The 54,819-nt window shown below is 45.7% G+C and carries 51 protein-coding genes (1 of these 51 running past the window's edge); 25 read left to right on the top strand and 26 right to left on the bottom strand.

Translation table 11 applies throughout. From position 1 onward, the window contains the following. The first annotated feature begins 143 nt into the window (after positions 1-143). From EKG38_RS25095 to EKG38_RS17455, 5 genes are all read left to right on the top strand, one after another. Positions 144-1,328 carry an RHS repeat-associated core domain-containing protein gene (locus EKG38_RS25095; protein ID WP_221767768.1) on the top strand — a complete coding sequence of 395 codons (1,185 nt, stop codon included), beginning with the start codon at positions 144-146 and terminating at the stop codon, positions 1,326-1,328. 2 nt (positions 1,329-1,330) lie between these two features. Continuing rightward, positions 1,331-2,017, top strand: coding sequence for a hypothetical protein (locus EKG38_RS17470; RefSeq protein WP_126521501.1), 687 nt, complete (start codon positions 1,331-1,333; stop codon positions 2,015-2,017). Positions 2,018-2,136: 119 nt separating this feature from the next. After that, entirely contained in the window at positions 2,137-2,823 is a 687-nt protein-coding gene (locus EKG38_RS17465) for a hypothetical protein (protein ID WP_126521500.1), read from the top strand. 290 nt (positions 2,824-3,113) lie between these two features. After that, on the top strand, positions 3,114-3,344 hold the full coding sequence (locus EKG38_RS17460; protein WP_126521499.1) for a hypothetical protein: 231 nt from the start codon (positions 3,114-3,116) through the stop codon (positions 3,342-3,344). A gap of 302 nt (positions 3,345-3,646) precedes the next feature. Beyond that, entirely contained in the window at positions 3,647-4,222 is a 576-nt protein-coding gene (locus EKG38_RS17455; RefSeq protein WP_126521498.1) for a hypothetical protein, read from the top strand. 81 nt (positions 4,223-4,303) lie between these two features. On the opposite strand, the gene fis is transcribed toward EKG38_RS17455, so the two are convergent. The 3 genes from fis to prmA all read right to left on the bottom strand — a co-directional run bounded on the left by fis (position 4,304) and on the right by prmA (position 6,629). Beyond that, positions 4,304-4,609 carry a DNA-binding transcriptional regulator Fis gene (fis, locus tag EKG38_RS17450; RefSeq protein WP_005496187.1) on the bottom strand — a complete coding sequence of 102 codons (306 nt, stop codon included), beginning with the start codon at positions 4,607-4,609 and terminating at the stop codon, positions 4,304-4,306. An 18-nt stretch (positions 4,610-4,627) separates the two neighbouring features. Then, positions 4,628-5,596, bottom strand: a complete 969-nt coding sequence (gene dusB / locus EKG38_RS17445) for a tRNA dihydrouridine synthase DusB (RefSeq protein ID WP_012144452.1) — start codon at positions 5,594-5,596, stop codon at positions 4,628-4,630. Between the two features lie 151 nt (positions 5,597-5,747). Then, entirely contained in the window at positions 5,748-6,629 is an 882-nt protein-coding gene (gene prmA / locus EKG38_RS17440; protein WP_012144451.1) for a 50S ribosomal protein L11 methyltransferase, read from the bottom strand. Between the two features lie 525 nt (positions 6,630-7,154). On the opposite strand from prmA, the gene EKG38_RS17435 reads away from it, so the two are divergent. The 5 genes from EKG38_RS17435 (at position 7,155) to EKG38_RS17415 (ending at position 12,850) form a co-directional block, all read left to right on the top strand. Further along, entirely contained in the window at positions 7,155-7,880 is a 726-nt protein-coding gene (locus EKG38_RS17435; protein WP_126521497.1) for a fumarate reductase cytochrome b subunit, read from the top strand. Positions 7,881-8,038: 158 nt separating this feature from the next. Further along, positions 8,039-8,707: a fumarate reductase cytochrome b subunit gene (locus EKG38_RS17430; protein WP_126521496.1), complete on the top strand. Its 669-nt coding sequence runs from the start codon at positions 8,039-8,041 to the stop codon at positions 8,705-8,707. 112 nt (positions 8,708-8,819) lie between these two features. Beyond that, complete coding sequence (locus tag EKG38_RS17425; RefSeq protein ID WP_126521495.1) at positions 8,820-10,844, top strand: fumarate reductase flavoprotein subunit; 2,025 nt, start codon at positions 8,820-8,822, stop codon at positions 10,842-10,844. After that, positions 10,841-11,572: a fumarate reductase iron-sulfur subunit gene (locus tag EKG38_RS17420; RefSeq protein ID WP_012144447.1), complete on the top strand. Its 732-nt coding sequence runs from the start codon at positions 10,841-10,843 to the stop codon at positions 11,570-11,572. The genes EKG38_RS17425 and EKG38_RS17420 overlap by 4 nt, the downstream gene beginning before the upstream one ends. A gap of 375 nt (positions 11,573-11,947) precedes the next feature. Further along, a complete protein-coding gene (locus EKG38_RS17415) occupies positions 11,948-12,850 on the top strand; it encodes a LysR family transcriptional regulator (RefSeq protein ID WP_126521494.1) in 903 nt (300 codons plus the stop codon). Positions 12,851-13,259: 409 nt separating this feature from the next. Here the strand turns inward: EKG38_RS17415 and rho are convergent, their stop codons facing one another. Both rho and trxA read right to left on the bottom strand, forming a co-directional pair. Then, positions 13,260-14,525 (bottom strand): transcription termination factor Rho, encoded by a 1,266-nt coding sequence (rho, locus tag EKG38_RS17410; protein ID WP_126521493.1) that lies wholly within the window; start codon positions 14,523-14,525, stop codon positions 13,260-13,262. A gap of 612 nt (positions 14,526-15,137) precedes the next feature. After that, complete coding sequence (gene trxA, locus EKG38_RS17405) at positions 15,138-15,464, bottom strand: thioredoxin TrxA (protein WP_012144444.1); 327 nt, start codon at positions 15,462-15,464, stop codon at positions 15,138-15,140. 174 nt (positions 15,465-15,638) lie between these two features. On the opposite strand from trxA, the gene rhlB reads away from it, so the two are divergent. From rhlB to EKG38_RS17390, 3 genes are all read left to right on the top strand, one after another. Next, positions 15,639-16,946: an ATP-dependent RNA helicase RhlB gene (gene rhlB / locus EKG38_RS17400; protein WP_126521492.1), complete on the top strand. Its 1,308-nt coding sequence runs from the start codon at positions 15,639-15,641 to the stop codon at positions 16,944-16,946. Between the two features lie 11 nt (positions 16,947-16,957). After that, positions 16,958-17,875 carry a Ppx/GppA phosphatase family protein gene (locus tag EKG38_RS17395; protein WP_126521491.1) on the top strand — a complete coding sequence of 306 codons (918 nt, stop codon included), beginning with the start codon at positions 16,958-16,960 and terminating at the stop codon, positions 17,873-17,875. 509 nt (positions 17,876-18,384) lie between these two features. Further along, complete coding sequence (locus tag EKG38_RS17390; protein WP_126521490.1) at positions 18,385-21,114, top strand: TonB-dependent receptor; 2,730 nt, start codon at positions 18,385-18,387, stop codon at positions 21,112-21,114. Between the two features lie 74 nt (positions 21,115-21,188). Here the strand turns inward: EKG38_RS17390 and EKG38_RS17385 are convergent, their stop codons facing one another. The 13 genes from EKG38_RS17385 to rraA all read right to left on the bottom strand — a co-directional run bounded on the left by EKG38_RS17385 (position 21,189) and on the right by rraA (position 32,958). After that, on the bottom strand, positions 21,189-21,725 hold the full coding sequence (locus EKG38_RS17385) for a thioredoxin family protein (protein ID WP_126521489.1): 537 nt from the start codon (positions 21,723-21,725) through the stop codon (positions 21,189-21,191). A 317-nt stretch (positions 21,726-22,042) separates the two neighbouring features. After that, a complete protein-coding gene (gene hemB / locus EKG38_RS17380; protein ID WP_126521488.1) occupies positions 22,043-23,059 on the bottom strand; it encodes a porphobilinogen synthase in 1,017 nt (338 codons plus the stop codon). Between the two features lie 117 nt (positions 23,060-23,176). Continuing rightward, entirely contained in the window at positions 23,177-25,009 is a 1,833-nt protein-coding gene (locus EKG38_RS17375) for a sensor domain-containing diguanylate cyclase (protein ID WP_126521504.1), read from the bottom strand. Positions 25,010-25,044: 35 nt separating this feature from the next. Further along, on the bottom strand, positions 25,045-25,839 hold the full coding sequence (locus EKG38_RS17370; RefSeq protein WP_126521487.1) for a TatD family hydrolase: 795 nt from the start codon (positions 25,837-25,839) through the stop codon (positions 25,045-25,047). Continuing rightward, a complete protein-coding gene (locus EKG38_RS17365) occupies positions 25,839-26,378 on the bottom strand; it encodes a hypothetical protein (protein ID WP_126521486.1) in 540 nt (179 codons plus the stop codon). Before EKG38_RS17365 ends, EKG38_RS17370 begins: the two co-directional genes overlap by 1 nt. 59 nt (positions 26,379-26,437) lie before the next feature. Then, entirely contained in the window at positions 26,438-27,205 is a 768-nt protein-coding gene (gene tatC, locus EKG38_RS17360; protein ID WP_126521485.1) for a twin-arginine translocase subunit TatC, read from the bottom strand. A 3-nt stretch (positions 27,206-27,208) separates the two neighbouring features. Beyond that, positions 27,209-27,607, bottom strand: coding sequence for a Sec-independent protein translocase protein TatB (tatB, locus tag EKG38_RS17355; RefSeq protein ID WP_126521484.1), 399 nt, complete (start codon positions 27,605-27,607; stop codon positions 27,209-27,211). Between the two features lie 6 nt (positions 27,608-27,613). Beyond that, the gene (tatA, locus tag EKG38_RS17350; RefSeq protein ID WP_126521483.1) at positions 27,614-27,850 is read right to left on the bottom strand and encodes a Sec-independent protein translocase subunit TatA; all 237 of its coding nucleotides are present in this window, start codon (positions 27,848-27,850) and stop codon (positions 27,614-27,616) included. 59 nt (positions 27,851-27,909) lie between these two features. Beyond that, on the bottom strand, positions 27,910-29,559 hold the full coding sequence (ubiB, locus tag EKG38_RS17345; RefSeq protein ID WP_126521482.1) for a ubiquinone biosynthesis regulatory protein kinase UbiB: 1,650 nt from the start codon (positions 29,557-29,559) through the stop codon (positions 27,910-27,912). Continuing rightward, positions 29,556-30,179 carry a ubiquinone biosynthesis accessory factor UbiJ gene (locus EKG38_RS17340; protein WP_126521481.1) on the bottom strand — a complete coding sequence of 208 codons (624 nt, stop codon included), beginning with the start codon at positions 30,177-30,179 and terminating at the stop codon, positions 29,556-29,558. The genes ubiB and EKG38_RS17340 overlap by 4 nt, the downstream gene beginning before the upstream one ends. 11 nt (positions 30,180-30,190) lie before the next feature. Further along, positions 30,191-30,946 (bottom strand): bifunctional demethylmenaquinone methyltransferase/2-methoxy-6-polyprenyl-1,4-benzoquinol methylase UbiE, encoded by a 756-nt coding sequence (ubiE, locus tag EKG38_RS17335; protein WP_126521480.1) that lies wholly within the window; start codon positions 30,944-30,946, stop codon positions 30,191-30,193. 246 nt (positions 30,947-31,192) lie between these two features. Beyond that, entirely contained in the window at positions 31,193-32,236 is a 1,044-nt protein-coding gene (locus tag EKG38_RS17330) for a formimidoylglutamase (RefSeq protein WP_126521479.1), read from the bottom strand. Between the two features lie 236 nt (positions 32,237-32,472). After that, positions 32,473-32,958, bottom strand: a complete 486-nt coding sequence (gene rraA, locus EKG38_RS17325; protein WP_126521478.1) for a ribonuclease E activity regulator RraA — start codon at positions 32,956-32,958, stop codon at positions 32,473-32,475. Between the two features lie 336 nt (positions 32,959-33,294). Here rraA and EKG38_RS17320 point away from each other — a divergent pair, with 336 nt between their 5' ends. Together EKG38_RS17320 and EKG38_RS17315 are read left to right on the top strand one after the other, a co-directional pair. After that, on the top strand, positions 33,295-33,543 hold the full coding sequence (locus EKG38_RS17320) for a YgjV family protein (RefSeq protein WP_126521477.1): 249 nt from the start codon (positions 33,295-33,297) through the stop codon (positions 33,541-33,543). Positions 33,544-34,041: 498 nt separating this feature from the next. Further along, positions 34,042-37,224 carry an HD domain-containing phosphohydrolase gene (locus tag EKG38_RS17315; RefSeq protein WP_126521476.1) on the top strand — a complete coding sequence of 1,061 codons (3,183 nt, stop codon included), beginning with the start codon at positions 34,042-34,044 and terminating at the stop codon, positions 37,222-37,224. A 116-nt stretch (positions 37,225-37,340) separates the two neighbouring features. Here EKG38_RS17315 and accC read toward each other — a convergent pair whose 3' ends face one another. The 4 genes from accC to arfB all read right to left on the bottom strand — a co-directional run bounded on the left by accC (position 37,341) and on the right by arfB (position 40,591). Then, the gene (gene accC / locus EKG38_RS17310; protein WP_126521475.1) at positions 37,341-38,711 is read right to left on the bottom strand and encodes an acetyl-CoA carboxylase biotin carboxylase subunit; all 1,371 of its coding nucleotides are present in this window, start codon (positions 38,709-38,711) and stop codon (positions 37,341-37,343) included. Positions 38,712-38,868: 157 nt separating this feature from the next. After that, complete coding sequence (gene accB / locus EKG38_RS17305) at positions 38,869-39,390, bottom strand: acetyl-CoA carboxylase biotin carboxyl carrier protein (protein ID WP_126521474.1); 522 nt, start codon at positions 39,388-39,390, stop codon at positions 38,869-38,871. Positions 39,391-39,495: 105 nt separating this feature from the next. After that, entirely contained in the window at positions 39,496-39,951 is a 456-nt protein-coding gene (aroQ, locus tag EKG38_RS17300) for a type II 3-dehydroquinate dehydratase (RefSeq protein ID WP_126521473.1), read from the bottom strand. Positions 39,952-40,174: 223 nt separating this feature from the next. Then, the gene (gene arfB / locus EKG38_RS17295; RefSeq protein WP_126521472.1) at positions 40,175-40,591 is read right to left on the bottom strand and encodes an alternative ribosome rescue aminoacyl-tRNA hydrolase ArfB; all 417 of its coding nucleotides are present in this window, start codon (positions 40,589-40,591) and stop codon (positions 40,175-40,177) included. Positions 40,592-40,720: 129 nt separating this feature from the next. On the opposite strand from arfB, the gene EKG38_RS17290 reads away from it, so the two are divergent. The 7 genes from EKG38_RS17290 (at position 40,721) to EKG38_RS17260 (ending at position 49,505) form a co-directional block, all read left to right on the top strand. Then, positions 40,721-41,086 carry a SpoIIAA family protein gene (locus EKG38_RS17290; RefSeq protein ID WP_126521471.1) on the top strand — a complete coding sequence of 122 codons (366 nt, stop codon included), beginning with the start codon at positions 40,721-40,723 and terminating at the stop codon, positions 41,084-41,086. Positions 41,087-41,207: 121 nt separating this feature from the next. Next, a complete protein-coding gene (locus EKG38_RS17285; protein WP_126521470.1) occupies positions 41,208-41,411 on the top strand; it encodes a DUF3012 domain-containing protein in 204 nt (67 codons plus the stop codon). Between the two features lie 130 nt (positions 41,412-41,541). Next, complete coding sequence (locus tag EKG38_RS17280) at positions 41,542-42,015, top strand: hypothetical protein (protein ID WP_126521469.1); 474 nt, start codon at positions 41,542-41,544, stop codon at positions 42,013-42,015. Positions 42,016-42,229: 214 nt separating this feature from the next. Further along, entirely contained in the window at positions 42,230-43,561 is a 1,332-nt protein-coding gene (locus EKG38_RS17275; RefSeq protein WP_126521468.1) for a TolC family protein, read from the top strand. 12 nt (positions 43,562-43,573) lie between these two features. Then, positions 43,574-44,947, top strand: a complete 1,374-nt coding sequence (locus EKG38_RS17270; protein WP_439332666.1) for an efflux RND transporter periplasmic adaptor subunit — start codon at positions 43,574-43,576, stop codon at positions 44,945-44,947. A gap of 48 nt (positions 44,948-44,995) precedes the next feature. Further along, positions 44,996-48,253 (top strand): efflux RND transporter permease subunit, encoded by a 3,258-nt coding sequence (locus EKG38_RS17265; protein ID WP_126521466.1) that lies wholly within the window; start codon positions 44,996-44,998, stop codon positions 48,251-48,253. 364 nt (positions 48,254-48,617) lie between these two features. Continuing rightward, positions 48,618-49,505, top strand: coding sequence for a cation diffusion facilitator family transporter (locus EKG38_RS17260; protein ID WP_012144414.1), 888 nt, complete (start codon positions 48,618-48,620; stop codon positions 49,503-49,505). A gap of 193 nt (positions 49,506-49,698) precedes the next feature. Here EKG38_RS17260 and EKG38_RS17255 read toward each other — a convergent pair whose 3' ends face one another. The 4 genes from EKG38_RS17255 to EKG38_RS17240 all read right to left on the bottom strand — a co-directional run bounded on the left by EKG38_RS17255 (position 49,699) and on the right by EKG38_RS17240 (position 52,289). Then, the gene (locus EKG38_RS17255) at positions 49,699-50,163 is read right to left on the bottom strand and encodes a rhodanese-like domain-containing protein (RefSeq protein ID WP_126521465.1); all 465 of its coding nucleotides are present in this window, start codon (positions 50,161-50,163) and stop codon (positions 49,699-49,701) included. 484 nt (positions 50,164-50,647) lie between these two features. Beyond that, complete coding sequence (locus tag EKG38_RS17250) at positions 50,648-51,184, bottom strand: protein tyrosine phosphatase family protein (protein WP_126521464.1); 537 nt, start codon at positions 51,182-51,184, stop codon at positions 50,648-50,650. Between the two features lie 87 nt (positions 51,185-51,271). Next, on the bottom strand, positions 51,272-51,733 hold the full coding sequence (locus tag EKG38_RS17245) for a NanQ anomerase/TabA/YiaL family protein (RefSeq protein ID WP_126521463.1): 462 nt from the start codon (positions 51,731-51,733) through the stop codon (positions 51,272-51,274). 121 nt (positions 51,734-51,854) lie between these two features. After that, a complete protein-coding gene (locus tag EKG38_RS17240) occupies positions 51,855-52,289 on the bottom strand; it encodes a hypothetical protein (protein WP_126521462.1) in 435 nt (144 codons plus the stop codon). Positions 52,290-52,393: 104 nt separating this feature from the next. Here EKG38_RS17240 and EKG38_RS17235 point away from each other — a divergent pair, with 104 nt between their 5' ends. The 3 genes from EKG38_RS17235 to EKG38_RS17225 form a co-directional block, all read left to right on the top strand. Then, entirely contained in the window at positions 52,394-53,449 is a 1,056-nt protein-coding gene (locus EKG38_RS17235; RefSeq protein WP_126521461.1) for a patatin-like phospholipase domain-containing protein, read from the top strand. A gap of 182 nt (positions 53,450-53,631) precedes the next feature. Further along, positions 53,632-54,207 (top strand): LON peptidase substrate-binding domain-containing protein, encoded by a 576-nt coding sequence (locus EKG38_RS17230; protein ID WP_126521460.1) that lies wholly within the window; start codon positions 53,632-53,634, stop codon positions 54,205-54,207. 54 nt (positions 54,208-54,261) lie between these two features. Further along, on the top strand, positions 54,262-54,819 hold the 5' portion of the coding sequence (locus EKG38_RS17225) for a pseudouridine synthase (RefSeq protein WP_126521459.1). 381 nt of this gene lie beyond the right edge of the window; only the first 558 of its 939 coding nucleotides appear in the window; its start codon is at positions 54,262-54,264; its stop codon lies off the right edge, out of view.

Raw genomic sequence — 54,819 nt, 5'->3', positions numbered from 1 at the left:
AAGAATCAACTAAAAAATCAAAGGAGAAAAAGGCTAGAAAATAGACCATGATTATGGTCATATAACACCAATTGGGTGGATCACTTTTAGATGCAAATCGTGGATCAGTTTTACCTGCAAATTAACAGGTTGTCTCTCAATCCATTTATGACCCTTATGGTAAACAACATAGTATCTATGTCGATCCACTAATTGCCAGCTTAGCATCCTTAATACCAACAGAAAGAGGTTATACGAGCCACAAGATACTCAGTGGGTTAGATATTATACATATGGGCGGGCGTATTTATGACCCGACCTTAGGACGATTCTTGCAAGCCGACCCATTCATTCAGGCTCCAAAATCTAGCCAGAGCTTTAACCGTTATGCTTACGTCTTAAATAACCCGATGTCGTATACAGATCCCTCAGGTTATTTCTTTAAACAGTTCTTTGATAGCTTCGGGAAGTTTATGAAACGATTTTGGCGACCTTTAGTTGCGATTTTAGCTGCGTATATTACGTGGGGAAAATCTTTATCATTGCTTAGTACCACTGCAAATGGCGTGACAACCGCAGGAACGGCTGCCCATATAGGAGCGGGAGCTGCCGCTGGATTTGTAGGTGGAGCAGTAGCTACAGGTACTTTAAAGGGGGCCTTCACTGGCGCTATAGCTGGCGCGTTTGGTGGGTGGGCCAACACCTATGCATTGAATACGGTAAAAGGTATTGCTTCTAGTATAGGAATATCAGCTGTCGGAGGATGTGCAGCTGGCAAGGTATCAGGCGGCTCTTGCACAGAAGGTGCAAAATTAGCAGTGATAGCACAAGGGCTGAAAGTCATGATGGATTTTGCCTCTGGTTATAAATCATCTTGGAAAACGTCCAAGGGTGATGCTGTAATTAAGACTAAAGGTGACGGTGTTGAAAACGACTTAGTTGACAATACAGGCACCTCTGTAGAGGTAAACGCTGGTTCTGAGGCTGAAGTATTGGCAGGTCGCAGTGTATTGTCACTAAGTGAGTCAGATTTGAAAATATTACAACGTTCGTTAGCCAATAAAGATACCGATTTTTTCAGTTGGTCTAGTGAACTGAATAAAGTAGTTTTTGATAAATCAAACTTTAATTATTGGATCTCAGAATACTCGCCAGTAATGAGCGGGTTATCCCAGAACATCTACGGCGTAAGGGCATTTTCTGTATTCCATGATAGATGGATGGCTACTTGGGATATTAATAATCTGGGTATCTTAATAGGTACTATACCGCCAGCCGCTGCCGCCCAATATTACGCTCTTGGTGTAGGTAACTATCATTATTATCAGAGTAATCTTGAGGAGGACTAATCATGCGGCTAGCCATTGTTCTAATTTTAGTCTTAAATATGCAGGGGTGCGCGTACTATAGTTATAGCACTGGTAGCTCTTATGGATTAGTGCCTGTTGATACCGTCGAGTATCTTGGGCCAATAGAACGTGTGGGTTATGATTCAGAAATATTAAGCCCTGTAGTTACACTGGACAATGGTGTACAGATTAAATTTTTCACCTCGTGGATATATAACTACCCCATCAAACAATCTCATTCAGATGATTTTAAAAATCTGGAAGTGGAAGTATTTATTACATCTTTGCATGAAGATGTTGCCATAAATGTTAGCAATATAACGATGGAGCAGTATCGGTTTAATAGAATAACTAAAGTAAAGTTCATGAAGCTTGAACGCCGCTCTAGCAAAGTACCTGACCGTTACGGTGTAGATGTCTGCACACGTGGTCCAGATTGGGAGAGCTATAATTTCTATGAAGGCAAGGCGATCACCATCCCTAGACTAACGCATGACTTAAATTTGTTGCCTTTGCGTAAACTGCGGGAGGATAAAAACATCATTTGTGGGATTCTGTATGCTCCTGATACGAATTTGGCGGGAGAGCAAGGGTTCTATAATCTATACCTAACTTTTATTGTCGATGGAAAGCCCAAAACTTATACAATATATTTTTACCCGGTAGATTACCGTGTAACAATCAAGTGAATAACGTGATTAGATGCTTGCGTGGCTGTTAGTTTGCATCCAGCTGCAGCTGGCCAATATTATGCACTTGGTGTAGGTAACTATCACTATTATAAGAGTAACCTAGAGGAGTGATAAGCATGAAGCTGGCCATTACTTTACTCGTTGTCTTAGGTATGCAAGGGTGTGCTTACTATAGCTATAGTACTAAGACATCTTATGGATTGACGCCCGTTGATACCATCGAGTATCTCGGTGCTGTTGATAGTGTAGGTTACGATTCAGAGGTTTTTAGTCCTGTAGTTACACTTGAAAATGGAGTGCAAATAAAATTTAGAATTGCTGGGCTCTATAATTACCCTATTGAAAATACATACTCTAGATACTTTCTTAATTTAGATATAGAAATTTTTATTACATCTTTAGATGACAGTGTAGTGCTAGATTTGAGTGACATTATTATAAATCAGTACCGAGTAAACAAAAAAAGAAAAATGAAATTTATGAAGCTTGAACGAAGTCCAAGTGAGGATCCTGATGAATTTGGAATAGATGTGTGCACGCGTGCCCCAAACTGGGATAGCTATAATTTCTACAAAGAGAAAATCTTAACTATTCCTAAACGAACAGATAACTTTAAACAATTGCCCCTAGATAAATTACATGCGGATAAAAATATCATCTGTGGGATTCTGCATGCTCCTGATACAAATTTAGCTGACGAACAAGGCTTCTTTAACCTATACCTAACTTTTATTGTCGATGGAAGGCCCAAAACTTATACAATATATTTTTACCCGGTAGATTACCGTGCAACGATAAGGTGAACAACGTGATTAGAAGCCGGAGATCTCCAGTTTTAAGTGCTTCGAATAGTGGTAGGAGGTCACTAGCTTAAAATTGTTTAGATAAGAAAGAGCTGAAAATGATAAAAATATGAAGTTACTAAGAGAAGGTGATACATAATGAAACTTTTACATGTGTCAATAACAGCACCATCACTTTTATTGGTATTATGTGGATGTGTTGTCGGGCATGGTGACTACATAAATTATAAAAATAGTATTGTAGGTACTAAGCGAGCAGGTTGATCCCCCACTCAGGTTCTGATTCAAGTGTGTTTTATATCGATTATGCTCTGGAAAAGTTAAATGAGATCAGAGAGTCACTTATACTTGTTGAAGCTGTTGATACGGAGCTAAAAATAAAGTTAGAGGATATAATCGAGCATTTTGAGGATCAAATGGGGGAGCATGTGTCCACAGCTAGAGAGCTGAATTCTTCTTTGACTGAAATGGCGAGGCAAGCTATCAAAGCTATGCAAATCGCTCAGACTAGAATGGCGTAACACAGGGCCCGATTTACCGTATTAATATCAAATATCTTCAGTCCCAAACCTGCTTATTACCTTGCTTATAATTTTGATATTTATTCTTATTTTATGTTGTTGCATTATTCCACCAGCATAGCGATAAGTTATAAATTAAAACGGTCAAAAACGAAACGGAAAAGGTGTAACGTGATCCTTTTTCTGTATTAATTTAATCGATTGAATCAACTGCGCTTTTAAGCGAAACTCTTCTACAAAGCATGACCCTTTTTGGATGCCAAAATGGATCATATATTTCCAACGTAAATTGAGGAGACGACGTGATTACTTCTCCGGTTTTGATTGCAATAGTGACCGTTACACTCTTCATTATCCTCATCATAAAAAAACGTAAAGAATACCTTGAGCGAGAGCTTGATCGTGAGGTGGAGCTAGAGGTTGATGGCATACTTGCAGAGTTTGCAGCGTCACCCTGTACGAGCTTAATCGAAGTCGCTGGTTATGATTCATCCCGGTATATGCCGACAGATAGTGTTATACAGTTTGATTCAGATGTTGTGCTAAGGGAAGTTTGGGAAAGTGATTTAAATATTCTCGATGACACAGGGAAAATTCAGTATTGGATTGAGCAGGGCGATCCATCTAATAAGACTCCTAGCAGTCCACCAGCCACAATAGAAAGGTTTCATCATATTTCCTTCTCTCTTCTTACAGAAAAGCAAGGAAGGGCACGCTGTGGGGCTTGTAATCAAACCTACGAAGCTGCAGAGCTTGTATATACAAAGTTTAAATCGCTGTCTATCGGTTGGAACTACGATTGTATTGAGTGCCCTAACGGACATCTAATTAGTCGTGGCAATAGATTACATATATATGGCACCAGAGACTCTGAGTAGCAAGTTGAGTAGCAACCAAAGCAAAACGGGCTTCCCATTGCTAGGAAACCCGTTTCAATACATCATGTTAAGAATTGCTTCTTAGTTCATGCCGTACTTTTTCAATTTCTTACGCAGAGTACCACGGTTGATACCTAGCATGTTCGCTGCACGAGTCTGGTTGCCGCGGGTATGCTGCATGATGATATCTAGCAGAGGTGCTTCAACTTCGCTTAACACCATTTCATATACTTCTTCAGCTTCTTGCCCGTCCATCTGAGCGAAAAAGTTTGTTACTGCGCGCTTTACAGCGTCACGTAATAACTGAGGCTTGATAGTACCGTTAGCTGTTTCAATTTTGCCAACTGTAAGCTGATGAGTTTCTGTGTTAGTAGTCTGATCAAACATTCGTATTCTGCTCTTTAATTAATTCTGTGCAATTTCATCAAAATAGCGTTCCACCATGGAACCTTGTTCTTCAACAGTTTCCAGCCGATTAAATTCGGCCCGGAATGGACGCTGTTCATCTTGGTCCAAATACCATCCAACATGTTTTCTAGCGAAACGGATACCCTTATATTCACCATACAGAGCATATAAGTTTTTAAGATGTTCCAGCATCACAAGACGCTTTTCATCCATCTCAACAGGCGCTAGCTTATTACCCGTTTCCAGATAATGTTGAATTTCTCGGAAAATCCAAGGCCTTCCTTGAGCACCCCGACCTATCATGAGAGCATCGGCACCGGTCTGATCTAACACAAAACGTGCTTTTTCAGGAGTGACAATATCTCCGTTAGCAACAACAGGGATCGAGACATTCTTTTTAATAGCTTTAATCGTGTCGTACTCGGCATTACCCTTGTACATGCACTGCCTGGTCCTGCCGTGAACGGCTAATGAGGCAATACCACAATCTTCGGCTATCTGGGCGATTTGAACACCATTCCTATGCTCCGGAGCCCATCCAGTTCGAATTTTCAGTGTTACCGGTACATCCACTGCGGCAACCACGGCTTGTAAAATCGCTTTTACCTGCACAGGGTCTTGCAGTAACGCTGAACCAGCTAGCTTTCTATTCACTTTCTTCGCAGGGCAACCCATATTGATATCAATGATCTGTGCCCCTTGTTGTACGTTGACAACGGCGGCATTGGCCATTAACTCAGGATCGGCACCTGCTATTTGTACTGAGCGTATCCCATCTTCACCAGCATGACTCATGCGCTGGCGGCTCTTATCGGTATCCCAAACATCAGGATTCGACGAAAGCATCTCCGACACCGCCATGGCTGCACCATAACGAAGACATAGATTTCTAAAGGGTTGGTCTGTGACACCTGCCATTGGTGCCACGATCAACCGGTTTTTCAGTTGATAGGGTCCAATCTGCATTTTCAACATACCTTAGCGCTTCAAAGGGGCGCTATAGTACGCCTTTTTTGAGCTGGTGAAAAGGTCAATAAATGACCTGAGAGAAACTTTTTTTCTTGACTTTTGAAAGGTGAGAAATCTTAGGCGGCACAAGGTGTACCGCCCATTACCGCTATTTGCGTATTCCTGTCAAGCGGCTCCAATCCTCTTTGTGAGCAGGCTCATCCATATCGAACCATTGAGTGTAAAACTCCGCGACCTCTTCGGCTTGCTCTTTAAGTAGTCCGGACAAGGCCAATTGGCCACCGGTTTTTACTTTTTCGGCAATTAAAGGAGCAAGCTCTCTTAGCGGGCCCGCAAGAATGTTTGCCACTAAGATATCAGCCTGTAGATCTTTCGGTTGATCTTCGGGAAGGAAGAGGGCTAATTGATCTTCGACACCATTGCGTTCGGCATTGGCCTTAGATGCGTCGATGGCTTGGTAATCGATGTCGATGCCGGTAACTTTAGTCGCGCCGAGTTTCAGTGCTGCGACGGCTAAGATGCCTGAGCCACAACCAAAATCGATCACCTCTTTATCGGCAAAATCTAAGCTATCTAACCACTCCAGACAGAGGGCTGTCGTTGGGTGAGTACCGGTACCAAATGCTAACCCTGGATCTAAGATGATATTAACGGCATCTGGATCGGGGATTTCGCGCCAGCTAGGACAGATCCATAAGCGTTCACCGAACTTAATCGGGTGGAAGTTATCCATCCACTCACGTTCCCAGTCTTTATCTTCGACTTGCTCAATCTTGTAGGAAAAGTCTTCGCCTAAATAGGGTTGCAGTTTGAGCTGCTCAACTACAATGGCAAGATCTCTATCGGCTTCGAAGAGTGCAGTTAGCACGGTGTGATTCCAGAGCGGCGTTTCACCTAGAGTAGGCTCATAAATAGGCGTGTCTTTACCATCTTCCAGGGTAATAGACAGAGAGCCTTCCTCCATTAACAGATCGCTCAAGGCATCTGCATGTTGGTTATCGGTATCAATTTTTAACTGGATCCAAGGCATGGGATCGTCTCTTTAAGTTCTGCAATTGAGCTATTGTAATACCAATCACATTAAATATGTAATCAATTCAGAGTCACTCAGATTTTTCAACTCAAGAGGCATAGGCACAGAATTAGTTTTCCCTTTTAAGTCAGGGCTACACTTGGGTGGAACGGTCGAGATACTCAGTTCACCGCTTGATGGGTAAAGTCAGTGGTTAGCTTGCTTCAGATCGTTAATGAACTTGGTCCGGCTATCAAGCAATTAAATCGGAAGGTAATGAATGAAATTTACTAAATCATACCGATATGGTTGGTGTTCTACCAAATTCACCTATGATTGTTTCGTTTGAAAGTTCACTCTAACCTATTGAATTGAGGTGGTTAAATGGTATGACCTTTGTTTTGTGTGACCCCCTTTGTTTGTGATCTGCTTCAAATAGCCGAAGGTAAGGCTGTGAGTTTGGTCACGTTTTAATCAGGACGTTGTTCTTAGTTCTATTCTTCTTGATAAGGTGTAAATCCCGACAATAGGCACTATAAGAAAATGACTGTGAGAACTTTACTTCCCGAAACAAGCATCCCTGGCATTGTAGGACACCCCTGGTCTGCAAAGGCAGATAAAATTCAAAGTGTCACAGGCATATTACTTGGCTGTTTCTTATTGGCTCATCTGCATTTTGAGTCCAGTATTCTGCTAGGCAAAGAGGCCTTCTACCAAGTCGTTCAGATCCTCGAGGGTGGAATGTTCAGTGAAACCGGCCACGGCTTCCCGGTCGTCACTAAAGTTTTTTCTGTATTTATTCTTATTGTCGTCATGTTACATGCCGCTGTGGCGTTGAGACGTTTTCCGGCTCAATTAGGACAATGGCGAGCACTGCGTCGTCATATGAACGGCATTAACCATAAGGATAGCCACGCTTGGTTTTGGCAGCTCGTTACCGGGTTTATTCTGTTTTTCCTGGCACCGGTACATGTCTTTACCATGATAACGAATCCTGAAATCGGGCCGCACCTTTCTGCGGAGCGTGTTTACCATGCAAACGCTTGGTTACTCTACGCGCTGCTGCTTCCTGCCGTGGTTATTCATGCCATGATTGGTCTCTATCGTGTCGCCGTTAAATGGGGTCTGACTGCAAACAGAAGGGGTTTGAGAAAGATCATCAAGGTGTTGATCATCTATCTGATCGTCATTGGTTCATTGAGCCTGATCTCCTACCTGATAATCGGTAGTGATTTGGCGCTCCCTGTCCAACCCTTTGTGCCTGAATAGTCAGCAAAACCTCATGAAGATGAGTATTTTAGAACTTGGTTGATTATTTAATCCTGTTTTGATCTGCCTCACGGTTTTTGGGCGATATGTGAGCGACATTATGATTAGTCTATTCGATGACTTTTTTTAATGTTGCAACATTAATTCGGTGAGGATATATGGCGATAACAAAAACAATAAAAAACTGTAGTGGCTGGCTCGATATGAGCCAGAGTGTGTCAGGAGTTATTTTGGCCGTGTTCTTGTGGACACATTTAATACTGGTGTCATCAATACTGCTCGGCGCTGACGCGATGACCTGGGTCGCGGGCATGATGGAGCTGAACTTTTTGAGCGCCGATGGCCATGGTTACCCTTGGGTGGTGTCAATAATTGCCATCGCTATCGCAAGTTTAGTGCTGGTGCATGTGTTAATTGCGGTTCAAAAGCTGCCTCTGAGCTTGAGACAACAGATTGCACTAAGAAAACAGATGAGCTCAATCAGTCATGGGGATACCAAGCTCTGGGTCTGGCAGGCTATCACGGGGGTCGGTATTTTGCTGATGTTGCCCGTACACCTGTGGCTTATCGGCTCGGCTCCTGAAACTATCGGTCCTTCTGGTTCGGCTGCTCGGATCTGGAATGATGGTGTATGGATGTTGTATATGCCGCTTCTGCTCTGCGTTGAGTTGCATGCCGCCATTGGAGTATATCGAGTCGCCATAAAATGGGGCGCCGCCCGAGATCTCAATACCCGTGAACGAATGAAAAAGATAAAGACGATAGTGAGTGTGATATTTGTGGTTATCGGCATGGCGTCATTGCTGGCGTTCCTTCCACACGCTTAGCGAGAAGGTGTCAGGAATTTAAATAGCCTGAAACCTGTTCCCACTAAAATCAAAATTACGAGTTTGAAATGATAAAAATAATGAGCCCTCAAGCCCTATGTAAGGAGCAAGTGTGAAACTGATATATACCGATTCTTTAGTAGTCGGAGCTGGACTGGCCGGACTCAGAGTTGCTATCGCCTCTAAAGAGCGTGGCCTCGACACTGTAGTGTTATCACTTATTCCTGCAAAACGATCGCACTCTGCAGCCGCTCAAGGTGGTATGCAGGCGAGTCTTGGAAATACCGTTAAAGGTATGGGTGATGATGAAGATATCCATTTTCAGGATACGGTCAAAGGTTCTGACTGGGGCTGCGATCAGGATGTGGCAAGGATGTTTGCTCATTGTGCTCCTAAGGCTGTGCGTGAGCTAACGAACTGGGGAGTGCCATGGACGCGTGTGACTAAAGGCCCTCGTCAGGTGGTCGTTAACGCCGAAAAGGTCACTATTGAAGAGGCCGAAGAGGCTCATGGCCTGATCAATGCGCGGGACTTTGGTGGCACTAAAAAGTGGCGTACCTGTTATACCGCCGATGGTACCGGTCACTCACTTCTTTATGCCGTCGATAACAAAGCTATCTCTCTCGATATACCCGTTCACGAAAGAGTCGAGGCATTATCCCTTATTCATGACGGCAAACGGTGTCATGGTGTCGTTGCCCGCTGCATGATAACGGGCGAGCTCCGCGCTTATATAGCCAAGTCGACCACGATAGCTACCGGTGGCTATGGCCGTATTTATGAAGTGTCGACCAATGCCATTATCTGTGAGGGGATCGGTCAGGCGCTCGCGCTGGAAACCGGTGTGGCAAAGCTTGGCAATATGGAGGCGGTACAGTTTCATCCAACCGCCATCGTTCCGGTCGGTATTTTGACAACCGAAGGTTGTCGTGGTGACGGAGGCCTGTTAAGAGATAAAGATGGCCACCGTTTTATGCCGGACTATGAGCCTGAAAAGAAAGAACTCGCTTCCCGTGATGTCGTATCACGTCGTATGACCGAACATATTCGCAAAGGCAAGGGGGTCGATAGCCCTTATGGTCCTCACCTGTGGTTAGATATTACGCTTCTTGGTCGTAAACATGTCGAAACCAACTTGCGTGAAGTGAAAGAGATCTGTGAGAGCTTCTTAGGTATCGATCCTGCAAAGGATTGGATCCCGGTTCGCCCGACTCAACATTACTCTATGGGCGGCATTCGTACCGATAAAACAGGGCAAAACCCTCAGCTAAAAGGCTTATTCAGTGTGGGCGAAGCCGCTTGTTGGGACATGCATGGCTTCAACCGTCTGGGTGGCAACTCGCTGGCCGAGACTGTGGTTGGCGGCATGATTATCGGAAAATATGTAGCCGATTTCTGTCAGGAAAATACATTAGAGATCAACACTGGTTTGGCCGAATCCTTTGTGGATAAGGTACGTAATGAGATCGATGAGCTTGTCGAAGGTCCGGGAACTGAGAGTCCATTCGCTTTGAGAAAAGAGATGGAACGGATCATGATGAACTATGTCGGTATCTTCCGTAATGGCCCTGAGTTAGAGAAGGCTGTGACTGAGCTTCAAGCGTTATTGAAGCGTGCCAAAAACTTAGGCCTTAAGTGTAAGAAACGCCACGCGAACCCTGAGTTGGTCGAAGCTCTGCGCGTGAAGCGCATGCTTAAGGTCGCATTGACGGTTGCATGCGGCGCTGCAGCGCGAACAGAGAGTCGTGGCGCTCACGCTCGAGAAGATTTCCCGCAACGTAACGATAAAGACTGGTTGAACAGAACCTTGTCCAGCTGGCCAGATGAAAATGCACTCACACCTGAGCTAAGCTACGAAGACCTCGATGTGATGAAGATGGAGTTGCCACCCGGATATCGCGGCTATGGGATTAACAATGCGATTGCCCATCCCGATACCGATAAGCGCGAAAAAGAGATCACTAAAATTTTAAGTGAGCTGGGAGATGATGCCGATCGTTATCAGCGTCAGCAAGCATTGATGCCATTCGAAGTTCCTGAAGCTTTGATGGCGAGAAATGAACGCTTATGTGACAACTTAGATAGACCTGCCTCAGCCGTGCCTGGAGAAGAGTCTGAAGGAGAGCAAGCATTATGAGTCAGGGCCGCACATTAACCTTTAATATTTTTCGCTACGACCCTCAAGAGCCGGGTGACAAGCCTAAGATGGTGAAATACCAGCTCGAAGAAGCGCCTGGAATGACCGTGTTTATCGCACTCAATATGTTGCGTGAACATCAAGATACCTCCCTGCAGTTCGATTTTGTCTGCCGGGCAGGAATATGTGGTAGCTGTGCCATGGTGATCAATGGTTTCCCGACACTGGCATGCCGTACATTAACCAGTAAATATCCCAAGGGCGAAATTACTCTGATGCCACTGCCTGGCTTCGAATTAATCGGTGACTTGTCGGTTAATACGGGGAAATTTATGCGTGAACTCGCCGAACGTCTTAAGTTATGGCTACAACCTAACTTAGATGATGTCGACGTGCATCGTCTCGAAGCGCCAATGGCTCCGGAAGAAGCGGCTAAGCTGTATGAGTTAGAGCGTTGTGTAGAGTGTGGTGTCTGTGTCTCAGCCTGTGCGACTAAGCAGATGCGTGACAGTTTTGTCGGCGCAGTAGGTATGATGAAAATTGCACGCTTCGAGCTGGATAGCCGTGATGAGCGCACCGTGGAAGATTTCTACCACGTTATCGGTAATCAGGATGGTGTATTTGGTTGTATGACCCTGTTAGGTTGTCAGGATAACTGCCCCAAAGATCTACCGCACATGCAGCAGATAGCTTATCTTAGACGTAAGATGGCGGGTGCACTCGTTTAATTACAGTCTGAAGTGAAGCCATTGGTAGAAAGCCTGCTTTTAAAGCAGGCTTTCTTTTTTTATGCAGACCTCATAGCATGATGCTTATACCAGTTTCATTAAATATGTTGTCAATTCAGAGTCACTCAGGCTTTTCAATTCAAAGCGCATTGATGAAAGAATGGTTATTCCCTTGTAAGTCAATGCAATGCCGAAGTGGAATGTCTGAGAGCCTCCCGGAGGGCGGGTTTAAAAGCCCTGTATGCTACGTTGAATGTTTTTGATATAGAATAACTATTAGCTTCAATCATCCGCCTTGCCTTCAGCGCTTTTAACTCCCGCTGAATGAACAGATATTTAATGAAATTGGTATTGTATTAATTTAGGCCTAACACCATGCAGATAAACGATCTCAGGCTTTTTGTTCGGGTTGCCGATTGCGGCAGTATTACCGCTGCTGCAACCGAACTGGATATCTCGCCTGCTACGGCGAGTGCCGCTTTAAAACGGTTAGAGAGGCAGCTCGATACCAGTTTGTTTATTCGAAGTACCCGCAGTCTGAGGCTGACTGATACCGGTGAACGCTATCTGATACATTGTCGCAGAGCATTATCAGACTTAGCGCTGGGCCAGCAAGCGGTTAATGACGTGAGGGAGAAGATCTCTGGTGTCGTCAGTCTTGCTGTGCCATCAGATGTTGGTCGCCACGTTTTACTGCCTTGGCTAGATGAGTTTATGGATCAATATCCTGAACTCAAGCTTAGGCTACATATCGGCGATACATTATCTGATTTTTATCATGATAAAGTCGATGTGGCACTGCGTTTAGGTACGCCCAAAGATTCATCCTTAGTCGCCTTTGAGATAGCTAAAGTGAAAAGGCTACTCTGTGCCTCTCCAGCATATATCGCCAAGTATGGTGAGATCACCACAATCGATCAGCTATCAGATCACAACTGTTTGTTTTTTATGTTAGAAGAGCGGACTCATGATCAGTGGCTATTCAGCAAGAATGGCCGTGAATTTAAGGTCAGAGTCACGGGGAATCGTACCTGTAATGACGCTGAGGTTGCAAGGCGCTGGGCAGTGGCCGGTAAAGGTGTTGTTTACAAATCCTCTCTGGATTTAGAGGAGGATATTACCAGTGGAAGGCTGGTACCAATGATGACAGATTATCAAGGTGAATCGGCCGATCTCTATCTTGTATGCCCAGGAAGAGAGCATGTCACACCAGTTATCTTGTTATTAAGAGATATGTTGAGAGAAAGGTGTAGGCAGAGGCTGGAAGTCAGTAGCTAGAATCTAGAATCTAGAGCCTAGGAGCCCTTGGCAAACCTTCATAACTCTTTATTACAATAAGTCCAGACACAAGGTCAATTTTTATCCATGACCTATACGGTCTAAAGCGTTCCATTCGCTTCGAAGACATTTCCCATATCCATATGGGTCAGATATAGGAAATGTCGTAATGATGTCGGGAACATCAACGACCCATGGAAAATAGACATAAGTGTTCTGACCTCCAAGGATGGAGGAAATGCCAATCAATGTCTGGAACATTGATGGCCAGACACAACGTCTATTTTTATCCATCCATGGAAAATAGACATAAGTGTTCCAGACACAAAAAAGCCGCAACGAGTGCGGCTTTTTTTTATGCTTTTTAGAACTTAGAACTTAGAACTTAGAACCTAGAGTCAAGAAACGCTTAGCTCTTAGCACGCTTCATTGCCTTGAAGAACTCATCGTTAGTCTTGGTCATGGCCAATTTATCGATAAGGAACTCCATACCTGTGACTTCATCCATTGGATTGAGGATCTTACGTAGGATCCACATCTTCTGTAGCTCATCCGGTGTCGTCAGTTTCTCTTCACGACGAGTACCCGAGCGGTTAAAGTCGATGGCCGGGAAGACGCGTTTTTCAGCGGCTTTACGGGATAGGTGTAACTCTTGGTTACCCGTACCTTTAAATTCTTCGTAGATGACTTCATCCATCTTAGAACCCGTATCAACCAATGCAGTTGCGATAATCGTTAAGCTTCCGCCGTGCTCGATGTTACGAGCCGCACCGAAGAAACGCTTAGGACGATGTAGTGCGTTGGCATCAACACCACCGGTAAGAACTTTACCCGATGATGGAATCACTGTGTTGTAAGCACGAGCGAGGCGCGTGATTGAATCGAGTAAGATGACGACATCTTTCTTATGCTCAACAAGACGCTTTGCCTTTTCGATTACCATCTCTGCCACTTGTACGTGACGGCTGGCTGGCTCATCGAAGGTAGAAGCAATGACTTCACCTTTAACCATGCGCTGCATTTCGGTGACTTCTTCCGGACGCTCATCAATTAGCAGAACCATCAATACCACATCGGGATTATTGTAGGTGATGCTTTGAGCCATGTTCTGAAGAAGTAGTGTCTTACCAGCCTTAGGTGGCGCAACAATCAAACCACGCTGGCCTTTACCGATAGGTGAGCACAGGTCGAGAATTCTTGAGGTGATATCTTCTGTCGAACCATTACCGCGTTCCATACGCATGCGCTCTTCGGCGTGCAGTGGAGTCAGGTTTTCGAAAAGGATTTTGGTACGGGAGTTTTCTGGCTTGTCAAAGTTAACTTCGGACACTTTCAGTAGTGCAAAATAACGTTCACCTTCTTTAGGTGGGCGAATCTTACCGAAAATGCTATCACCCGTTCGCATACTGAATCTACGGATCTGACTTGGAGAGACATAAATGTCGTCTGGACCTGCAAGGTAAGACGCGTCAGCACTACGCAGGAAGCCAAATCCATCCTGCAAGATTTCTAATACTCCGCCACCGAAAATATCTTCACCGCTTTTGGCGTGGGCTTTAAGGATTGAAAATATAATGTCCTGCTTACGAGCACGGGCAGTATTTTCAACTTTCATTTCTTGGGCTAGTAGTACTAAGTCTGAAATCGACGTGTCTTTTAATTCTGATAAATTCATCTTGGAGGGTCTTTTTATGCGAGAAATGCTATCTGTGATCAACGGGTAATAAAATTTAGGATATTGATCGAATAGCGAGATGTGGTTTGAAATACCGTGGTTATTAAAGTAGCACTATAGTGGCGGTGCGTCTAGAAATTTAGGTCAACCTGACACAATTTAATGAATAAGCTGTGTCAGGTATCACTATATATACCCAAGCTACTTCAAAATGCTCGTTTCAGAGCTCCCGCAGGATAGCAAAACAAGGCAGTGATTGAAGAGAATGGTTCGTCCCTTTTCAATATCACTAACGCAGTGCTGGTATTCTACGGGAACTCCCGAAGGGCAAGGCGAGAAGCAACATGTTTCTGCGTTATGAAATATAAAACTAGAATTCCTAGTCCCGCTATTTCATGAAGACCACCACGGATGGTGGGAATGTCGTTAATGCAGGAGCAATTAACGACATTGAACTCTGTCACTTCTCGACTTGCTGAATCCTGCATATCGAGGTCGTTTGGGTATAGGCTCAATTGTTCGATTTTAGCTATAAATTTCTACTGCATAGTTCAAATTAGAGCGACCTATATACCGAAGATATAGGTCGATTACCCAAGTTAAACCGGATAATTAAAGCTGAGCGTCGATGAACTCTTTCAACTGAGTTTTAGAAAGCGCGCCAACTTTTGTTCCGGCCAATTCGCCGTTTTTGAAAATAAGCAAAGTTGGGATACCACGAACGCCGTATTTAGCTGGCGATACATTGTTTTGATCCACATTCAGCTTAGCGATAGTGACCTTACCTGCATACTCTTCGGCAACGTCATCAAGGATAGGGGCTATCATTTTACAAGGGCCACACCACTCTGCCCAAAAATCTACAATCACTGGTAGCTCAGAGTTAATTACGTCATTTTCGAAGCTGTCGTCACTTAGGTATACAATTTTGTCGCTCATGATGTTCTCCAGTTAGGTTGCCATTGCTGGTTTGTTAATGGCTTAACCTGTATATTGGGTTTGAAAAAAACTTTTCAAGGTAGAATTAATCGACTTTAAAGCTACTTTTTATTATTAGTCGCTATTTCAAACGATTGAGTTTCTTATTGCAACCCCAACTGGTATGCTGCCGCTATGAGCGAAACACATTTATCTAATCAGAAGTTTGCCGACTTTTCTCTTCAAACAGAGATAAAAACAGCACTTAACGAGAGCGGCTTTGAATACTGCACGCCTATTCAAGCGTTATCTCTACCTATTCTTCTTCAGAAAAAAGATATTGCGGGTCAAGCGCAAACGGGCACGGGAAAAACGTTAGCTTTTCTTGTTGCCACGTTCAATCACCTGCTTACCAGCCCTATTCCGGAAGGCCGCCAGCTTAATCAGCCCAGAGCGATTATCATGGCCCCCACTCGTGAACTTGCAATTCAGATCGCCAAAGATGCGGATCTGCTTGCTAAACACACAGGACTGAAAGTCGGAATAGTCTACGGTGGCGAAAGTTATGAAGTTCAGCGTAAAGTGCTGGATAAAGGTGTCGATATTCTTATCGGAACCACTGGCCGTATCATAGATTATGTTCGTCAGGGAATCATTAACGTCAGTGCGATTCAAGCTGTCGTTTTAGATGAAGCCGACCGTATGTTTGACCTTGGCTTTATTAAAGATATTCGTTTTCTTTTCAGACGCATGCCGGATGCCAAGTCGCGTCTGAATATGCTGTTTTCTGCTACTCTGTCAATGAAAGTGCAGGAGCTGGCTTATGATCATATGAATGAGCCAGAGAAAGTTGAAATCGCACCAAACGAAAAAACCTCTAAGAACATCAAAGAGGAGATCTTCTATCCATCTATGGATGAGAAGATGCGTCTGTTGCTTACCCTTCTCGAGGAAGATTGGCCGGATAAGGCGATTATATTCTCAAATACCAAACACAGCTGTGAAAAATTATGGTCTTGGTTAGAAGGTGATGGACACAGAGTTGGATTATTGACCGGCGATGTTCCACAAAAGAAACGTATTCGTATTCTTGAGCTGTTCACCGAAGGAAAACTCGATGTTCTGGTTGCTACCGATGTAGCCGCCCGTGGTTTGCATATTTCAGATGTTTCTCACGTATATAACTACGATCTTCCCGATGATTGCGAAGATTATGTACACCGCATTGGTCGTACGGGTCGCGCGGGTAAGAAAGGTGTATCGGTTAGCTTTGCTTGTGAAGAGTATGCGTTGAACTTGCCTGCAATCGAAGAGTATATCAATCACACTATTCCTGTGACTAACTATGATAGCGAAGCGTTACTGGATGATATTCCAGCTCCTGTCAGAGTACACCGGAAGCATAACAGTCGACCTCAGGGACGTTCTGGCTCGGGTGGAAAGCCACATAGTGGCAACCGTAACGCCCCACGTCGTCACGACAAAACTCGCAGACACTCGTAAGTATGCGATAGATGCCAAAAACTCCTCCATACGCAGCGATTACGTTAGGTTCGAATAGTTTCAACATGTTGGTTGCCAAGACACTTGGTGGCCAACCTGAAATTATTGCTAAATATAAACGCAAAGTCAGACTGGCCGAAGGAATTCAAGGCGATGGTATCTTAAGTGAAGAGGTGCTGAACCGAGGATTGGATTGCTTGGCTATGTTTGCAAAAATGCTGAAAGAGGAGGGGGTTGCCCCTGATAATGTTGCCGTTATTGCAACCGCAACACTCAGGCATATCGGCAACTCGGATGATTTTTGCCAACGCGCCTTACCCATTCTTGGTCACCCTATTGAGATCATCTCAGGTATGCAGGAAGCCGAGTTTATCTATCAAGGTATGGTTGCGACAACGTGTGCGGAAGGTCGTCGTCTGGTGATCGATATCGGCGGCGCCAGCACCGAATTTATCATCGGTGACGATGATAAGGTTTTGCTTAAAACCAGTCTCTCTATGGGATGCGTGACTTTCAATGAACGCTTCTTTAACTCTTTTCCATTCCAACAGTTAGATTTCGACGATGCCGAGTCGCAAGTTAAAGCCGTTTTGGGGCAATATTTAACTGAACTGAAGGCTTTAGGTTGGCATTGTGTTGTCGGAGCTTCCGGCAGTGTGCAATCTGTGGTTGAGTTACTGAATCATCGCAATGAATCAGCAAGTATAACTCCTGCTGTGCTCAACACTCTGAAGCAAGAGATCTTAGAGCAAGAAGATATCTCGATGCGGGATATTAGCGGATTACACCCAGAAAGAGCACCGACTTTTGCCGCCGGCATATCCATACTGCTAGCCCTGTTCGAGCTTCTTGGAATTGAAAAGCTTAACCTTTCTGGCGGCGCGCTTAGAGAAGGGGTATTACAGAGGTTGGCAAACCGAATTAAGTAGTCTGTCGTTGACTTTAAAACTCAATCTTTTTAGTGAAACTAAAACAGGAAGGGTTACAGTTTAGCTGACCCAGAATTTTGAACTCCTTCCCAAAGCATATTTACTGTCACTATCCAAAAAAAATCTCCTTCAATTCTGTTAAATTTATCATCCAGACATATTTAGATACTTTTTGTTCATATTGCATTTTTAGTCATTATCTACCAGGCAAACATGAATTAGTGGAAGTTGTCCTAACTCCAAATGATCACCTTAAATCACCTCTTAATCTTTATTATCTCTGTTTTTTATCTCCTGAAAATACTATTCCCAAAATTTTTGATGCTTAATAAATACTCTTGTATTTAGCATAAATCCAACCATAACTCTTAGGGTGTATATTGCATACAAAATACAGTATGTGATACAAATGTTGTCGCCATGTTTTTTATTGTTAGTTTTTTTGGTTTTTACCATCAAAGTTAACCGAGCATAGGACCTATAAAAATATATTCTTGGGAGATGGAAGTATGAAATTTAATAAAGTTGCTAAGCTCGTTAGCTTGGCCTGCGGTGGCGTAGTGGCACTCTCTGCGCCTACCTTTGCAGCAGACAAAGAAGAAGACACTGTTGAGCGTATTGAAGTAACGGGTTCACGCATTAAGCGCGTTGATATGGAAGGCGCTAGTCCGGTAACGACGATTACAGCAGAAGATCTAGCAAAGTCAGGTTTTGCAACTGTTGGTGATGCACTTCGAAGTTCTAACCTTAACGCTTTTGGTTCTTGGGGCGGTGGTTCTAACAATGGTTGGGGTTCTCAAGCAACTGTTCAATTAAAAGGTGCTTCAGCTTTTCATACTCTGACATTGCTTGACGGTAAGCGTATGGCAAAGTCTCCGGTAATGGATGGTGGCGCAGCTAACATCAATACTATTCCTATGGCAGCGGTTGAGCGTATAGAAATTCTTACCGATGGTGCGTCTGCAATTTATGGTACAGATGCAATTGCTGGTGTAGTTAACATCATTCTTAAGAAAGATTTTGAAGGTGTTCAAATTGATGCGCGTATGGATCGCCCGACTCAAGAGGGAGGAGACTCTTCAAATCTGTCTTTTACTGGAGGGCTAGACTCAGATAAAGGTCACCTAGTATTTACATTTGAGCACTATGAGTCACAGAAGATCATGCAAAGTGATCGCTGGTACACTCAGCCATTTGTTCAGGAAGGTGGCGATCCAAATGATTACCAAGATTGGGTGAATATTAGTCCAACAGGTCGTGTTTTAACTCAAGGCGGGGCGGGTGGATGGGTTTACTCAACACCTTTCTCTAACAGTGATAAAACATGTGCCGATGTATATGGTGGTTCATTTTTAGGCTCGCTAGATGATAGTGACTACCCTGGTGATACCCTTTGTGCTTACGACTATACTCAAGCTGCTGCGACTTCAGTCGGACAGACTCGTAACAATACACTTCTACATTATACTTATGAGCTTAGCGATGATATTGAGCTGACTGCTCGTGCGTATTGGGCTGCTAACGAAACACAAGATGTGTCGGCGCCAGTACCTGCTTCTATCAGTATTCCAAATGGTTTACCTGCATACACAACAGCTGAAGGGTTAGATCTTGTTGAGCTGGTAGCCGACCCTAATGCAGGCATGAATTACCGCTTCGATACGGCCGGTGATCGTGTTGCCGAGCACCATGATAATATCTTCGACTACATGTTGGCCTTAGATGGCACGACTGATTTTATGGATTGGGATATTGCTGTTAACTACAACAAATATGACAATTACACTTGGGGTACTGGTTACCAGTTAAAAGGTGCAACGACTGATCTAGTCGGTGAGTGGGATGATTCGTCTAGCTCATTTGTAGGTTGGGATCCTCGAGATCCAAACTCTGAAATGCCAGCAGGTGCGACAGCTAACTATGATAAGCGTATGTCAGCATCTTATTTAGATATCAGTGGTGGTGCAGCATTTGAACTATTTGAACTTCCTGGTGGTGATGCAAGCATGTACCTAGGTGGCTCATATCGTGAAGAAAGTCTAGATTCTAAGGTTTCAGCTTTGGCTGAGGCAGGTCAGATTGTCGGTGGAAACGGTGGCTCAGGTGGTGAAGGTGAGCGTGATGTGATGGCTGCATATTTTGAGTTTGCCATGCCACTTATGGATAACTTAGAACTAAACCTTGCAGGCCGTTATGATGATTACTCCGATTTTGGTGGTACGTTTAACCCTCAGGTTTCTGTTCGCTATAACATTATAGAGCCGTTACTAGTCCGTGCTTCTTGGGGGACGGGCTTCCGCGCTCCAACTCTATCAGATCTTTATCAGGGGACTTCAGAGGGATTTGGTTACATCAAGAACTACATGAACTGTTTTGAACAAGGTGAGGATATAGATGCCTGCGATCGTTGGGATTACGGTGCTACACGTACAGGTGGTAATGAAGATCTTAAGCCAGAAGAGTCAGAGTCTTATAACTTAGGTATAGTTTGGGATATTACTGATGATATCAACATCTCTGTTGATTACTGGTCATTAGAAACGACGAACCTGATTGATGAACTAGGTGCGAGTGAGATTGTTAAGACTCAAGCTAAGCTTTGGGAGGCTGCCGATGCTGTTGGTGCTGAGCGCCCAGACATTTCTACAGTATATCCAGGTACATCGATTAATCGTCTAGGTAATGGCCGTATTGATTATGTTGTGAGCCAGAAGCTTAATGTAGGTTTAAGTGAGCGTGAAGGTATCGATGTCAAGATGGGCGCAGGTTTCGAAACTGAATATGGTGACTTTAACTTTGGCTTAGGTTGGTCTTACTTCCTTAAATATAAGTCTTCATATTCTGAAGCTGGTGTTCAGGTTATCACTGATGATGAAGCGGGACGTGAAGATACTCCGGCTCATAGAGTCAACCTTACTGCTGATTACCTAATTGGTGATCACGCGGTGAGCTACTACGGTAACTTTATCGGATCTCAAGAGAGCTGGGATGTTATAGAAGGCAGCTGGGATCCAGATGCAGGGGAGACAGAGGAAGATGGTGCCTTGTATGAAATTGATTCAGTTATGTACCATAACCTAACCTATACCTACACTATGCCATGGGACAACAGTTTCTCGTTAGGCGTAACCAACTTGACCGATGAAGACCCAAAGTTTGATTATAATGGAACCTATGAAGGTAACTTATATGATATCCGTGGTCGTACATACTGGGCTGGTTTCCGTCAGTCTTTCTAGTACCCTTAGCGAGTATTTTCGAATACAAAAAAGGCACTCTTTGAGTGCCTTTTTGATTCTAATTCTAAACGTGATTAGTTTAATATCTTAGCCAGATCAATCTCAAGTGAGGTTTCCGGTTTCTCAATAATCCGACCTATCTCTTCACCTTTTTGCATCACGATAAAGGTTGGGATACGGGTAAACTCATATTGAGCGGCTAACCCTTTAGGGTCGGCTTTCTCACGATCAACACCAATATAGGTGACCTTGATATTTGGGTTGTTGAGCTCTTCCATTATGCGGATAAAGCGTGGCGTTTCACGATGGCAATCAGGACACCAGGTGCCGATGATAACGATAACTTCCGTAGGCTCTTTCAGATTTTTCAATGGTGCAATCGATGCTGTATCGACTTTATACTCTTTATAGCCTTCGCTGAAGTCACTGAGTTCGGTCACTAAGGTTTGAGCTTCAACGGCTCCTGTTAATATCACTTCTTGTTTCTCCTCGCTGCACGTGGCAATAAAGCCATCTTGCTTGTCTTCGAATGCACAACCACTTTCAGCTAATGTTTGGCAGCTAAAAAATAGGGCTGTTGTGGCAAGTAATGCCTTGACGTTGGTGTTCATGATAATACCTCGGACTCTGGGAGTTCAACTCATTTCAAATGAAACGAGTGAACCTCCATTCAATCATTTCGCTGCTAGATTTAAAAGAATCGACGCTTGATCATGCTAGCTGGATCACTGTCTATATTTGTAATCGGAATCTAAGTTCACGTTATTGGATGCCAAAGAGAGATAAGTTGGTGGGTTGTGAGTGGTTCCTAACAGTAGAGCAACATCAGTTGCCCTACATCTCAAGAGGTGTTTGATATTTTTCTGAGGAACAGATACAGGAAAGCCGCATAAATGCGGCTTTCGAATCATGATTAGATGAAGTTAGCTTACTTCACTTCATCCTCTTTTAGCCACTGAGCCGCTCGCTTAGCGAAGTAAGTCAGGACGCCATTTGCACCGGCACGTTTGAAGCAGAGTAGCGACTCCATAACGATGGCTTTTTCGGCCAACCAGCCATTCTCGATGGCAGCCATGTGCATGGCATATTCACCACTGACCTGATAGGCGAATGTTGGTACGGCTAGCTCTCGTTTTACTCGGGTTACGATATCAAGGTAAGGCATGCCTGGTTTTACCATGACCATATCGGCACCTTCTTGAATATCGAGGGCAACTTCATGTAACGCCTCATCGCTATTTGCCGGATCCATCTGGTAGCTGTGTTTGTTACCACCCTTTAGATTACCTGCAGAACCGACGGCATCACGAAATGGTCCGTAATAGTTTGATGAATACTTAGCCGAGTATGCCATGATCTGAGTGTTCACGTGACCGGCTTCTTCGAGTGCCTGGCGAATCGCACCGATACGACCATCCATCATATCGGACGGAGCAACAATGTCGGCACCCGCTTCGGCATGAGACAGTGCCTGCTTAACTAAAATCTCGGTTGTGATGTCATTAAGAATATAGCCATCTTCGTCGATGATGCCATCTTGACCGTGAGTCGTGAATGGGTCTAAGGCGACATCTGTCATGACACCTAGCTCAGGGAAGGCTTCCTTGAGTGCACGAACCGCACGTTGTGCGAGAGCATCGGCGTTATAAGCCTCTTCGGCCATGAGGGTTTTCTTTTCAGCCGGAGTCACAGGGAAAAGTGCAATCAGTGGGATCCCCAGTTTAACGATCTCTTCGGCTTCTTTAAGCAGAAGATCGATAGAGTAGCGTTCAACCCCCGGCATTGAAGCGATCTCTTCGGTACGATTGTTACCCTCTAATACAAACATAGGGTAGATTAAATCATTCACCGAAAGCTGGTTTTCAGCCATTAAGCGACGGCTAAAGTCATGTTTACGCATGCGGCGCATTCTACGCTGAGGGAAAGCACTAGTAATAATATTCACATTCGACTCCTAACTTATATCCATAGATTTTGAAAATGCAGAGTAGATATTTGAACTTCATTCGTGACCATAGCTCATCTGCAAAGCCAAATTTTTAAGGTGTGGTTTTAGTTTTTATTAAGGCTCTGGCGTATAAACCATCACGCAGTTACGCCCATTATTCTTTGCGCGATAAAGTGCTTTATCCGCTTGTTCTAATAAGTTGTTTGGTTGATTTTCGGTATTAATGATCTCCGCACTCACACCTATGCTTATGGTGAGTGGGATGGTTTTATTTTCCCAGAGGATAGGGAGTTCGGCAACCGTTTTTCGTATCAACTCTGCGACCAATACAGCCCCTTCTTCGGCTGTATTTGGCAATATGATAGCAAACTCCTCGCCACCAAAACGTGATACCAGATCCGCTGGACGTTTTAAGTTCTCTTTTAATGTCTGTGCGATAAGTCGTAGGGTCTGATCGCCGGCTAAGTGGCCGTAGTTATCATTAATGGATTTAAACCTATCGATATCTAACATCAAGATGGCCATCGGGGTTTGCTGTCTACGACTGAGCCGCCCCTCGGCGAGTAATCGTTTATCGAAAGCCGCACGGTTTCGAACTCCGGTTAAACTGTCTATCGTAGCCTGCTCGGTGAGCTTTTGGTTGGCTTCGTTCAATTCTCTCAGTGCGATTTCGAGCTCTAAGGTGCGCTCCTGAACCATCCGTTCGAGTTTTTCATTGCTATCGGCTTCTATGAGTAGTGACTCTTCGCGAGTCTGTCTGATCCTTTGTGCCTGTAGTAGAGCTTCTTGTTGGATCCTGAGTTTTGCTTTGCGTTCGTCGTTATAACGAATGGCTAAGACGGCAGCCATAAATAAAATTTCAAACATTAATCCCAGCATTACAGGCGTGAGGTGCTTGATAGGCAGTTCAATAAATCCTAGATACATTAATCCCGTGACGAAGGAACCGGCTAACATACCGCCCCAGGCAAGGGTGTATAATTTAGCGAGTTTATGGCCTTTGAATGCCTGGATCACCGCTATTCCCATCAATAATACGGTAAAGAACAGAACCGAAATGATGTTGATATACAGGGCAAGGGCATAGTTTAAAAAAGGTGTCGTTAAGGTCAGCAAGAGCGCATAGGTCGCACCATAACGACAGATCCGCAACATACGGACATTATGGTATTTAAGCTGGAGGACTTTTTCGGTAAAGAGCAGCGCAAAAAACATCGTCAGTGGAATGAGTAGAAGAACCATTAACTGTTGAAAAGCCGGCCATGTCGGCCAAATAAACCGGAATGCGAAGCCATGTAGAGTGGCGACCAGTAAGGTCACAGAGAGTACATATCCGGAGTAATAGCTGTAGCTAAATGAACGGGAAGTTATCGCGATAAAAAGACTAAATAGACCGATAGCCGTCAACGCACCAAGCTGAAAACCATGCGTTAACGAGGTGGCTTCAATATTCTTGGCAAAGGAGTTTTGTGACCATAAACTCAAGGGTAATGACGCGCTTCCTTCGGTCTCTATCTTAAGGTAGAAAGTATGTAGCTCCTCGGGCTCTAACTCGAAAGGGTAGAGGAAAATATTATTGATCAGCGGCCTTTGAGAAAAAGGGAGACTGTCGCCCATCACCACCTTATCGATGATCTTGTTCTGAATCACATGATAGAGCTCTATTCTGTCAATATGAGGATTTGCGAGTGAGAGTATTCGATTGAGCTCTTCCTCCTCGTAATTGTAGACACTAAATTTGACCCAAAAAGGGTCGATGCCAATGCGGTTATTGTATTCGGGGGTTAAACGGTGCCATTGAGTCGAGCTTAATCGTCTTACCTGCTCAATATCCTCTCCTTCATTGACCGGAGAGTAGTAGAGCCAGGAGGAAAGTTCGAGCACGCTCTCCTCTTCACCACCGATGGCGAGAATGGTTTCTGCCCGGACTCCGGTAGAGAACAGCATGATGAGAGTCAGTAGCAGTAAACCGAGAGACCTAATCAAATCTTTAACCCAAAAAAATCGACACTATTTTGATAGGTCTGTGCAGAGAACTGTTCGGGGTCTTGTCCCCTAAGCTTCGCAATGTATCGGGAGATATAGGGTAGATACTGAGGTTCATTCTTACTGGATTTTGGCTTAGGGCGCATACTTCTTGGCAGCAAGTAAGGACTGTCGGTTTCGATTAAGATACGATTATCCGGAATATCGATAACCAGCTCAGCCAACTCCAGGCCTCTGCGCTCGTCACAGACCCAGCCAGTGATCCCAAGGTGCATATCTAACTCTAGATAGGACTCCATGCTCTTCCTGTCCCCGGTGAAGCAGTGCAGCAGCGCGCCGGTAAGCTCACTGCGATACTCTTTCATTATGGCTAAGAAGTCGGCGTGGGCATCGCGTTCATGCATGAGTACAGGCATTTTGAGTTCGACGGCAAGGGCCAGCTGTTCTGCGAAGGCCTGCCTCTGCATCGGGCGCGGTGAGAAGTCCCGGTTGTAGTCCAAGCCGCATTCACCTATGGCAACGACCTGACTTTCGCTCGCTAGTTGCTTTAGTGTCTCGCCGCTTTGGGAGTGCCATTCACTGGCGTGGTGAGGATGAACACCTGCAGTACAATAGAGTTGGTTTGAGTGTTGCTGACAGCATTGGATAGCTTTTTCGCTTTCCGTCAGACAGCTGCCGATAACAATTAGCGGCGAAACACCTTGGTCTGCCGCTCGTTGAATTACATCATCAATATTTTTTTCGAGGGCGCTGCCAATCAAGTTGACAGCGATGTCTATGTGTTCCGGCATTACTTGATTCGCTTGACTCTAATCGTAGCGTTACGAGTATCGGTACCTAATACGAAAGAACCCAGCGCGGCTTTTTCAACATAAACGGTTTGACCGGCCTTCAGTTTATAATGGCGGCTGTCGCTCTGCTTCCAAACCTGGCCATTACTGAAGCTTATCTTCAGAGCGCCATAGGGATCTTTCTTTACGGAGGTTACTTCCATATAGAGCTTTTCGAGGCTCTTATCTTCTGCCTTGAAATTGCCACCAAACTCATCTTCGGCACTCTTGGGAAGCGTAGCAGGCAAAGTGGTTGGTGTGTTGGGAGCCGATTGAGAAACTGCGACTGCCGGGACAGTTGCAGTCGCAACGACAGGCGCAGCGGGTGCTGCGCTTGTACTGCTTTGAGATGTTTTAACCGTTTCGGCTAACGCATCGAAACAGACTAAACGGTCCAGCTTGTCTGACTTCATAGCGCACGCTAATAGCTCCTGTTCGACGCCCGCATTAACATTTGTCGATACCAGAATGACTGCCGCTGTGATCCAACTTAAGCGCATAAATATGTTCCTTTATGATATTTGAGCGCGCCATGGGCAACTAATTAGCGTGTATCTATTTAGCTTTCCTGGCCAGGTTTATCCTGTTTCTCTTGCTCTTCTTCGTCTTCGTCATCCTTTTTACTGTAGAAACGAGCCGCAATCAATCCCCCTTCGAATAATATCAGCATAGGAATTGCTAACATTGTCTGAGAAATTATATCTGGCGGCGTCAGCATCATACCGACAACAAAGGCACCGACAACGATATAGGGACGTTTTGCTTTAAGTTCTTCAGGAGTCGTAACACCAGCCCAGCATAGGAGTATGACGGCAATTGGGATCTCAAAAGCTAAGCCAAAAGCAAAGAAAAGTTTAAGTACGAAGTTCAGATAGCTACTGATATCTGTTGCAACCTGAACACCTTCCGGAGCAACACTGGTAAAGAAGCCAAATACTACCGGGAAAACGATGTAGTAAGTGAACGCGATTCCCAGATAGAAGAGAAGTGTACTACTGGCCAGAAGCGGCATCATCAGGCGCTTCTCATGCTTATACAGTCCCGGGGCAATAAATGACCAGACCTGATATAACACATAAGGAATAGCGATGAAAAATGCCAGTACCAGTGTAAGTTTAAATGGAGCAAAAAACGGAGCAGCGACATCGGTTGCAATCATGCTGCTTGTTTCTGGCAAAACTTCCATTAACGGTGTTGCCATGTAGTGATAGATATCGTTGGCCCAATAGACCATAGCGATAAACACTAGAAGTACACTGCCAATGGCTTTTAGCAACTTGTTACGTAATTCGAGCAAGTGGCTAATTAGCGGCTGCTGTTGCGACATGGACTACCCGTTCGGTTTTTCAGAATTCGCGCTGGTCTCAGCTGTTTTTGTCTCTGTTGGTGCAGTATCCACAGGCGCAGATGAGCTGGCCGGAGAGATATCTTCTACCTTGTAGGGACGATTAACAGATTGAGCTGCACTTTTTAATTGATCGATGGATTCCTGTAACTCAGGAGAAAGATTTTTGAGGCCCTGACTTTCAGCTTTTTTAAGATCAGCATGCAGTTCTTCAATCTTGAGTTCTTGCTCAAGTTCATCTTTCACAGAGTTTGCCATACGTTTCATGGCTCGGATCCAACCTGTAATTGAGCGGACTGCAACCGGGAGTCTTTCAGGGCCAAGTACAACTAGCCCCAAAATACCGATCAACAGCAGCTCCAAAAAGCCAATACCGTCGAACATAAGGGATTACACCTGTTCTTTATCTTTATCCTTGGACTCAGTTTTATTCTCTTCAGTCTGAGCTGTTTTCTCAGATGCAGAGTCTTCAATGGCTTTCTTATCTTCTTCAGAAGACATCGCGCTCTTAAAGCCTTTAACTGCGCCACCTAGGTCACCACCTAATGAACGAAGTTTTTTTGTTCCAAACAATAAAACTACGATTAAAGCAACGATAAGAAGTTGCCAAATACTAATGCCACCCATGGATAATCCTCAATTTTAAATACTGGTTCTATTATGAACCTTTGGTTATTTAGTGCTAGCTAAAATTTGCGATTCTTAGGTCTCGATCTCCATCCGAGTAACCATAAAACGGTGCCCGCGGAGATACAGCCATAAGAGGCCCATAGTGTAGCGTTTTGATTAAACAAAAGAGTGCCACAGATCACTAAAATTGCCGCTGTAAGTAAAAGGTAGTTACTTTTATGGGCTTTCTGTTGCTGTTTAAGATATCGATCCAGCATCTGGTTCTGTGATTTAACAAAATTTCTGCCCATTTTTAGGTTGTCGTAAACCAACTCTGGCAGTTCGGGCAGTTTATCTGACCAGTAAGGCAGCTCTTGTTTAATTTTTTTAGCCATCCCTTTGGGACCGACCTGTTCTGACATCCACTCTTCCAGGAAAGGTTTTGCGGTTTTCCATAGATCGAGCTGCGGATATAACTGACGACCTAGTCCTTCGATATAGAGCAAGGTTTTTTCTAACAAGACGAGCTGAGGCTGCACCACCATATCGAAACGACGAGCGGTACGAAACAGCTCCAGCAGCACATGGCCGAAAGATATCTCATCCAGGGGTTTATTGAACATAGGCTCACAAACCACTTTTACAGCCTGTTCGAAGGCACCAATATCGGTATCTGGAGATACCCAGCCCGACTCGATATAGAGCTGAGCGATGCGGCGGTAATCACGATTGAAAAAGGCGAGGAAGTTCTCGGCCAGGTAGCGCTTATCCTCTTCGGAAAGGGTCCCCATGATGCCACAGTCTAAACCTATGTAATATGGGTCTTCAGGATGTTCACGGCTTACGAATATGTTGCCCGGATGCATGTCGGCATGGAAGAAGTTGTCTCTGAATACCTGAGTGAAAAATAGTTCAACGCCTCGTTCAGCCAGGAGTTGTAGGTTGGTACCTTGTGCTTTGAGCGCCGCCATATCCGAAACAGGAATACCATCGATCCGTTCCATCACGATTAATCGGGTGAAACAGAGATCCTCATACATGTAGGGGATGTAGAGAGTACCTGAATCCAAGAAGTTGTTGCGGAGCTTAATCGCATTCAAGGCTTCTAACTTTAGATTTAATTCGCCCTCAATGGTGGTGCGGTAATCTTCAACGACTTCCGCTGGACGCAGACGATTCCCTTGACCTAAGAGTGTTTCGAGAACGTTTGCCGCCTGGGACATAAGTTGAATATCGGCGTGGACTTGTTGCTCAACATTGGGACGCAGGATTTTGAGGACGACCGCTTTACCGTTTGATTTTAATGTGGCGGTATGTACCTGAGAGATAGAGGCCGATGCTAAAGGTGTGTTATCGAAGTCTTCAAAATAGGTTTCGATAGGGGCATTGAGCTCAGCTTCGATCATATCTCTGGCTATGGCTGAATCGAAAGGAGGAACCCTATCCTGTAGCATGTTCAGCTCTTCGGCCCACTCATCGTTAAGCAGGTCTCGACGCGTCGAAAGCATTTGGCCAAATTTGATATAAACCGGGCCCAGCTCCTGCATTGCAAGCTTCAGGCGTTCACCACCGACTTTATCTTTATGCTTATTGGTTATCCAAAAAAAACTACAACGAAGCAGTCTGAAGTACCAAGGCTTAATTTTAGAAGGTATTAATTCATCTAGCCCATAGTGAAGGGTGGTTTTTATTACCTGGTAAGCTCGCCTGATACTGGTTGCCGTCATGTTTTAGCTTTAGCCCTGTCTTGTAAGTGGTTAATCCGTGTCTCCATGGCATCGATATCTACCACAAGATCTTCGATTCTATCACTTAAATGGATAAATTCGATTTTATGGGGAGCTAGCTTATACTCTTCGGTGGTTAATTGACCGATATGAGAGCGGCTCTTAGTGAATACTTTAGCAATATCACTTTTAGCTTGCTTAGCGCCTTGAGTTAACAGGTGCGTCGGGGCATCGCCCAGGTATTTTGATATGGGTTCGGCGAGATCAAATTCAACATGTTGAATGAAATGGCTGAATGTTTGAAGTAGGTTGAGATCACCTTCGATACTGAGCTTATCTTCTTTGATTAGCTCAGTGAGGTTAGCGCCTTCGGTCAGCTGATATAGTGTTGTGATATCGGCATTGACGCGAGTGGTGACTTCCCCTTCATAGCGACCTAAAACTTGAATTTCGCGGGCGAAAACTAAATAAAGAGGCCAGCTGAGCTGGCTCAATTGAATGCACAGTACTTTTCCGTGAATGGAGCGCAATTTGGCGTATTCATCAGGAGATTGGTCTACAAGCTGCTTAAGAGCAGTTTCTAATCCAGCGCTGAGTAGTAGTGCAAATTCACGTTTCATACGTTTTCCAATTAGAATTTATAGCCTTTGTGTAGCGCAACAATCCCATCTGTCATATTGGTATATTCAACCTGCTCAAAACCTGCATCGACCATCATACCTTTCAGGGTGTCTTGGTCTGGGTGCATGCGGATTGACTCGGCCAGATACTCATAGCTGTCGGCATCTTGAGTGATTAGAGAGCCCATCTTTGGCAAAATTTTAAAGCTGTATAGGTCATAAATTTTACGCATGACATCGTGTTGAGGCTTTGAAAACTCAAGAATGAGTAGTTTTCCACCCGGCTTAAGCACGCGTAGCATAGAGCGAATTGCCGAATCTTTATCTGTGACATTTCGTAAGCCGAAGGCGATAGTAATGATATCGAAATGGTTGTCAGGAAACGGTAGTGCTTCTGCGTTGGCCTGAACATAGTTCACATTGCCGACGATACCTTTGTCTCTTAACTTTTCACGACCCACTTTAAGCATAGAGTCGTTAATGTCAGCAAGAGTGACCTGACCCTTATCACCAACAAGATGAGAGAATTTTGCCGTTAGATCACCTGTACCACCAGCTAAATCAAGTACTTTCATTCCTGGACGAGCACCGGCACTTTCAATAGTAAAGCGTTTCCACATGCGGTGGATACCAAAGGACATGACATCATTCATGATGTCATATTTGGCTGCTACAGAATGAAAGACGCCAGCTACCATATCGGCTTTCTGATCTGCTTCAACTGTTTTGTAACCGAAATGGGTACTATTCTGTGTGCCCTCTGACATCTATCTGTTCCTATACTTTTAAATTATTATTTGCGAGTGTAAGTCATTCATTCAAGTTGCAGAATCTTTCTACAGCCACTCTGTGAGCTATGTTAGTTATCTGGACTTGGATTTGTTGAAAATGCGTGATAACGCAGGGTTTCGCAAATTTGACTGCGCATTACATCATAATATAAGCCGTTGGTGAATAGCCCAAAATAAATATACATTAAATCCTAGGCTCTGGTAGCTAGGGTCCAGTGTCTACTAACCTATTTGCTGAGACTGTAATCGTCCCTGAATATAGGCGTAGATCAGCTCGCTGATGCTTTGTCCCGTTTCACGGTAACCTGCGGCTATGCCTGCAACATGACAGTCTGGTGCGGCTTCGGCTAAATGAAAATAGCTGCATGGCGTATTTCGGGCTACGGAACTGACGTAATACAGGGCATCCATCAAGGGGATACCCGCCGCAGTCGAGGCGCTGCTAGGCATGTTAATTATCGCATCGAGATCCAGCTCTAATGCGACGGGCATCTGGCTATCGTTCAGCTTAGTTATAATCTCTTTTAAGGCGGATTCGAGCGTGATCTCTCGTCGAACCCAGATAGACTGGAGTGTATGCCAGTGCCCACCGAATGTGGTCAGTTGATCCAGCGTCTCTTCACTATTTTTTAGCTCATGCAGGCCTAAGACATGGTAATACCCAAGCGCCCCGCTGGCCGCGGCATAACTGAAGCCGTTGCCACTGTGACGTCCCTCTCTGGGGCGAAAATCAGAGTGCGGATCTAAGTTAACTGCCGCGACTTTTTTCTTATGGGTTAACTTGGCCGACATCAATAAGCCATAGGCGTTGTTGTGTCCTCCGCCGATAATGATAGGTTCTAATCCCGCCGCCATCACCTGGCTGACTAATGAGATAACGCGTTCATCGAGTCGGTCTACATTTCTTCTCAATGCCTCAGCGTCGGCTCCTTCGGGAAGCTGCAGATCGCGGGTCTCTATCTCCCCCAATATTAAACACTCTTTGCCACTTAAGAATCGGTTCGACTGCAGATTGAGAAATTGTGTCATGGCCGAATCAAATGCATCGGTTGCGCCGCCACGACCTAAGTTGGCACGCGGGCCAATATCTTCACCTATGCCGATAATCGCAAAACGAACCTGGTTACTCTTAGCGCTGACTAATGTGTCTGTAAGAGTTGTTTTCGCAGAGCAAGAATGCACTGTCTGAGCCAGCTTAGTTTCGCCGTCCCGGAGTGAAACGAGTTTCTGGCACTGCTGAGCGGTAAAGGGGATGAGATGCTGCATGTCTGTTGAGTTCTTATTTTGATGCTTATGGATACATTGTGGCTTAATAGGGGAGAGGATGGCAATGAAAGGATGAGAGATAGCGGTTTGTCGATGATGGCTGGTCGATATTGAATGAAAACTTTTAACTGAATCCTAGCGTAGAACGACAATGCTGAAAACAAAAAAGGATGGTGAAACCGGGTTTCATCATCCTCTCTTTATCGACTTCTATTTAAAGCCGTTTCTCTTCATGATTAGTCCATGTCTAACGGTTCTGGAGAGAGGATTATACCTGTGTTATCGGCATAGACATGATCGAGAGGCAAGAAGGTAACGCCACCAAAGTTGACTGGGATCTCCAGCTCACCGACAGAGTTTTCATCGGCGCCAACCGGAATCGAGGCCAGAGCCTGAATGCCGATGTCGAGATCTTCCAGTGCATCTACATCTCTGACCGAACCATAGATGATAATGCCTTCCCACTTATTATCCACAGCTAACTGGGCGATAGAGGCATCGAGCAGGGCACGTCTCAGAGAGCCGCCACCGTCAACGAGCAAAACCTTGCCTTCACCGTCTTGCTGCAGCGCTTCTGCAATAAGACCGTTATCTTCGAAGCATTTAATCGTGCTAATTGAGCCACCAAAAGAGTTACAACCACCATAATTGCTGAACATAGGTTCGACAACATCAACCACATCGATGTAAGTGTCACAAAGTTCTGAGGTGTTGTATTCCATAGTCATACTCCTGTAGATCGGTATTGTGCTGAGTAGATGCACAAATGTAGTGAGTTAACGACAGTATATAAGGGATTGGTAAAAAGAAAAGTGTTATCAATCACGGTATTGCCGATAAAAGCACCTGTTAACATCTTTGTTGTAAGTTTTCGTCACCTGAATAGATATTGAACAGAAAGTATGACCCAGGTCATTAAATAACGTATTTTAATTACATCCGATGGCAGGATTTGTTAGCATGTGCACAGATATTAATTAACTTTACTTTAACTTGCTTTAGGGGCACGGACCCCCCAATTAGCTTATGGATGGCAGAGGGCCTTTGGAAGGTACCTGATGGAAGCTACAAACACGATTGAAATTATTGGTTATTCTGCCTCAGTGATGGTGGCAATTTCACTAATGATGAAAGATATTACCTGGCTTAGATGTTTAAACTTTACCGGTTGCACCTTGTTTGTGATCTACGGTGTTTATATCTCTGCATGGCCAGTTGCCGGAATGAATGCATTTGTTGCCTGCATTAATATCTATCACTTAATTAAAATCTACCGTACAAGATCTCAGCCTGCTGTCACAGCCTAAGTGCATTGTTTTTAAAACATAGATTTTAATGCATAGCGCTGCTGTAACAAGTCATTAGGTTGGCTGTGATCTACGGGTCACGGCATTAATTTAGGCTCTGAATTAGTTTAATAACTGATTAGGAGCCTTTTTTATGCCTATTGTTACCATTAATCATGGCGACGAAAAAATCCGTAAACCGCTCAGAAAGCCTCTGAGGTATCCATTCTCTTTAATCTAACTCCCGTAAATTCATTGTGATATAGGATCACTCGTCCTATATGGCAGTCTGGTATTAATCGTAGATGTCTGATTTTAATTGGTTATGAAGTGGGCCGGGCCGAGGCGATGCAGTATATCGAATTGTGTTTTACACTAATAGAATACCTGAATAGCGTATCCAGAATTAATCATAATGAATGAACCCAGAGCGATAGGCTCTTAACTCTGTAAGCTTGATGCGTATCTGTGAGAAGTTGGGTTTGAGGTAATGAGTCTTATAAGGATATAGGGGAGAAAATGAAATCGACTGTGGGTAATAAAACCAATCAGATCTCTATTCGATTTACGGTGATCAGCATCTTTATCTTGGCGACTATGCTGACGGCTGCGATAGCTATCGGTTTGCAGTATTACTTCAGTAAATCCATGGCCAGCGAGTCCGCCTCAAAAATTTATAGCCTCACCGCGCGCCATACCAGCGACTTTCTGACTCAAGTCGATGAGAAAGCGGTCAATACCGCAAAACTCCTCTCCAGCCTCAGTAACCTTATCGATGCCGAAAATTTAGATGATGATGCCAAACCTGTGTTTGCCGATGTCATGGAGAGTAATGCGCTTTTCTATGCCATATATATCGGCTTTCCCAATGGTGATTACCATGGATTGATCAATTTGGAAGTCAGTCCGGGTGCCAGAGAGCAGTTTCAAGCTTCCCATATCGATCGGTGGGTATATGTATTGGTAACGGGTCAAGGGGGTGCGCGTCAGCGGCAATACTTCTATTTAGATGAGCAGTTAAACCTAAGAGCCCAACGTTCAGAGCCCAGTGATTACTATGCCAATGAGCGCCCCTGGTATGTGAGTGCCAAGGTGCATGAAGTGTATAAGTCTGAACCTTACCTGTTTCATCATCTGCAGGCACCGGGCGAAACTTACTCGATTAAGATACCTGAATCTGAAGTCGTGTTAGCCGTCGATATCGCCCTCTCTTCGGTATCTGATTACCTGCAGACCCAAGACCTGAATGAGCGCGGTGATGCCTTTAGCGAGATCTACCTCTATAAGCGTAGCGGGGAGTTGATCGCCTCAAATCAAAAGGAGCCGGAGCAGTATCCCATCCCGAAATCTCAACCACTTCAACTTACTCCTGAGCAGCAAAAAATCGTCGCCGAGCATTCGATGATTAAGGTGTCCAACGAGAACGATTGGGCCCCTATCGACTTTGCCAAGTCCGGGATGCCGAAAGGGTACAGCATAGATCTGCTTAATATAATATCGGACATGACCGGAGTCGAGTTCGACTATATCAATGGCTTTACCTGGACTGAATTGGTTGAGGGTTATAAGCGAGGGGAGCTGGGTATGCTTAATTCGCTCTATAGAACAGCCGAGAATGAAAAGATGGGGCATTTCACCGACCCGTTTTTACAGATGCCATTAGTTGTTGTGACACAGTCTGGCATCAAAGAAATTACTCACATTGATGAATTGGTTGGTAAGACAGTAGCAATACCACAAGGCTGGTTTGTTATCGCCGCTATTAAGACTCATTTCCCCGGCATTAAAGTGATAGAGGTCGCCTCCACGAAAGCTGTCTTACAAGCCGTTGCAGATGGTGAAGTGTTTGCCGGATTAGATACTGAGGTGATTTTACGTTATACGGCTAAACAGTTCTTCATTGAAAGTCTTGCTTATCATGAATCGTTAGATTTTAGTTTGGCAACAAATTCTGGTGACCTATATTTCCTACTCAACGATGCCGATAAGGAGTTGGTGGGGATTTTTAATCTTGCACTTGCGAATATCACCACAGAGCAGAAAGCCGCCTTGAGACTGAAATGGTTTGGCAATGGAAATAAAGTGAAGCAGGTACGAAGTGAGGGGGCCGTACCATACCCGGAGCTTATCGAAATAGCTAATAATCAAAGTGAATATAACCAGCTTTTATCCAGAACGATTAAGGGGGTTCCCCATTTTATCTATGTGACACAGATTGGTGCTAAGGGGAAAGAGAAGGATTTTTTCGCCGTGATTGTGCCCGAAGATACTGTATTAATGCCCAGTCTGAAAAAGGTGACAACCTCCATCTTTATCACCAGTATCTGTTTACTGCTGGTATTGCCGATTTCATGGTTGTTCTCCGCGCCTATCATCAACCCTATTAAGCTGCTTTCTGCTGAAAATGAAAAAATAAAACATCGGCGTTATAAGGATCTTCAGACGATCGATACCAATATCAAAGAGATCAAAGAGCTGGCAGATTCAATGCTCGATATGTCGATGTCGATTCAGCAGTATGAAGAGAGCCAAAAAGAGTTGATGGAGGCATTTATCCGTCTTATCGCTCAGGCGATCGATGATAAGTCGCCCTACACTGCAGGTCATTGTAACCGGGTACCTGAGTTGGGATTAATGTTGGCCGACGTGGCGGCAAAGTCAACTTCGGCTCCCTTCAAAGATTTCTATTTCAAATCTGAGGATGAGCATCGTGAGTTCAGGATTGCCGCCTGGCTGCACGACTGCGGCAAGATAACCACCCCGGAATATATTGTCGATAAAGGCACTAAGCTGGAAGCGATCTATAACCGGATCCATGAGGTGAGGATGCGCTTCGAAGTGCTCTGGCGCGATGCCGAGATTAGCTATTTCAAACAGTTACTACAGGCTCCTGAAAAAGAGGAAGCGTTGCGCCGTGAACTGGCCGCAAAGCAGAGTCAATTTACAGAAGACTTTGAGTTTATTGCCAGTACGAATGTCGGTGGTGAGTTTATGGATGAGAAGCATATAGAGCGTCTGCACCTGTTGGCTAATACGACCTGGCTGCGACATTTCGATAATCGATTAGGGCTGTCACCAGTTGAGGAGTTAAGTAATAAAGAGCTGCCAGATAGAGGCGACTCACTGCCAGTGGAAGAGCCATTACTCAGTGATAGAACTGAGCATATTATAAAGCGAGTATCTAAAGTTGAGTTCGATCCTAAGTTTGGTATCAAGATGGAGATCCCTGAAGATCAATACAACCTTGGTGAGCTCTATAACTTGTCTATCTCAAGAGGGACATTAACCGCTGAGGATCGGTTTAAAATTAATGAACATGTCACCAGTACGATAAAGATGTTAGAGAACCTGCCTTTTCCTCCTGAACTGGCGAGAGTGCCGCGATATGCATCGACCCACCATGAAACCTTGAAGGGTACCGGTTATCCGAGAAAGCTTAGCGCCGAGGAGTTATCTATCCCCGAGCGTATCTTGGTGGTTGCAGATATATTCGAAGCGCTGACCGCAGCAGACAGGCCCTATAAGAAGGCTAAGCCTATCAGTGTTGCCGTGGATATCTTGCATAAGATGGCGCTCGATAATCACTTAGATATGGATCTGTTTAAACTCTTCCTCTCGAGTGGAATATACCTGGAATATGCCAACAAATTCCTTGATTCTAAACAGATAGACGAGGTCGATGTGGCTAAGTATTTAAGTTAAGGCTAAAGTTCCTAGTTCCTAGTTCCTAGTTCCTAGTTCCTAGTTCCTATTTCCTAGTTCCTAGTTCCTAGTTCCTAGTTCCTATTTCCTAGTTCCTAGTTCCTAGTTCCTAGTTCCTAGTTCCTAGGTTCTAGGATCTCTTTCTCAAGATAATGTATCGATTGTCCGCCTTGCCTGAACCCTTCATCGGCCAGTATCTTCTTTAACAGAGGTATATTGGTTTTTATCCCTTCAATTTTCAGCTCATTGATCGCCACCTGCATGCGGGCAATGGCGGTCGCTCTGTCCTCCCCCCAGGTGATCAGTTTTCCAATCATGGAATCATAATAGGGAGGGATGCTGTAGCCTTGATAGAGGTGAGAGTCCCAGCGAACGCCAATTCCCCCGGGGACGTGAAACTGAGTAATGAGGCCAGGCGAAGGGACAAAGTTTTCAGGATCTTCGGCATTGATCCGGCACTCGATGGCGTGACCGTTGAGGGGGATATCTTGCTGCTTAAGTTTGAGAGGTAAACCTGAGGCAATTTCCAGCTGCGCCTTGATAATATCGACATCGGTGATCATCTCAGTGATGGGATGCTCTACCTGAATGCGTGTGTTCATCTCAATAAAGTAGAACCGGTTTGCTTCATAGAGAAACTCGAAGGTACCAACGCCGCGATAACCTATCTCTATGCAGGCCTTAGCACAGAGCTCACCTATGGTATGGCGTGTTTGTTCATCGATACCTAGGGCGGGGGCCTCCTCGATGACCTTTTGATGTTTTCGCTGCATCGAGCAGTCGCGCTCACCTAAGTGGATAGCGTTTCCCTGGCCATCAGACAGCACCTGAATTTCAATATGGCGAGGCGTTTCAAGATACTTCTCCATATAGAGCGAGTCATTGGCAAATGCGGCCAAGGCCTCGGCCCGGGTTAGTTCGATAGCCTGAATGAGCTCAGCTTCCCCCTTTATGACCCTCATGCCTCGTCCACCACCACCGGCGGTGGCTTTTATTATTACGGGGTAACCTATCTGCTCTGCAAGCTGTTTATTATGCTGATGATTGTCGGTTAAGCTTCCGTCGGAGCCAGGAACGGTGGGCACTCCGGCTTGCTTCATTGCCGCAATGGCTGAGATCTTGTCACCCATAAGACGAATAACTTCAGGGGTAGGACCGATGAAAACAAAGCCACTGCTTTCAACTTGCTCGGCAAAGTCGGCGTTTTCGGAGAGAAATCCGTATCCTGGGTGTATCGCATCTGTTCTAGAAAGTGACGCCGCCGAAATAATGGCTGAAATATTGAGGTAACTATTTAATGCCGACGCTTTCCCGATACAGAGTGTTTGGCTGGCATATTCGAGATGTAATTGCTGGCGATCGGCCGTTGAATGAATGGCCACCGTTTCTATGCCTAGTTCGGCGCAAGCACGCTGTATTCTGAGTGCTATCTCACCTCGGTTGGCGATAAGCACGCGTGTTATTGGACGCTCATTTGGTAGTTTCATCAATGACGATCCCTCAATGAGATTTTCTCACAGCTATGTCTCGATGGCTTTCTCTCAACGACTTCTTCTCAAAGAAAGCTCTGGTCTTGCTATGGGTCTTAAGTGCTGGTTCACTTTTCGCAACTCGCAACTCGCAACTCGCAACTCGCAACTCGATCTATTCATCTTCAATAATAATCAAGGCTTGATCGAATTCGACGGCTTCACCGCTCTCTACCAGAATGGCTTTAATGACGCCGGATCGAGGCGCCTCAATTTGATTCATCATCTTCATCGCTTCAATGATACAGACTGGCGCGCCCTGCTCTACGACTTGTCCCACCTGACAAAGTGGCTCGGCTTTGGGGGACGGTGACAGGTAGAAGGTGCCGACCATAGGAGATATCACAGTGTTGGCCTCATCAAACTCATCTGCAATATTGCTTGTGCTTGATAGTGAAGCGCTCTGTGATGAAATTAGTTGAGAGGCTGTTGAGGTTGAACTTGCTGCCAGGTTAGTACTTACTTCACCGGTCGCCTCTTGTACACCTGCGGGTACATAGATAGGTTGATTGGGAAAGGGGGAGGCCGGGCTCTGACGGCAGATCCTTACCGACTCTTCGCCCTCCTTGATCTCGAGTTCGGCAATCCCCGACTCCTGCACTAACTCAATCAGCTTCTTTATTTTTCGAATATCCATTTTTTTCCAAAGATAGTTATTTCAATAATAGTTGTTCAATTTTTATCGTTAACAGATTACTGCGCTAGAACCTAGAACCTAGAACCTAGAACCCAGAACCCAGAATCAACGCTCTGCCGATTTAGCCTTGAGTCGGCTAACCGCCGATTGCAGTGCAAACTGATAACCCTGTGCGCCCAGACCGCAGATCACGCCGACAGCCTTGTCTGAGAAATAGGAGTGGTGACGAAACGGCTCTCGGGCATGCACATTAGAGAGGTGTACTTCGATAAAGGGAATTGATACACCCAGAATAGCGTCTCTTAGCGCGACACTCGTGTGAGTAAATGCGGCGGGGTTAATGATGATAAAGTCGGCTTCCGTTGCGTGAATGGCATCAATTAGCTCATGTTCTGCATTTGACTGTATATGCTCGAGGACAACGCCTGCATTGGTTGACTCATCTTGTAGCTCTTTGACTATCTGATCTAAGGTGTGGTGCCCATAATGTCCGGGCTCTCTGCGTCCTAGTAGATTAAGGTTCGGTCCGTTCACCAGTAAGATCTTTGCCTTGCCGCCCATGGAGGTATCCTTGATTTTTTAATAGTAATAGGTGAGTAATCGCTGACTATTGCACAATAAGTGACTTATCTGATTTCAACAGAAGTTTAGGGAGTTGTCGACTTTTAGCGTCAATTTCGGCGAAACTATGTAGAGAAAGGCGGCGAGATGAGGTAGAAAAGGCGGCGAGATGAGGCAGAAAAAGACGATAGGTGCTAGAAATCAGGCCCTAGTTTCTCACCACTTAATAATCTGACTTACTTCGTCTTAACGCCTTGGTGGCGCCTTTCTGCTTTTTTGTATCGACACGCCTACGTTGGCTTCCTTTTGTCGGTTTGGTGGCTATGCGTCTTTTCTGAATGATGGCCACGCTGGCGATAAGCTCGATGAATTGGGCTAACGCTGTCTGACGGTTGAAGTCTTGACTACGGCTCTGCTGACACTTAATGATAACTTTGCCGCTTTTTGTGATGCGATGATCCGCTTTCTTTAGGAGTGCTTGCTTGTAAAAATCCGGCAGAGATGAAGCCTTGATATCGAAGATGATTTGGGCCGCAGTAGAAACCTTATTAATATGTTGACCACCCGCACCACTGGAGCGAATAAATTGCCATTCAATCTCATTTTCTTGAAGAGAGACACTGTTCGAAATTTTTATCATGGCAAAATATATCGTCGTTTGGGAGGAGTGTATCTTAACAGAAGATTGAGTTTATTCAGTATCGATATCTCTGGTATGCTCTAAGCACTATTAGGTGCTTGACCATTTATCCTTGTTCGGAGTTTTTCTATGTTATGCAAAATCCCAGATATTGCTGAAGGTGTTATCAGCCTTTTTGCTAGCGGGCGTTTGTCTACCTCTGATTATCAGCAACACCTTAAGCCTTTGATTGAGAGCTATCGTGAACAATCGGGTAAGGTCTGTCTCTATATAGAAGCCGATGTGTTATTAGAGGGGTGGGACTCACAGTCCCTGAAGGGAAGTGGTGAGGTTCAACTGCCTAACTTCGACGGTTTAGTCCTGGTGGGGGGGCCCGATTGGTTCGGTGACGCCGTGCGTCTGATGGGGCCGTTTATGCAAGGCGAGGTAGCTTGGTACCCATTAGAGGAAAAAGAGTTGGCAAAAGATTGGATTGCCACCAATTTAGATAAGTAAATGATCAGATATTGTTATTAAATAAGACATTAGCTGTGTCGTTATTTTATAATATAAAGCCGCCACTAATGTTTTTATAGAGAGTAGACGCTGGTGGCAATCATAACTTAAGGAAAATCAAATGCTTTCAAAAAATGGAACATCACTTAACGCCTCGGCTAGATTTATCTCTATCGCGCTGGCTGGGATTTTCATGGCTGGCTTAAGTGGTTGTGCACCAGAAGTCGGCAGCGAAAAGTGGTGTAAGCAGATGAGCGAAAAAGACTCAGGTGATTGGTCTGCGAACGAAGCGGCCGATTATGCTAAGCACTGCGTATTTAAATAACATCATTCGATGTGATGCAGGCAATACTTTAGATTTTGAATCCTAAGTTTATATTGTCTGCGCTGAACTTTCAGATACAATCGCAGTCAGATTTAAAACAGGTTCAGTAGCACTCTTTTTAAGGTATTTTTTGCGCTATCAATTTCGTCTATTCACCCACAAGGTCGCCATTGCGTTGATCGCCGTTGTGCTGCTGCAGTTTGCAGGGGCTAACTTAGGCGCGCATCAGTTGCATCTTGGGAGTCATGACGAAGAGTCGGAAAATCACCCCCATCTGCAGTTTACTGCCGAGATCACCAGCCTGGCTCAGTGTGTCGATTGCACATGCTCAGCCGAAACCGAATTTGATTTCAAAAGCTTAGACTCGAGCAAAAATTTTGCATCAAGCAATGATCCTAGTAGCACTCATTCACACCTCGTGAGTAAGACTGAAACTAAAACCTTCGATCTTTGCCTCGATTGTCAGTGTCATGGCGGTCACGTTACTGCTATGTCTATCAACTCAACGACTCCTTTGGCCCCTGTGGACGATGCTCTTACCAGCATCAGTAGTAATTACCTGCCACCGGAAGCCCTACCGGACTACCGCCCCCCTATCGCATAACCTTTTCGTTTCTGGTTACGAGCCCTCGGCTTATCGCTGGAAGCAAGATCATTTAAAGCAGTTAATTGGAATCCAATGGCCCAGTGCCATGTGGCTCCTGATAATGATTTAACCCAAGAACAGCTCCGTATATGTGTTGTATTCGCGCTTCTGAATTCAGTTTCAGCAGGCCTGAACCCCGCATAGTTCAAAGCTTCTTGGGATAGGACATGCGATGAAAAAAACAATAATTGCCAGCCTATTGTTAGCTTATTTAACAAGTGGAGCCGCGAGTGCTCAGGCTGCTATAGAAGCAGACTTACAAGCCCCATCTCTGGCTTATACACCATGTACATCGGCGAACAAGAGTGCTAACCAAACCCATTTCGAGTCTTGGCTACCTGGCCTGATGCAGAGCTTCAACGCCTTGCCTGAAGTTGCCGCTCAACAGGCGAGACGCACTCAAGCCGAGTTGAGTATTAAGGCGGCCGATCAGGCGGTCTATAATCCTGAGCTGGGTTTGGATTACCAGAATGCGAGTGAAGATACCTATACGCTCGGCATCAGCCAGACCATTGATTGGGGGGATAAGCGTGGTGCGGCGACACGTAAAGCCCAGCTTGAGTCTGAAATTATGCTCTCCGATATCTCGTTGGAGCGAAGTCAGATGTTGGCCGGTTCGATACAGGCACTCGTCGAACAAGCTCAAAACCGAAAGGCGGTAGTGTTTCAAAAACAGCAACTGCAAGCGGCTAAGACGCAATTTGAGATCGCCAAGCAGCAGATGCAGGTCGGTGATCTATCGGCTGTAGAACTTAAATTGATTCAACTCGATGTGGCGAGTAAAGCCGCCGACTACGCAATAGCCGAGCAAGCCTCCATCACCGCTGATGCCAATGTGTTGATGTTATTCGGGGATAGCGAACTGCCCTTTAGCGGATTTCTCGGGGCGTTAACGCTTCCAAAGATATCGACACAGGTAGATCCTGAGTTACCCGCTTTGAGAAGTGCTTATCAGCAAGTGCTATTAGCCAAGGTGACGGTTCAACAGGTGAAGGCCGACACATCAGCCGATCCCACCGTCAGCTTAAATGCCGAGCGCGAGGGTGAAGAGAACAAGTTCGGGGTTGGTATCTCAATTCCCTTGCAGATCCGCAATAATTACAGTGAAACCTTAGCCGTGGCCAGCCAGGACATTGCCGTTGCCGAGCAAACTTATCTGGCGCGTGAAAGGGTGCTGATTCAACAGCAGAAGAAGTTCCATTTAAGTCTGCCAAGACTCACCGAGCGCTATCAAGATTGGCGTGAATTGGTGCTGACTTCGGGTCAGGAAGCCGCATCGGCATTGGCTCAACAATGGCGAGCCGGTGACATCAATACCAGTGATTATCTGCAGAGTCAGCGTCAGCTTTCAAGCAGTTACCTTGTCGGCTTGACTCTGGAGACGGCTCTGTATCAGAGCTGGCTGGAGTGGATGGGCGCCAGCGGGCAACTTGAATCATTTCTTCAGGCACAACTTTCAGCTCAGCCCTCGCATTCAGCATCAAATACGGCTGCAGCACTGTAATCAGACGGAATAATGAATATGAAAAACCAGCAATCAGTTAATAATAGTTTCGAGCTCAATGCGACAGGCAATGCGACAACCAATGCGATCACCAGAGCCATGGGCTTTGGTCTGTTTATCACCTTAGCCGCAGCTATCTCGCTACCCTCTGCCGCATTTGCGGGCGAAGGACATGATCATGGCGCCGAAACGGCGGATAAAACAGAACTCAGCACTACCTCATTAGAGAATATCTCACTGGAAACCGCCGATGACGGACATGGCCATGGAGAGGAAGAGGGACATGATCATGAGGCCGAATCTGTTGAGAAAGCTGAACTCAAAAATGCCTCACCGGAAACCGCCGATGATGGACACGGGCATGGAGAGGAAGCGGAAGAGGAGGGGCATGCACTGCAGCTTACTGCAGAGCAGCAACAGCTGGCAGGCATTGAGGTTGCCAGGCTCTCAGAAGAGTCGTTCAGTCTAGAGGCTGTGGCAACGGCGACCTTAGTGGTCGACAGAGACAGAACTATGACTCTGGCGCCTCAGCTGGATGTCAGAATTGAGCAGCGTCATGTCGTACCTGGACAAGAGGTGAAAAAAGGGCAGCCCTTGCTGACCTTAGGCGGCGTTGCTGTTGCTCAGGCGCAGGCCGAATACATCAATGCCGCGGCCGAATGGAGTCGTGTTAAGCGTATGAGTAAGAGCGCAGTCAGTGCGAGCCGCCGTCTTCAGGCGCAGGTCGATGCAGAACTTAAGCGTGCAACCCTTGAAGCGATGAAGATGACCAGCTCTCAGATCGGCGCGTTAGAGTCTAATCCTGAGACTATCGGTAGCTATCAACTGCTTGCGCCTATCAATGGGCGCGTGCAGCAAGATCTTGCCATGTTGGGTCAGGTCATTGCTGCGGGGACGGCTCTGATGCAGATAACCGATGAATCACACCTATGGGTCGAAGCTCAGGTCACGCCAAAGCAGTCTGAGAACGTGAGTGTCGGCAGTAAGGCGCTGGTTCGGGTCGGGGATAAAACCTTAGAGGCTAAGATCATCGGTCGTTCTCATGAACTCGATAGTGTGACTCGCACCGAGCAGATCCTAGTGAGTCTTGAAAATCCCGGCCACGTCATTCATGCGGGTCAATTTGCTGAGTTATATCTTCCGAATGCAGTGCAAGGGGGCGTCATTCTTCCCGATGCGGCACTGACGCGTGGTGGCGATGGTGATTGGCAGGTGTTTATTCAAGATGAGGATGGCTTCGAGGCCGTCGAAGTGGAAGTGGTTCAACGTCAGCGCGGCATGAACTTAGTTCGTGGTCTGGCTGCGGGCAGTAATGTTGTGGTATCCGGGGCATTCTTTCTGGCCTCAGAGCAAGCCAAATCAGGCTTCGATATCCATAACCACTAATTACCACTAAGGCTCGCTCCGAGAGCGAGTAAGAAAAGAGGTTCTCGTATGTTACAGAGACTTATTGAGGTTGCGATCCGTAACCGATTGTTGGTGGTGTTGGCATTGATCGCGGTTGCGATCGCCAGTGTGGCCATGTTACCTAAATTAAATCTGGATGCCTTTCCAGATGTGACCAATGTGCAGGTTACGGTCAATACCGAAGCCGAAGGCCTGGCGGCCGAAGAAGTTGAAAAACTGATCAGTTATCCGGTCGAATCGGCCATGTACGCGCTGCCGGCAGTAACTGAGGTGCGTTCGCTTTCCCGTACGGGCCTTTCTCTGGTGACCGTAGTGTTCGCCGAAGGGACCGATATCTACTTCGCTCGTCAGCAGGTGTTTGAGCAGTTGCAAGCGGCGAGAGAGATGATCCCCGATGGTATCGGTGTGCCTGAAATTGGCCCCAATACCTCCGGACTAGGCCAGATATTTCAGTATATCCTGCGAGCCGCACCAGATTCAGGTATTGATGCCGCCGAGCTTCGTAGCCTGAATGATTATCTGGTTAAGCTCATCATGATGCCTGTGGGCGGAGTGACAGATGTACTCTCATTTGGTGGTGACGTGCGTCAGTATCAGGTGCAGATCGATCCGAATAAGTTACTGAGCTATGGCTTGTCTATGGAGCAGGTTACCACGGCACTGGAAAGTAATAACCGTAATGCCGGTGGTTGGTTTATGGACCAAGGGCAAGAGCAGTTGGTTGTTCGTGGCTATGGCCTGCTACCTTCCGGTGATAAGGGACTAAAGGCGATCGCCCAGATCCCGTTAACCGAATTTGCGGGCACCCCTATTCGTGTTGGTGATATCGCTAAGGTCGATTACGGCAGTGAGATAAGAGTAGGCGCCGTGACCATGACGCGCCGGGATGAAGCCGGTACGCCACAGGTACTTGGCGAAGTGGTTGCGGGGGTGATCCTGAAGCGAATGGGGGCAAACACTAAGGCGACTATCGATGATATTAATGCCAGAACCGCGTTAGTTGAACAAGCACTACCCGATGGCGTGACCTTTGAGGTCTTCTATGATCAAGCCGATCTGGTTGAACAGGCGGTAACAACAGTACGCGACGCGCTCTTGATGGCCTTCGTGTTTATTGTGGTTATCCTGGCGCTGTTTTTGGTGAACATCCGTGCCACCATGCTAGTGCTGCTTTCTATACCGGTATCTATCTGCTTAGCCTTGATGGTGATGTCCTATTTCGGCATGTCGGCTAACTTGATGTCGCTCGGCGGTTTGGCGGTTGCCATCGGTATGTTGGTCGATGGCTCGGTGGTGATGGTTGAGAATATCTTTAAGCATCTGACCCAGCCCGATAGACGTCACTTAGGCGCTGCGCGTGATCGCGCCGACGGTGAGGCCGATCCTCATCATGTAGATGAAGATCATCACGGTATCGCTATGCGAGTCATGTTGGCGGCTAAAGAGGTCTGTAGTCCTATCTTCTTTGCTACGGCGATTATCATCGTGGTATTTGCGCCATTGTTTGCATTGGAAGGGGTCGAAGGTAAGTTGTTCCAGCCTATGGCGGTGAGTATTATCTTAGCCATGCTTTCGGCCTTAGTCGTAGCCTTAGTTGCAGTACCAGCCTTAGCCGTTTTCCTCTTTAAGCGTGGTATCACACTCAGAGAGAGTGCGGTATTAAAGCCTATCGAAAGCGGATATCGCCGCCTGCTAACAGTAACCATGGCAAGGCCTAAGACTGTGGTGATCACCGCATTCACTCTATTCGTGCTGAGTATGTCGCTGCTGCCTCAATTGGGTACCGAGTTTGTTCCCGAGCTCGAAGAGGGCACGATTAACCTGAGGGTGACACTGGCACCGACTGCCAGTCTGGGAACCTCCCTCGATGTGGCACCTAAGCTGGAAAAGATGTTGCTGGAGTTCCCTGAGGTCGAGTATGCGCTGAGTCGAATCGGTGCGGCAGAGCTTGGGGGCGATCCTGAGCCTGTGAATAATATCGAGATCTATATTGGTCTCAAGCCTGTCGAGCAGTGGCAGTCAGCATCGAGTCGGGTTGAACTGCAGAAGCTGATGGAAGCCAAACTCAGTGTCTATCCGGGTCTTCTGTTTACCTTCTCTCAACCTATCGCGACGCGAGTGGATGAACTGTTATCCGGCGTAAAGGCGCAGCTGGCGATTAAGATCTTCGGGCCTGATCTGGATGTATTGTCACAAAGTGGTGAGAGGCTAACCGAGTTAGTATCAAGCATCCCGGGCGCCGTAGATGTATCACTGGAGCAGGTGAGTGGTGAAGCTCAGTTAGTGGTTCGTCCAAAGCGCGATCTACTTGCCCGCTACGGAATCAGTGTCGATACCGTGATGAGCCTGGTTAGCCAGGGGATCGGCGGTGTAAGTGCCGGTCAGGTGATAGATGGTAATGCCAGATATGACATCAACGTGCGTCTAGCCGAAGAGTATCGAAATGCGCCCGATGCGCTCAGAGATCTGATCCTCAGTGGCGTTAACGGTGCAACCGTGCGTTTAGGCGAGGTGGCCAGTGTTGAAGTTGAGATGGCACCACCGAATATCAGACGTGACGATGTTCAACGTCGTGTTGTGGTTCAGGCGAACGTATCGGGTCGCGATATGGGCTCTGTGGTTAACGATATCTATGCCATTATTCCAGAGGCTAACCTGCCTGCGGGCTATACCGTTGTGGTGGGTGGTCAATATGAGAATCAACAGCGTGCTCAGCAAAAATTGATGTTGGTTGTGCCTATCTCAATTGGCTTAATCGCTCTGTTACTCTACTTCTCGTTTGGTTCTATTAAGCAGGTCGGTCTGATCATGGCCAATGTGCCTTTAGCCTTGATTGGTGGTGTAGTGGCGCTGTTTATCAGTGGTACCTACCTGTCGGTGCCAAGCTCAATCGGTTTTATCACCCTGTTTGGTGTCGCCGTATTGAATGGTGTGGTGCTGGTGGACTCGATCAATCAGCGTCGACAGTCGGCATTAAATGATGTGTCGGGAGCGGATGACAGTGGAGAGAGCCTCTATGAGTCTGTTTATGAGGGAACGGTAGGACGCCTGCGCCCGGTATTGATGACGGCATTGACCTCGGCGCTCGGCCTTATTCCAATTCTTATCTCGACCGGAGTGGGAAGTGAGATCCAACAGCCATTGGCGGTAGTGATCATCGGCGGCCTGTTTAGCTCAACAGCCCTGACCCTGTTGGTGCTACCGACCTTATATCGGTGGTTATATCAGGGTCCGAAAGAGAAGGGATCAACACGAGTGAGCAAAGAACTTGAGGCGTTAGATTAACCTTAGGCTTAGTTTTTAATTTTTAACATCAGGGAAGAGAGGGGAGTAGGGTGCATTAGTCTGCCGCTCTATTCACTATACCCAAACGAATTCGAAATGCAGAATTCAGTATTTTGAAGTAGCTTGGGTATATAACCCCCTTTGTTACGGTCTGCCAGTATTACCGGTCGGTATAATAGGTTTGACTGCTACAATTATTTGAAAGACAGGGAGTTTCAGGCTCAGGAATTTTAACTGATACCGGAATTTCTTGTTGGTATGTCTAACCGTTCAAATGGGTGTCGTTATGTCAAACGCTGGCTAGGTTAAATTTGGTATTTGTACGCGGAGCAGGGTCGCTCCGCTTTTTCAGAAGGAGTTAAGCATGGCACATGCCCACGCTCATGACTTTGAATCTAATAGTAAAAAGTTATATATCGCCATTATTATTAACGTCATTCTGACTCTGTTTCAGATTGTCGGAGGCATTATGGCGGGGAGCCTATCTCTCTTAGCCGATGCCCTGCACAACTTCAGTGATGCCGGCGCTATCATCATTGCCGTTATCGCACGTCGTATAGGTAATAAACCTGCCAGTAGCCGCATGACATTTGGTTATAAACGAGCGGAAATTATTGGCACATTAATCAATAGTGTCTCCTTGATTGCCGTCGGTATCTATCTGATTGCCGAATCTATCAACCGCTATTTTAACCCGCAGCCGGTAGACGGTTGGATTGTCTTTGCCGTTGCAGGCATCGCCCTGATTATCGATATCGCCACGGCCCTGTTAACTTACTCCTCCGGTGCTAAAGACAATCTCAATATTCGCGCCGCATTTATCCATAATGTCTCCGATGCCATGGCCTCGGTGGCCGTTATCATCGCGGGTATCTTGATCATCTACTTCCAGTGGTATGTGGTCGACCTCATCACTACCGCAATCATCTCTGTCTATGTGATCTATCATGGCGCGATTTTGCTACGTAAGGCGATTTTGATCTTGATGGAAGCCACGCCTGAAGAGATAGATATCGATAAAATAAAAACCGAAATTTGTAAACTTGAGCCTATCGAATCGATAGAGCATGTTCATGTGTGGGAAATTTCCGATAAGCGTTACATGTTTACCGCAAACCTAATACTCGTCGATAAGAGTCAATCGGAAGCCGCATTGCAGCTCGTTAAACAGTGTTTAGCGACAGAGTTTAATATTGAACATACCACCTTAGAGGTTATCGATAAGACTCAGGATAATGGCCAATGTGCCTAGTACTCAGTGGTTAATGGTGGCTTGGGTTTCGATGATGAGCGAATAGTCATCTTGGTATCGTTATAGCTTGAGAAAAAACGGCAGCCAAGCCAGGCTGCCAAATGCAGAGATGGTGAAGATATTTAGGGTTCTTTGCTTTGTGGTTTGATAACCTCCTGACTAAATGTGTATGGATTGGGGTTAAAATACGGGGTTATTTGGCGATATTAGGGCCTACATACTTAGTCAATTTACCGTAACCGCCCTTCAAGATTTTCACATTGTCGTAGCCTAGGTGGCGTAACGCCGTTCCGGCTGCCATCGCTCTGGCACCCGATTTACATACCAAAACGACAGGCTTATCTTTGGGGAGTTGCGCTAAATTCTCTGGCGTAAATAACTCATCGATACCGATATTTAATTTATTCTCCATGGCGAGACCAAAGATCTGACGCTCTTGTGGAGTACGAATATCCACGGCTAGCATGGCTTTATTCGACTGTAACTGCTTAACAAATGCTTCTGCACTAATCAGACCTATAGCCTTACCTGCACTGGCTCCTTTTGCCTGACTAAACTGCTGCTGATAACTCTGTGCCAGCTGGGTATCGTAGGCCATAGCCTGGGTGCTCATTCCCATAAATGCGCATAGCAGGGTGATGCTTAAGTAGGGTTTCATCCTTCTTTCACTCCTAATTTGTTGGATTAATCAATATATGCCTGAGGTGGTTAATCACAGGGGCTAATCGGATATGGCTCAAAGAGTCCTCTTCGAGAGTCATATCATTCACATAAGAGATAGCGGTCACTACTCGTGACTCGAGTTCAATTCCCGGACATGAATTGAGTGCATTATGTGTAGTGTTATCAGCTTGTTCAATTGAGCTGTGTCACATAAATATGTGGGGTGAGAACTGAAAAAATATCAAGAACACTCGCAAACATAAATACTGCTTATCGGGGGGAAGTCAGCTGAAGTTACTGACGTGGGCGGATTTGGGGGATAGACATGCTGCTGCGGAATATCTCATAAAATGTAAAACCGAAATACTTGTTAGCAAGGTGATAACATTTTAGTTGTGAAAATCACGGAATGATGAGTATTGAGGGGCAAAGAGCTGCTCCCCCCTCAATTTTATAAGCAATACTGTTGCGAACGGGGGCTATTGGTATTTCGCCTTAACTTGCTCCATCAGGACTTGCCATTGTGGGTACTCTTTCAAGCTGGATTCCAGATCGCCCCATGGAGCAAGGGTTTGCAGCTTTTGTTGCTTGCTGTCTTGTTTGAGCTGAGTGGCTTGATAGAGATAATAGAAAGCCGATGCGCGATAGTTGGCGGCGCAATGAACCAGGATGTCTTTATCTCTATTCGCGTTCATTATTGAGAAGAAACGTTCGACATCTTCTATGTTGGGCTTTTTCCAATCGACGGAGATGGACTCGTATGTCATCCCTGCCGCCTTAACCAGACTGGCTTCATCCTCATGGCCGCTTGAGTTGCCATCGGGGATCAGGTTTATGACTAGATCGACCCCGGCTTGTTGTAACTTTCCAAATTGGGCTTCGCTTGGGAGTCCGGCGGTGATGACGTTGGCACTGTTGAACTGCACCGCCTTAATATCCTGAAGTGCGTCGGGTAAAATTTCCGCCTGTGCAGTCGTTGCCGTGATTAAACCTGCGAGTAAGATGGCACGTTTCATCTTTGGGTTCCTTTATATATGGAATGAATGACAAATTTAGAATCAGACTATTAGAATAAGCTCGTCAGGCTTAGTTCAATTGCAGAATCAAACCTTAACCTTGATGACTACTTTACGTACTCTCTTTGGAGTCGCACTTGTGCCAGGCATGTGCATATCATCCGGGAAGAATATCGCAAACATCCCGGCTTTCAGCGGGATAAATGCCGCCTCATGTTTATTGGTTTCATAATCGAACTCGGCGTAGTCATGTTCTGCGTTATATGCCATTGAGGGGCTCTGATCGGCTAATGGCAGAAAGCCAAACTCCTCTTCACCGCTAACCACATACTGGACATCGATATAGTGCTCATGAACCTCAAAAGGCTCCACTTCCTTAGGCTTAGTTTCATAATCATTGACGATAACGAATAGGTTCTTGCCATCGAGTTCGTAGCTTCCAACCTCGAGGCGGGTGAAGTCTGTCTCAGCCAAGTGGGTTAAAGCCGCAGCTATTCTCGGGCTGATGTGTGAGTAAAGGTCTAAATTACTTAAAGTATCGACAATCATAGTGTGCTCAGATTTATTGGCTGCTTATGGCATGAGTGTAGCGCTCATGCTGTTTCGATCAAGCCCTGTTTTGCTTAATACCAATCGGTATAAGAGTATTAAGGGCTTGCAATCGTGTCGCTCAGGAGTTCAGACAGGATTTGATCTCAAAAGGAATATTGTGTTGCTCGAAGGCGGTTTTTAACTGTTGAGTGATCTTAGATTTTGGTTTGAGAGGAAAGCTAATCTTCCCTTTTGTAGCATGGATAAACAGTTGGTCCCCGAGTAGGCGTACAGAGTTAATCTCATCATACTTGACGATAAGGTCCTTGGCGGGTCCCCAGTCACTTTCCATTGAGAGCTTACAAAATTCGACTGAGTCATGGGTAAACGCTATTTTTTGCTGCCAGATAAAATAGATCCACCAGACACAAGTACAGATAAACAGCAGGGGTACCAGCAGATCCCAACCTGAGTCAAAAACGCTTATTTTCATAATAAACAAGATATAACTGGTTGAAATGAAAGCGATGAAGAAGCTCAGCTTTCTGAAGGGGCGAATCTGGGTATTTTCCATCTTTGATATTCCTTATCAAGACTGTCCTTTGGTAAGGCTATAGTATAGGTGTTATTTTAAAAAGTTAACTTTTGTTCTTTTTCTTTCAAATAGGGGTCATTAACTTGCCAGCTTTACGTTTTCTTGCCGGACCGACAGCATACAAACAGATCGCAGAAAATGGTCTGAAGCCTGAGTTGTTTACTCAACTTCTGGCCGCATCGGGTGGTCCCAAATGGATAGGTATTGCCGGGCTGGACAGGTACCTGTTTGGAGAGTTTTTTAAAGAGCGTAAGACACCGCTGCATACCCTGGGGGCATCTTCGGGGGCGTGGCGGTTAGCTTGCCTGGGTCAGGATGAACCGCTGGCTGCTTATGACCGATTAGAGCAACTCTATATTGGCCAGCGTTATGATGTGAAGCCAACACCTGTACAGGTTTCAGAGCAGGTCACAGGCATTATCACCGGCCTTTTAGGTCAAGCTGCCGGGCAAGATATTGTCGATAACAAGGTGATTAAGACACACCTGCTTGCCTGCCGGGGCAGACACCTTAATCGCCTACCGGGTCGACTCTCATTAGGGCTTGGATTGGCGACGACTGCGGCAACGAATCTGGTGAGTCGAAAAAGCTTAGGCTTGCACTTTGAGCGCTTCGTTTTTAGTACACAAGACAGGGGGTCTCCCTTTAATCGGCTCGACGATCTTCCGAGCCAGCAAGTGAGTCTGACGGAGAAAAATATCGCTCGAGTCCTGTTGGCAACCGGATCCATTCCTTGGGTCTTAGCGCCGGTGACGGATATTTCCGGGGCGCCTAAGGGGCATTACTATGATGGTGGGATCACCGATTATCATTTCGACTTGCCACTGTCCCATGCTGAGGGGTTGACCCTCTATCCGCACTTTTATCCCAGCCTTACCCCTGGTTGGTTCGATAAGTCTCTGCCCTGGCGTAAGGCAAAGCGTAATTATCATAATGCGCTGATCATCGCGCCAACCCAAGCGTACCTTGACTCTCTTCCTCATGGTAAATTACCCGACCGGGGGGATTTTAAGCGCATGGAGAGCGGCGAGAGAATACGATATTGGCAGGAGTCTGTCGTTATGAGCGGGGTTTTAGCCGAGGAGTTGGCCGATGTGTTAGCGAAAGAGACTATTATGGAGCACCTTGAATATTTGTAGCGTCGCGCGACTATTTGAAACAAACCCCCACTCTATCCTGTCTAATATTATGTAGTCGTATCGAGCCTGAACAGTTCGCTAAGCAGTAAATTTTGCAACTGCTACACTTTAATATTATTGCCTTACAGATCTTTATAGGGTCTTGGGCAGCAGCTCATCGGCGGTGACCGACGGGGGATACTATGCAAACACAGGAGATGGCGTTAATCACACGTGATGCCTTGCTTTTACCCGATGGAAGAATTGAGATCAGGATGGTCGACCCTAGCTATCTGCATGTCGTGGCCGATGTGCTGAAAGGCAAATATCCCCTGGCATTTGGTATGTTCAAGGCTAATGGCCTACCCCCTTGTTACCCCAATGCCACTCAATGTGAAATCATAGATTTCAATCAGCTCCAGGATAATTCACTCAGCATAGTGCTCGAGGGGAAACAGAGGGTAAAAATCTTATCTGCGGCCAAGCGTAAGGATGGTGCATGGATTGCGAGAACGCTTCGCTCCAGTAATTGGGACCAAGAGCCTATTCAGGGTGAGTTTGAGTTGATCAGTGCCGCATTAGAGCAGTTTTATGAGGTTAATCCTGAGCTGAGTGGCTTATATGCCAACATCCATCTCGAGGATGCATCCTGGGTTAGTCAACGTTGGTTGGAAGTACTGCCTCTCTACAACAAAGACAAGCAGGTGCTGATGAATCAACCTAACTGCCATAAGACCATGGATTTTGTGCTCGATCTTATTAAGTCTCACGTGGACTAAAATCTTCTTGCCGATCTGTTAAAATGGGGCCGTGTCTCCTGTCTGAATCTATTTATGTCTTCTACAGTCCGTGCAACGCAAGCCTCCTATGTAGTGCTTCCTGAGAGTGTTACCGATAAACCCTGTGTGTTTAGCTTTCTGATTGAGCGTTTCCCACAGATTGAGCCACAGGTGTGGCGAGATCGTATTTTAGATGGCAAGGTGCATTGGCAAGATGGTGCACTTATCGAACTCGATACTCCCTTCAGACCCAGAGCCCGAGTGTATTACTACCGGGAGGTTGAAGCCGAAGCCGTTATCCCCTTCGATGAAGAGGTCTTGTACCGGGATGGGCAGATAATTATCGCCTTTAAGCCTCACTTCTTAGCGCTTCACCCCAGCGGCAATGTGATCAATGAGTGTTTAGTCAATCGATTACGGATTAAAAATGGCATAGAGACCATAGTGCCGGCCCATAGACTCGATAGGGCGACGGCGGGTCTGGTGCTGCTCTGTCTTTATCCAGAGCACCGTCAGCAATACCATGACCTGTTTAAGCATGGTGAGATCCTCAAGGAGTATCAGGCCTTAGCTAAATTGACGCCTGAGATTTTGGCTCAACACAGTGCCGGA

The organism is Shewanella canadensis (assembly GCF_003966225.1).
Lineage (GTDB): Bacteria > Pseudomonadota > Gammaproteobacteria > Enterobacterales > Shewanellaceae > Shewanella > Shewanella canadensis.
This window is presented reverse-complemented; position numbering and strand designations above follow the sequence as displayed.

Bases quoted from the DNA above. Each gene is read 5' to 3' on its own strand.
- EKG38_RS17320 (WP_126521477.1), top strand. From the start codon at position 33,295: ATGGAAGCTACAAACACGATTGAAATTATTGGTTATTCTGCCTCAGTG.
- EKG38_RS17260 (WP_012144414.1), top strand. From the start codon at position 48,618: ATGGCACATGCCCACGCTCATGACTTTGAATCTAATAGTAAAAAGTTA.
- tatC (WP_126521485.1), bottom strand. From the start codon at position 27,205: ATGTCGCAACAGCAGCCGCTAATTAGCCACTTGCTCGAATTACGTAAC.
- EKG38_RS17265 (WP_126521466.1), top strand. From the start codon at position 44,996: ATGTTACAGAGACTTATTGAGGTTGCGATCCGTAACCGATTGTTGGTG.
- EKG38_RS17290 (WP_126521471.1), top strand. From the start codon at position 40,721: ATGTTATGCAAAATCCCAGATATTGCTGAAGGTGTTATCAGCCTTTTT.
- ubiE (WP_126521480.1), bottom strand. From the start codon at position 30,946: ATGTCAGAGGGCACACAGAATAGTACCCATTTCGGTTACAAAACAGTT.
- trxA (WP_012144444.1), bottom strand. From the start codon at position 15,464: ATGAGCGACAAAATTGTATACCTAAGTGACGACAGCTTCGAAAATGAC.
- EKG38_RS17375 (WP_126521504.1), bottom strand. From the start codon at position 25,009: ATGCTGTTCTCTACCGGAGTCCGGGCAGAAACCATTCTCGCCATCGGT.
- EKG38_RS17465 (WP_126521500.1), top strand. From the start codon at position 2,137: ATGAAGCTGGCCATTACTTTACTCGTTGTCTTAGGTATGCAAGGGTGT.
- prmA (WP_012144451.1), bottom strand. From the start codon at position 6,629: ATGCCTTGGATCCAGTTAAAAATTGATACCGATAACCAACATGCAGAT.
- accB (WP_126521474.1), bottom strand. From the start codon at position 39,390: ATGGATATTCGAAAAATAAAGAAGCTGATTGAGTTAGTGCAGGAGTCG.
- EKG38_RS17240 (WP_126521462.1), bottom strand. From the start codon at position 52,289: ATGGAAAATACCCAGATTCGCCCCTTCAGAAAGCTGAGCTTCTTCATC.
- EKG38_RS17250 (WP_126521464.1), bottom strand. From the start codon at position 51,184: ATGAAACGTGCCATCTTACTCGCAGGTTTAATCACGGCAACGACTGCA.
- EKG38_RS17420 (WP_012144447.1), top strand. From the start codon at position 10,841: ATGAGTCAGGGCCGCACATTAACCTTTAATATTTTTCGCTACGACCCT.
- EKG38_RS17395 (WP_126521491.1), top strand. From the start codon at position 16,958: ATGCCAAAAACTCCTCCATACGCAGCGATTACGTTAGGTTCGAATAGT.
- rho (WP_126521493.1), bottom strand. From the start codon at position 14,525: ATGAATTTATCAGAATTAAAAGACACGTCGATTTCAGACTTAGTACTA.
- accC (WP_126521475.1), bottom strand. From the start codon at position 38,711: ATGAAACTACCAAATGAGCGTCCAATAACACGCGTGCTTATCGCCAAC.
- EKG38_RS17340 (WP_126521481.1), bottom strand. From the start codon at position 30,179: ATGAAACGTGAATTTGCACTACTACTCAGCGCTGGATTAGAAACTGCT.
- rraA (WP_126521478.1), bottom strand. From the start codon at position 32,958: ATGGAATACAACACCTCAGAACTTTGTGACACTTACATCGATGTGGTT.
- EKG38_RS17270 (WP_439332666.1), top strand. From the start codon at position 43,574: ATGAATATGAAAAACCAGCAATCAGTTAATAATAGTTTCGAGCTCAAT.
- aroQ (WP_126521473.1), bottom strand. From the start codon at position 39,951: ATGGGCGGCAAGGCAAAGATCTTACTGGTGAACGGACCGAACCTTAAT.
- EKG38_RS17230 (WP_126521460.1), top strand. From the start codon at position 53,632: ATGCAAACACAGGAGATGGCGTTAATCACACGTGATGCCTTGCTTTTA.
- EKG38_RS17285 (WP_126521470.1), top strand. From the start codon at position 41,208: ATGCTTTCAAAAAATGGAACATCACTTAACGCCTCGGCTAGATTTATC.
- EKG38_RS17370 (WP_126521487.1), bottom strand. From the start codon at position 25,839: ATGCCGGAACACATAGACATCGCTGTCAACTTGATTGGCAGCGCCCTC.
- tatA (WP_126521483.1), bottom strand. From the start codon at position 27,850: ATGGGTGGCATTAGTATTTGGCAACTTCTTATCGTTGCTTTAATCGTA.
- EKG38_RS17385 (WP_126521489.1), bottom strand. From the start codon at position 21,725: ATGAACACCAACGTCAAGGCATTACTTGCCACAACAGCCCTATTTTTT.
- EKG38_RS17365 (WP_126521486.1), bottom strand. From the start codon at position 26,378: ATGCGCTTAAGTTGGATCACAGCGGCAGTCATTCTGGTATCGACAAAT.
- arfB (WP_126521472.1), bottom strand. From the start codon at position 40,591: ATGATAAAAATTTCGAACAGTGTCTCTCTTCAAGAAAATGAGATTGAA.
- EKG38_RS17275 (WP_126521468.1), top strand. From the start codon at position 42,230: ATGAAAAAAACAATAATTGCCAGCCTATTGTTAGCTTATTTAACAAGT.
- EKG38_RS17415 (WP_126521494.1), top strand. From the start codon at position 11,948: ATGCAGATAAACGATCTCAGGCTTTTTGTTCGGGTTGCCGATTGCGGC.
- fis (WP_005496187.1), bottom strand. From the start codon at position 4,609: ATGTTTGATCAGACTACTAACACAGAAACTCATCAGCTTACAGTTGGC.
- dusB (WP_012144452.1), bottom strand. From the start codon at position 5,596: ATGCAGATTGGACCCTATCAACTGAAAAACCGGTTGATCGTGGCACCA.
- EKG38_RS17245 (WP_126521463.1), bottom strand. From the start codon at position 51,733: ATGATTGTCGATACTTTAAGTAATTTAGACCTTTACTCACACATCAGC.
- EKG38_RS17255 (WP_126521465.1), bottom strand. From the start codon at position 50,163: ATGAAACCCTACTTAAGCATCACCCTGCTATGCGCATTTATGGGAATG.
- EKG38_RS17470 (WP_126521501.1), top strand. From the start codon at position 1,331: ATGCGGCTAGCCATTGTTCTAATTTTAGTCTTAAATATGCAGGGGTGC.
- EKG38_RS17435 (WP_126521497.1), top strand. From the start codon at position 7,155: ATGACTGTGAGAACTTTACTTCCCGAAACAAGCATCCCTGGCATTGTA.
- EKG38_RS17315 (WP_126521476.1), top strand. From the start codon at position 34,042: ATGAAATCGACTGTGGGTAATAAAACCAATCAGATCTCTATTCGATTT.
- EKG38_RS17430 (WP_126521496.1), top strand. From the start codon at position 8,039: ATGGCGATAACAAAAACAATAAAAAACTGTAGTGGCTGGCTCGATATG.
- rhlB (WP_126521492.1), top strand. From the start codon at position 15,639: ATGAGCGAAACACATTTATCTAATCAGAAGTTTGCCGACTTTTCTCTT.
- EKG38_RS17330 (WP_126521479.1), bottom strand. From the start codon at position 32,236: ATGCAGCATCTCATCCCCTTTACCGCTCAGCAGTGCCAGAAACTCGTT.
- EKG38_RS17390 (WP_126521490.1), top strand. From the start codon at position 18,385: ATGAAATTTAATAAAGTTGCTAAGCTCGTTAGCTTGGCCTGCGGTGGC.
- tatB (WP_126521484.1), bottom strand. From the start codon at position 27,607: ATGTTCGACGGTATTGGCTTTTTGGAGCTGCTGTTGATCGGTATTTTG.
- ubiB (WP_126521482.1), bottom strand. From the start codon at position 29,559: ATGACGGCAACCAGTATCAGGCGAGCTTACCAGGTAATAAAAACCACC.